Raw genomic sequence first — 54,376 nt, 5'->3', positions numbered from 1 at the left:
TTACAGGCAGGTTACCCACGTGTTACTCACCCGTCCGCCGCTCGTTCCACAAACATCCATCCGAAGATTTTAGTTTGCTTCCCGCGCTCGACTTGCATGTATTAGGCACGCCGCCAGCGTTCGTCCTGAGCCAAGATCAAACTCTCCATAGAAAAAGTTTGTGCAAGATTGACACCAATCAATCTTACGAAATTCTTAGCTTTCATTCGTACTTGACATACTGGTTGTTTTGTTCAGTTTTCAAGGATCAATTATACGTCGTTTTCCAACGACAGCTAATCAATAATATCATAGATAATTGATAAAGTCAATACCTTTTTGTTAATCTTGTTTAATGCTCGCCTTTTCCTTAAAAGCGACAATAAATACTATACCACACTATCAAACTAATAGTCAACATTTTTTGCTTTCACTTCTTGTTTTGTGCGGCAGATATATAATATAGCACGGATTAATTACTAGCGCAATAGAATAGTACAGCCAATTTTTTCTATTTAATTACTTACGTTTACTAGTTTAGCATGCCAGTATAATATAGAAACATACACTGATCTCCTAACCTTTTCGAACCTGAAGTAACCATAAAGAACATATCTATGAATAGTTAGCTTTGAAACATACAAAAGGGGCAGTCATTGTGGACTACCCCTTTTGCTTACTCTTCTTCAAATTCATCTGGATATATTAATTCGTCAAAGACTTCTTGTGTTTCATAGTCTTTTACATAGATCGTTACATTTGTATCATCAGGATCAGTGCCATCGAATATTTGATAATACATCCCTGAAAAACCAAGTCCAAATGCGGCAAAGCCATCCATACTATTTTCATAAGCCTCTCTGTCAACTTCCAATGTGAATTCGGAAAAGGAATTATTATACGTTATATCTTGAATCGAAATATAATCTTCATTATTCTTCATCTCTTCTACCGATTTGCCGAGATCCGCCTTAATTTCCTCCATCATGTCTTTATGCACTGATTTTGACATCTTGTAGGTAACAGACCCATCTTCATTTTGCGTAACATCACTAACTCCATTTTCTTTTGCTTCCTCTATACTACTTTCCATATCCTCTCCCTCAAATAATGAGGCGGGTAATGTTACTTCAACATTTAACAAATCTTTATCCACTTCCATATTACCGTCATCATTTGTTTCGCCATCTTTTTGTTGCTCTGTTGCTTCTTCTTCATTTTCAGTTTCCTTACTATCTTCCTCATCTGTTGCACCACATGCTGTAAGTACAACCAATGCTATAGCTAAAAAGGTAAACCAATTTTTCTTCATCTAAAAATCCCTCCCTTTATCCTAGTTGTTCTAACTTCTTCCTCACATTTATTTATCATACACAATTAGCTGTACAAAAAAATGTATATGATTATTTTTAAACTATAAAACCTAGCTCATTCGGTAGGGGTTTTCGACGTACAGGACGTACTAGTACTGGCGTTGTCACAGGACGTGACGGGTTTAGCCAGTGAGACGTACAGGACGTACTAGTACTGGCGTTGCCATTGACGTGACGGTTTTAGCTAATGAGACCACAGGACGTGCTAGTGCTGACGTTGTGATTGACGCGGCGTTCTTAGTCAGCCTGCCAGCTAATACGTGATAAGCATTTTTCTAGATTATAAGGGTGGCTTTTTCCGATTCTTCTATTATAATGGAATCAATCAATGGTAATAATGGAACAATAGGATTTTTGGTACGTGACAGGAGTGTTCGGTTTGTCTAAATTACGAAAACTAATCTTTTTATTACTAATAGCAGGTACGCTTTGGCATTTTTATGGGGAGACTTACCAGCAATCTGGAGTTCAAGGTGTTATATCAGATGTACAATCTGATTTCCACAATTTCACACAAAACCCTAAAGTATCGAGCATCATGGATACAGTAAAGCAGGAGATCCATTTATTATATAATCAGTTAACCGACAATGAGCAAGATAATAAACCTTCCGACGAACCTAATATCGAAAAACCTGAGTTAGATACACCTTCAGAACAAACCTTTTCCATCCATAATGTTGAAATTGGGGATAGTCGTTCACAGGTTGAGGAGCAAGTAGGCCCCCCACAACGCTCATCCTTAAATGAATATGGAGTCGATTGGGTTACCTACCATGAAAATTACCAAAACTTTTTTATGGCTTCTTATGATGATCATGATCAAGTTGTTGGACTATATACCAATCAAGATTTAATAACCTCAACACAAGGAATTACACTTGATAGTTCTAAGGAAACCGTCTTAACAACATTTGATGAGCCACTCAGAAGTATACGTAAAGGATTTGTAAACTATCAAGTTGAAAACACTGGTGATTATCACACCTTCCAAATTGATCAAAATTATGTAACCATTTTTTATGATAAGCATGATAACCATTTGGTCTCCGCCATACAGATCATTCATGAAGACCTAGAAAATCAAAAGGAAAAATTTTATGGGAAACCAAGTGATTTATTAAAAGAAGGATTTGAATATCAATTATTTGATCTTACCAATGCCGCCAGAGCAAAATACGGGATTCCAACCTTAACGTGGGATGAAGCAGTCAGAACAACAGCCCAAGATCATAGTAAGGATATGGCAGAGAACAATTATTTTAGCCATAACAACCTGGAAGGACAATCCCCTTTTGACCGAATGACAGAAGATAACATTGAGTATCGCATGGCAGGAGAAAATCTTGCAGCAGGTCAAACTAGTAGTATCTTTGCTCATGAAGGGCTCATGAACTCATACGGCCATCGGGAAAATAAATTAAAAGAAGAATTTACATCACTTGCGGTTGGGGTCGGTTTTGGTACAGATGATCAACCTTACTTTACAGAAAATTATATAACAAGATAAAAAGGTCTTTCATATTATTGAAAAAAGAGTAAAAGAGGGAAATAATGGGGAATTCAATGGCAAAGCGTAAAAATCAACAATCTTATCAAGCAAACCAGCAACCAATCTATCCCATCTTATTCATCATTGGGACGTGTCACCTATTAAACGATACATTGCAGGCGGTTGTTCCCGCTATGTTTCCAATTCTGGAAAACTCACTCGGACTAACCTTTACACAACTTGGTTTAATCGCATTTACATTAAATATGGTGTCCTCTGTGATGCAACCTGTAATTGGTTTATATGCAGATAAGCGTCCCATACCATTTGCGCTACCATTAGGGTTGACAGCTAGTATGGTTGGAATGTTTGCACTTGCGTTTGCACCAAATTTCTGGACGATTTTAATTAGTGTTTTATTCATTGGACTTGGCTCTGCTATTTTCCATCCTGAGGGTTCCAGAGTAGCATATCTTGCTGCAGGGAATCGCAGAGGATTAGCACAATCCATTTATCAAGTTGGCGGAAATTCTGGTACAGCACTTGCACCAGTTATAACAGCACTCGTCTTAGTGCCATTAGGTCAGTTTGGCGCAATTTGGTTTACGTTGATTGCTGGATTGGCAGTCATCTTTCTCATCTATATAGCAAAATGGTACACATCACAAGTACGGAATCCTGGGAAAACAAAAACAAAGGAAAATACGACAACGAAGAATAAAAAACTCTCCCATGCAATAAGAGGAGCACTCATTGTCCTGGTCTTCATTGTGTTTGCTAGATCATGGTATACGAGTGTCATTTCAAACTTCTATGCCTTTTACGCAATTGACGAATACGAACTAACGATTGCACAATCTCAAGGTTATACATTTACCTTTCTATTAGCGGGAGCAGTTGGTACGTTCTTGGGTGGACCTTTTGCAGACCGTTTTGGAAAAAGGAATATTATTTTGTTTTCCTTATTAGCTGCTGCACCATTAGCATTGCTTCTCCCATTTGCAGGACCATTTTTAGCAATTATTTTACTTGCTTTACTCGGTGTTATTGTATTATCTAGTTTTTCGGTTACGGTCGTTTATGCGCAAGATTTAATCCCAGGGAAAATCGGGACGATGGCAGGACTGATAGTTGGATTAGCATTTGGCATGGGTGCAATCGGTTCAGTTGCCCTAGGATCCTTGATTGACCTGATTGGATTAAGCCCAACCATGATGATTACTGCCTTTTTACCATTACTTGGACTGTTAACCTTTATGTTGCCATCTGATGAAAAAGTGGAGAAGTGGTATCGTTGATTTTTAGCATTTATTAGTGTAATAGAAACTACTACTATACTAATTCTTGAATTTAAAAAGGAGGGAAACGTAACGGTGAAAGAAATACGTTGGAAACAAAGATTTGAATAGTATTATTTTCTATCAAGCGTTTTTTGCATATAAGAACCATCTCATAAAATGACAGTTTGGCTATCGGTGGATTCTCTCTCATTATTTGATGCTATCTACCGTTACAGCCTCGCTATCGGTCGATTCCCTCCCATTTTTCGATGTTATCAACCGTGACACTGTAAGAAGACAACATATAAAAAAATAGCATACCAATCATTGCGATTGAATATGCTATGTCAACTCCTCATTTTATCTAGACCATCGTCTCCCCACACATCACGCATATCCCCAACTGTCATGTACCACAATACGTTCGATAAGGCTGAGCAGACGGTGGCGGTGGTGTTGTATATTTATCCTGTCCGGGGGTATGTGCATATGGCTTTGCAAGTGCATCTAACAGCTCATCCATCACACTGTAATCCCCCTGATCCACAGCCGCTTCAATCGCCTCTTCCACTCGATGGTTTCGCGGAATTAGTGCTGGATTATTGTTTCGCATCAATTCATGTGCACGAGCTTTCGATTCCTTTTGTCTATCTAGTCTTCGTTGCCAACGCTCCTGCCACTCTTTAAACTCAGGACTGGCAAACAAATCCGCATTTTCAAGGTTATCAAATGTTAAGGCTCGGAATGTATTCGTATAGTCTGCACGGTATTTTTCCATCAAACGAAGAAGGTCTTCAACAAGTGGTTCATCCTGCTCCTCTTCGTTAAAAATTCCAAGTTTTCCTCTCATTCCCGTAAGCCAGCTACTGTGATACAACTCCTTAAAATTTGAAAGTGAATCTTCAGCAAGCTTGATCGCCCTATCCTGATCTTCATGAAGCAGTGGCAATAAGGTTTCAGCAAATCGTGCTAAGTTCCACAAACCTATACCAGGTTGATTGCTATAGGCATAACGTCCTTGTCTATCAATCGAACTAAATACCGTGGCTGGGTCATATTCATCCATAAAGGCACACGGACCATAATCAATCGTTTCTCCACTTATCGTCATGTTGTCGGTATTCATTACACCATGAATAAAACCTACCAGTTGCCATTTGGCGATTAGCTTAGCCTGACGCTTTATAACCCCCTTAAGTAGGGAAAGATATGGGTTCTCATCTGTTTCCAATTCTGGAAAATGACGGTTTAAAGCATAATCAGCTAAAACTTGAAGCTCCTCATTTGTACCCCAATTTGCAACATATTGATAAGTTCCAACTCGTAAATGACTGGCAGCAACCCGCGTTAGAATAGCACCAGGCAGTTCGGTTTCCCGTTGTACCGACTCACCAGTTGTCACGACTGCTAAACTGCGGGTGGTAGGAATTCCAAGTGCATGCATCGCTTCTGAAATAATGTATTCTCGCAGCATTGGTCCAAGTGTTGCACGACCATCACCACCACGGGAATATGGCGTTCTACCCGAGCCTTTAAGCTGAATATCAAACCGTTTATCTGATGGAGTAATTTGTTCTCCAAGAAGGATCGCTCTGCCATCACCTAACATTGTAAAATGGCCAAATTGATGTCCTGCATATGCTTGTGCAAGAGGCGTAGCACCATTAGGAATTTCATTGCCTGCAAATACGTTGGTAATATCGTCGCTTTTTAGTAACTGAACATTTAAGCCTAAAGCTTTTCCCAGTTGTTCATTTACAATACGCAACTTTGGTGATTTTACTGGAGTCGGGTTTTGTCTTGTATAAAATAATTCCGGCAGACGAACATAACTGTTATTAAAGCTCCATCCGATTTCATTACTATTTTTCTGTGTCATGGTATCTCCTTTTTAGCTTTCGTTTTACTATTTATGTTTAACACGTGGTTATTTATTATGCAGCTTTGTTCTAAAAGGCTATTGGTACCATAAATGCCTTCACGTCCCATACTAACCACCCCATTAAAGAGTCGATGTTCCATGAAAGCCTCCTCACTTTAAACCGTTTTATTAACTTTTGAAATAGTTGACTGTTGTCCTTGACCTTTATAATTGACAGCAATGATTCCTAATGCAACAAGTGTTAACGCGCTGATTATATAGATATTTAGCTTTTCTCCTTGTACAAACATGGCAGATAAGACAGCCCCAGAAACTGGGGTAATAAATTTAAACATGCTAATTGCCCCTGCTTTATGGAATTTCAGAATAGAGTACCAAAGTGCAAAAGCGGATGCAGAAAGAACAGCAGAATAAACGAGCAGAACCCAACCAAATGGGGTGAAAACAATCGCATCCTCACTCATTCTCGGAACACCGATCAACAACAAAATCCCAGCACCAATTGAAAGCTGCCAGCCTGTTAATGCGAATGGGTGAATCCCAACTGCAAGTTCCTTTGCCATAATGGTACCAATTGCACCAGTCAGTGCAGCGAGTATCATGTAACCTTCACCTGTTAATTGGAAGCTAAGCTGGAGCTCTTGACCCCAATTTGCCACAATAACGCCAGCGAAACCGGCAACTAATCCTATTGTTTTTTTCCAATTCAAGCGATCATTCCAATAGAAAAAGTGTGCTAATATAACCGTGAAAAAGGTTCCACTTGATACAAGAATAGCTCCTTGCATGCCAGATACTTTTCCTAACCCATTATAGAAAAAATAATATTGTAAAGAGGTTTGAATGATCCCGAATAACACTAAAAACAAAAACTGACGTGACGTTACGACAAGATGTTTCCGATTAACGAAAAACACACCAATTAACAAAATAAGTCCAGCCATTAAAAAACGCCAACCCGCAAATACAACTTTGGCTATTGTATCATTTGGTGCCATTTGTAGTTCTTCATAACTTATTTTTAAAACTGGGAATGCACTCCCCCACAATATTGCACAAAAAACAGCGATTGAGACAACCACCCATTTTTTCTGTAATAGACGATCCATTTATGTCATCTCCTGCGATAATTCCCTAAACAAACACCTATTATAACTTACGATTATAGAATGGTCACAGATTTAGCCTTTGACATTCGACAAAATTCGGGGAGTGACAGGCACTACATAAAATCAAAGAAGTAGCGAATGATGTGGAAAAAAATGGGTGATGTATAGGTCAGACTATCAACCCTTGTTAAATAGCGACCTTCCATAGTTATTGGCTTTTCACTATTCCCAATCAATAAATCTCGCTTGAGAACCGAGATCGTTATACTCCCAAAGTACCCCGCGACACTAATAATCACACCAGATAAAATACCGAATGTAATTCCAAAGGGTGTAAGATAAGGATATAGAATGTAAGAAACACACGTTGTCACCACTAATGCTCCTATAAAGCCTTCCCAAGTAATGGTCGGGTTAGCAGATGGGATGACCTTTCTTTTTCCAATATAAATCGAGACAAGGTATTGAATGACATCATTTAACTGTGTCAAAATAATTAAAAATAATACTAAATTTGCACCAAATGCTGGAGATGCAAATTGATAATAGGCTAGGTGACTAAGTCCAAACACCATCAACATTAATCCCCATTGCGTAAAACTAACAGACCGAAGAAATCCTACTGTTCCTTTTCCAATTGTTCTTGGTAATGGTAAAAATAAAAAAACATAAATCGGAATAAAGACAATAAACATTCCATACCAACCAATGTAAATCCAGTAAAATTGAAATGGAATCATGAGATATGCCCAAAGAAATAAGCGTCTATCCGATTTTCTCGACTTCATCATGGAAAAATACTCTCTTAAAGCAAAGAAACACAGGACCATGATTGTAAGTAGTGATACGACTGGCGTAAATAATGTAGCAAAACAAAAAACAACAAACATCCCCCACCACGTTTTTACACGAAGCTGAATTCCGGAGAAATCCTTCGTTGGTTGTTTCTTTTTGGCAACATAGAATAGAATTGTTGCCACTAGAAGGGTTAAAAAGATACTAAATAATGTCCAGACTGTTTGAACCATCACGCACACCCAATCTTTTTTATAAAAGCTGCATTCATTTTACAAGATATCGTTTATAATGGAAAGATGGGAAACGATTTTAAAATGGGGGAATGCCTGATGAGTGGTGATCATTATGTATATATTATGCTTTCTGATACAGGTACCTTATTTACGAATTTAATTAAAAAATACACAAAGGCACCTTACAACCATGTCTCCCTTTCGTTTGATCCTGAACTGAAAGAACTATACAGTTTTGGACGAAAAAATCCAAAAAATCCCATACACGGCGGGTTTGTTAAAGAGGATGTTTTAACAGGTACCTATAGTCATTATAAAGACACGACATGCGTTATTTATAAACTAGAAGTGACAGAGCGTGAAATGGAGAAAATGAAACGAATTCTGAATGTATTTATTAAAAATGATAATAAGTATCTATATAATATCCTAGGAGTCATTGGAGTTTCCTTAAAAGAACCAATCGAATTTAGTAACTCCTTTTTTTGTTCCCAATTTGTTGCCGAAATCCTTCATCGTTCAGGTATAAAACTTTGGGATAAACTTCCAGTAATGGTTACACCAGATGATTTTTTTTTCGGAAGAACGAACGTCTTGAGTTAATCTATGAGGGGAAACTATTTGATTTTGATCCTATTAAAAGACAACTTTAATTTAATAGAATGATTATTTACAAGGTAATGTATTTAGTATAGATCTAGTATGGCTTTTCTCTTAGTGCGTGTTCAAAAAGGAGGATTAAAAGGACCGATTCGCCTAAGGTCTCAGGCATCCTGTTGCAACGCCTCACGCTAACGTCCTGTGACAACGCCAATACTAACACGTCCTGTGCGTCTCATTGGCTAAAATCGTCACGTCCTGTGACAACGCCAATACTAGCACGTCCTGTGCGTCGAAGTTCGAGGAAGCGTAGATTTGAGTAGCGGACTTCCACAGGATCTGGTGACTTCTACGTTGTTCACAGGACGTGGACGGTTTTAGTAGAAGCTCCTTAGTGCATTTAATACATGAGTAACGGAAAAGCAAGCTAACAGAAACACCGATGCGTCATTTTCACCAGACTTTTTGAACAACCCCTCTTAGGTTAGAAGGCATATAGCGAAGTATTTATCTAGGGATTTGTTCTTTGTAAAAGTGAAGTTAGGAAGAGTTACAATAGAAGTTGTCCATCCATTTCATACATTATGCTGTAGATTAATTCTCATGAAGTTTTTTAAGAATACCTATTTCTCGTTCATGTTTATTGCTTTTTTCCCAGAGCAATTCATTATCGATTTTAACTAAATCGATAGCCTCTAGGATTTCTTCATGCTGGGCTTTATTACTTGCATTTATGGAAACTATGTCTTCTTTCATTGCCGAGATATCTTTCTTCATTCCTATTTGTTCTTCTTTCATTGCCGCGATATCTTGCTTCATTCCTGTTTGTTCTTCTTTCATTGCCGCAATATCTTGCTTCATTCCTGTTTGTTCTTCTTTCATTGCCGCAATATCTTGCTTCATTCCTGTTTGTTCTTCTTTCATTGCCGCGATATCTTGCTTCATTCCTGTTTGTTCTTCCTGCATTGTTGAGATATTTTCCTTCATTATTGTCTGGTCTTCCATCATGGAACCTACCGTTGTAATTAACGTAGACAACATACCTTCCATTCGATCTAATTGTTTTTGACTCATGTTATTCACCTCCTTCTTATCTACTTATTTTATCCTAAATTTTAAAAATAAGATAGACAGGATTTGTTATATTTTGATAGGCATTTTTCTTAGACAATGTTTAGTCATTCATTTAAATCTGTACCCTTTTCCCCCGTCAGTGTGATATCATCATGCAAAGAAACTAACAAAAATAAACAAACGTTCTTCCAAAAGGATGATGCTATTAAGGGGGTATATTCATGCTTCAAAGTATATTGCTCATCGGCGCGATCATCGCCTCCATTTTATTTATGGTTTATGATCATAACATTAAGAAAGAAATGAAGGCACGTAAAAATACGATTGAATCTCAACACGCTTTGATCGAAGTGTTAGGAGAACGCTTAAAAGTAAAGGAATCCTTAAACGAAAAATGAATTGATATTTGCCAACATAAAAAGCCTAAATTCTTTTTACCACAAAGAATTCAGGCTTTTTTATTTATTAAGAGGCGTTGCAACAGGACGCTTGAGACCTTAGCCGACTCGGTCCTTTTTATCCTCTTGAACACGTACTTAAAGTTTAAACTTATGAACCATTCCATTTAACTCCTCAGCTAGTTTGGCTAATTGTTCTGAGCTTGATGCTACTTCTTCCATTGAACTGTTGGTTTGTTGTGATGATGCAGAAACCTCTTCTACACCCGCAGCGGTCTCTTCGGAAACGGCTGAAATTTCTTGGATCGCGCTATTCATTTGTTGACTATTTGCCGCAATGTCTGATAAATTTTCAGTTACTATTTTTACGTTATCTACCATATCATTTAGTGCGTCACGTATTCCATTAAACTTTTCACCCGTAGTTCTTATTTGATCTGTTCCTTCTCTTACTTCTTGATAACAACCTTGGAGAGATTCGGTTACTAAATTTGTTTCATCTTGGATACTTGTCACAATTTCTGTAATGTCAGTTACTGATTCGGATACTTGTTCAGCTAACTTTCTCACTTCATCTGCAACAACAGCAAAACCTTTCCCATGTTCACCTGCTCTTGCTGCTTCAATTGCTGCATTTAACGCTAAGAGATTCGTTTGGCCAGCAACATCCTTAATAACAGAAACTAATTTGGATATTTTTTGGGATTGTTCCTCTAAATTTTCTACCTTTTGTACTGCTCCATGGACAATTTGATCAATTACTGCCATTTGTTTTGTTGAGGTTTCCATTAATTGTTGACCTTCATTTGTCATTCTCAGTACTTCAGTTGATGACTGTTGAATATGTTCACCATTTTCATTGGCATCTTGAACGTTAGCAGTAAATGTATTCATTGTAGTAGACATTTCACCTGCATGATTCGCCTGCGTCTCTGTACCTGATGCGATTTCTTGCATGGTTGTTGCCACTTGTTCTGAACCAAGTTTTACCTCTTGTGCCGATTGGGTTAATTCTTCACTATGACTGCTTACTGTTTCGGACACTTTATTAATTTCCTTTAATAGTTCCACCATGCTATGACTCATTTCATTTGTCGCCACAACAAGTTGTCCTATTTCATTAGTTGATTTCACTTCTAGAGCTTCATGACTCAAATCACCTTTTGCGATATTTTTCATTCGCTCCATCACTATTTTAATTGGATTTGTTATTCTTCTTGTTATTATTAAAGAAATTATTATCGCGATAATGATCACAACCGCTAAGCTAATCGTAATGGGCAGAATGATCGCTTGGGCTTTGTTTTGAAATTCTGATTCACTTACTGTACCAGCCAGAATCCAACCTGTAGTCGGATTTTTGACAAAGCCAGTAATTTTCTTATCACCCTCAAATTCGTATTTAACGATGCCACTCTCACCAGTCTTTACAATATCTTTGTAGTATTCCTCTTCAGACACGTCTTCCCCAACATATTCTTCATCTGGGTGGGCCAAAAAGTTGCCTGAATTGTCAAACGCAGCAGCATAACCTGTTTCCCCAATTTCGATCCCTTTAATCATTTCAATAAGCGTATCAATTACAACATCAGCACCTACAACACCAGCTAATTTATCATTGTGATAATACGCTTTTGCTGCACTTACAACGGTTTTTCCCGTAACTTCATCCACATAAGGTGCAGTCCATATTATTTCTCCATCTGCTTCCATGGCATCTGCATACCATTCTCTATCTTTTACATTAAAATCCGCACCCACATCTACCTCAGGGTAAATAATAAAATCTCCCGTTTCCTCAAATCCTGTATAAATATTTTCGATAGAAGAATCACTTTCTCTTGTTTCCTGTAAGTCTTGAAATATTTCTACTTCATTTTCTGGTTGATAATTGGTTAATTTCATCTGATTATAACCAACAATTCCCATCATTTTAATATGTAATAGAATTATTTTACATAATTGTATAGTACCCCCAGCAACATCAAAACACACTTTATTCCTGATAAAAATAACCGCACGAGTGGGGTGCGGTTATCATAATACTATTGATATACGTAACAACTTTATGAAAAACGCCACTCGACAAAATACGACAATTTTCGGGTGGTGACAGGCACCTAAATATCAAATAGCAAGTTGAAGACTCCTAACGTATAGAGGAATACGATAACAATGGTAACTGGAACGACATAGCGCATTAGTGCCCACCAAATCGAGTACCATACTCCAGCTAGGCTGTTCCCCATAAAGAACTCTTTTTTCATTAACGGCCTGTCCATCTTAAACCCAATAAACAAGGCGATGAGGAGACAGCCAAGTGGGAACATAACATTACTTACAAAATAATCAGTAAGGTCAAAGATGTTTTTATCAAATAGTGTTATGCCATCTAGAACACCGGATGAAAGACCTGCTGGAATACCAGCTAAAAAGATAATTAGACCTGCAGTCCAAGTAACTTTTTTGCGTGAGCGTTTTTTGTTTGATGTAAACGCTGCTACTAAAATCTCTATCATCGAGAATGAAGAGGTAAGTGTTGCAAATAAAAACAGTAATAAAAATAGTGTTAAGAAAAGCTCACCAAAAGCCATTTGACTGAAGACAGCAGGCAAAACAACAAACAGTAAACTTGGGCCTTGTGCTGGCTCCATGCTAAACGCAAATACTACTGGAAAGATGAATAAACCTGCTAAGATCGACACCGCAACATTCATTAATGTAACGATACCCGCAGAAGTAGGTAAGCTTTCTCTTTTACCTAAATAGGAACTATAGGTTACCATCACGGAAACACCAACAGATAATGCGAAAAATGACTGTCCTAATGCGTAAAGTAATCCATCAGCTGTCAATTGTGTGAAATCTGGTTTTAAGAAGAACCATAACCCTTCCATGGCACCATCCAATGTTAAAGCTCGAATAATCAGGATGATGAAAAATATAAATAAGAGTGGCATCAAATATTTAGCTGCTCGTTCGATTCCATTCTTAATTCCTAGTGTTAAAACAATAACATTAATAAGGATAAATGCTGCTGTACCAACGAGTGATATCCATGGTGAGCCTATGATGTAGCCGAAAGTATCTCCATAATTGGCTCCATCTTGAATAACAAAACCAAAAATTGACATTGCCGTGTACGTAAGCACCCAGCCGCCAACTACGGTATAGAAAGACAGTAATAAGAAACTACTTACTAAACCAATTTTTCCAATTACGTTCCAAGTACTATTGGGTGCTAACTTTTTATAGGCAGAAACAGCCTCTTTCCCTGACCCGCGACCAATTAGAAATTCTGATATCAGTAATGGCAACCCAATTAATAGTGTGAAAATAATAAAGATAATGAGGAAGGCTCCACCACCATTCATTCCTGCTACATAAGGAAACTTCCAGATTGCTCCAAGTCCAATTGCTGAACCTGCTGCAGCAAAGATAAACCCGAGCTTCGAAGACCATTGATTCTCATTTTCCATTTTAACTCCCCCTTAATTGTAAAAAGCTAAGACTTTATAAATATAGCCCCTCTATCCCTAACCTTTATAGGTCTTAATATATAAAATGTTCTGAATATTTTATATAAAATATCCTGTAAATACTACAGTACACTCGATGCTTAAATTCTCTTAATTATGCAGTCTAATACCTGACTTAGATTATGAATTTGTATATCCTAAGCAGGCTCGTTAGACAGCAATAATGCTGTCTAACTTTCACCTGTTCAGTATACTTTCTAGCTAATCGTTTTATTGTCTAACATTCCATTTTGGTCGACGTGCGCGTGCGAAGAAATTATTTAGACTGCTTCCCTCTTCAATTCGCTTTTCACATTTACGGTTTGCGGCTTCTAATGTTGTAATAGAATCTAGATGGGATTGTTTATAGATATCTAATAATGCATTGTAAATTTCTTTTGTTTTGATTAATACACGTTCATGGTTTGCTCCATAAAGCTCATCTGCTACTTGGATAAGTCCACCAGCATTTACGATATAGTCTGGTGCGATTAGAATTCCTTTTTCTTGAAGTTCTTGTCCATGACGCTCCTCTTCAAGTAATTGATTATTTGCTGATCCACAAATTGCTTTTACTTTTAGCTGATCAATTGTCTCATCATTAATAATGGCACCCATTGCACATGGAACAAAGATGTCAGCATCCACTCCGTAAATAGCATCACTTTCCACAACTTCAACAGAGCCTTTTTCTGCTTCAGCTTTTTGTTTAATTAATTCAAGAGCTTCTTTATTAATATCTGTTACATAAAGCTTAGCACCAACTTCAAGCAAGTGTTCGGCAACTTTAAATCCTACTTTACCCAACCCTTGAATGGAATATGTTTTACCACTGAGATCATCCGTATCAAAAAGATATTTACTTGTAGCTTTTAGTCCATAGATGACACCTTGTGCTGTTGGGATGGATGAATCTCCACCACCACCATAAGCTTCAGGAATTCCACAAACATAATTCGTTTCATTCATTACACTAACAAAATCATCCATCGTTGTACCCATATCTGTTCCAGTGTAAAAACGACCATTTAATGAATCGACAAATTGACCGAATGCTCTAAATAGTGCAGGTGATTTGTCCTTGGCTGGGTCACCAATTATAACTGCCTTTCCTCCACCAAAGTCTAAACCAGCAGCAGCACACTTATGTGTCATTCCTTTAGATAATCTTAATGCATCTTCCAATGCTTCATCTACAGAGTTATATTGACGCATCCGTGTTCCACCAAGTGCTGGTCCTAATGTTGTATCATGAATCGCGATAATTGCCTGTAAGCCTGTTTTTGGATCATTACAAAATACTACTTGTTGATGTCCAGATATTTTTTCAAACATATCAGGCTCACCTCCATTATGAATACCGTTTTCCACCTTTACGTTTTCTTCAGTTACTTTCATCTAATCTACCTCCTTAGTTTTAGCTAACTCACTAAATTCATGAATTAATGCACCATTTCAAAGATATTTGCCTTTTCTTCGTTCGTAATAACCCTTTTTGCTCCCATCGCTAATGCTTCTAATTCATTTTCGCCAGGAACAATTACGACAGGGGCTAAGAATCCAACATGCGATTCAATCCACTCTGTAATTCGATTGGAATGTGCTAATCCACCTGTAATGATGACACCATCGATATCGCCTTTTAGAACTGCCGCCAATTCACCTATTGCTTTACTACTTTGGTAAGCTAATGCCTGTAAAATCAGTTCTGCCTTTTGATCACCATTATCGATTCTTTCTTCAATTTCGATCGCATCATTTGTATTAAGGTACGAAATGAGGCCACCTTTTTTCCGGTAAAGCGCATACATTTCTTCTTTAGATTTTTCATAGCATAGATTGATAACTTCTTTAATTGGTAGGCCGCCTGTTCTTTCAGTAGAAAGTGGACCTTCGTCATCAGAAATTAAATCAATCATACGTCCTTTTTGATGGGCACTTACAGTCGATCCACCACCTAAATGTGCAACGACAAAGTTTTTATTGTAATAGGAATCACCCATTTCTTTTGCAACTTTTATGGCAACTGAACGCATGTTTAACGCATGACCAATACTTTTTCGTTCAAGGCCATTTAACCCTGAAATTCTAGCAATATCTGTAAACTCATCAACGGTTACAGGATCATAGATGAACGCGCGGCAACCATCTTTTGCCATTTCTGTGATTCCTTTTGCTAAAGGAGCACCAAGGTTTGATGCGTGTTCAAGAACTGGGCTATATTTCAGACAATCTAGCATATCTTGATTGACCTCATATGCACCAGATTTTACAGGTGGTAATAGACCACCTCTTCCAACAACAGCATCCAATACTTTAGTGTCTACATTGTGTTTTTTAAGTGTTTCAAGGATCGAACCTAACCGTAATTCGTACTGGTCATTGATGTTTGCATAGTCTTTTAATTCTGCTAAAGAGTATGTTATGCTTTCTTTGAAAACAATCTCTTCATCTTTAAACAAACCAATTTTCGTTGAGGTCGCTCCTGGATTAATTGCTAATATATTGCTTCCCATATCTTCACCACACTTATTTCTTTTCTGATAATACGATCGATAAAATGATCGAGTTGAATTTTTCTTCCGTTGTTGAGCCTCTTGAAGTAAGAATGATTGGTACTTCAGCTCCAAGCACTGCACCAGCCATTTTTCCATTGGCCGTAACAGAGAACGCCTTTCCTAAAAGATTTCCTGCTGTAATGTTTGGCACTAATAAAATATCTGCATCGCCCTGAATTTTTCCTTGATAGCCTTTTGCTTGGGCAATTTCTTCACTCAAGCTTAAATCTAACGAAATTGGACCTTCGATAATACATCCTGGTATTTCACCATTTTGATTCATTTCCTTTAACTGTTTACCTTCAACAGAGTCCTGGAGCTTTTCGTTAACCTGCTCTGCCGCTGATAATGCCGCCACTTTCGGTTCTTTGTAGCCAAGTTGATGAAAAACAAATAAAGCGTTATGAATAATTTCCTTTTTTTGTTCTAAAGATGGCTCAAGCACCATACCACCATCTGTACTTAGTACCAATTTAGAGTAGTTAGGCAACTCATATAGAGCAACATGGGAAAGAACTTTACTTTTCCTGATTCCTTTTTCCTTATTAACAACCGCCTTTAGAAGGTCTTTCGTTTGTATTTTCCCTTTCATGATGATATCAGCTTGACCATTTTTGGCTAACTCTACGGCTTTTTCAGCTGACTCTACATCACTTTGTGTTTCAATTATTTGTACATCATCTATCGTTTGTCCAATTGAATCGATCATATCTTTTATTTTGGAAGCATTCCCGATTAAAATCGGCTCAACATATTGTTTTAATGAAAAAATACTCTCTAATGAATGTTGATCCATGGCATTTACAATCGCAATTTTCTTTGGAGTTGATTCTTTATCAAGTAACTTCGATAATTCATCAAAATTCTTTATGCTCATCCATTTAGGCTCCTTCCGTAATAGACATATTAATTTCTGCTGCTTGAAACCTATCATTAGTTGAAACTATCTCACTATAACGAATACCATCTAATTGAATAATTAAATATGAATTGGCATACCTAGTGCTAATTCAGCAGCATCCATCACTGTCTCTCCTAATGAAGGGTGGCTATGAATCGTGAGAGCAATATCCTCCACGCTAACAATTTGTTCGATAGCGAGTGTAAGTTCAGCAATAATATCACTTGCACCAACTCCAACGACTTGTGCTCCAATTAGGACTTTATCTTCTTTCGTTGTCACTAAGCGAACAAATCCATCTGTTGCATTCAGTGATAATGCACGCCCATTTCCATTTAATGGGAATTTAAATGCCTTGGCTTCGTATCCTTTTGCTTTGGCCTCTTCCAGTGTAAGTCCTACTGAGGCCATTTCTGGATCTATAAAGCATACAGAAGGGATAGCACCATAATCTACGCCTACATTTTTACCTGCTATTGCCTCAGCAGCCACCTTCGCTTCATAGCTCGCCTTATGTGCCAATGCAAGTCCAGGAACAATATCACCAATAGCAAAGATATTCTTCTTATTTGTACGACCTTGGTCATCAACAGGGATAAGACCACGTTCCCCTACCGTGATACCCGCCATTTCTAGGCCAAGCTCATCCGTATTTGGTCGACGTCCGACAGAAACCAACACATAGTCGGCATCTACAAATTTTTCTTCACCATTAACTTCATATGTCACAGTTACACCATTTTCAGTTTCAGTTGCCTCTTTCGCCATAGCATTCGTTTCAATCGAGACATTTTTCTTCTTAAAGCTATCAAGTGCATATTTGACCATGTCCTTATCAAAATTAGGCAAGATGGACGAGCTGCCTTCCAAAATAACAACTTCAGAACCAAAATTAGCATAAGCATTTGCTAATTCACATCCAATATAGCCGCCACCTATTACAACTAATTTCTTTGGTACTTCGGTAAGGTTTAAAGCACCTGAGGAGTCAATTACTCTTTTTCCAAATTTAAACCCATTTATTTCAATTGGACGACTTCCTGTTGCAATAATTGCATGGTTAAAAGAGTAGGTTTGCGCACTGTCCTCTTGAATTACTCTTAATTGATGATCATCAACAAAAAATGCTTCACCTCGTAAGATTTCTACTTTATTTTTCTTAAGAAGCATTTCGACACCTTTTGTTAGTGTCGCAACAACCTTTTTGTCTTTCCATGCTTGTGTTTCAGAAAAATCTAATGTTACCTCTTTTGACTTAATACCAAACGTTTCTGAGTGTAGAGCATCTTGATAGTGATGACCTGCGCTAATTAAAGCTTTTGATGGGATACAACCTACATTTAGACATACACCACCAATATGCTCTTTTTCAATAATCGCAACTTTTTGTCCCATTTGTGCTGCACGGATAGCTGCTACATAGCCACCTGGACCAGCACCAATCACTACTGTATCAAGATCAATAGCAAAATCTCCTACAACCATTTATTGATCATCCTTCCACTAAAAGTATTTCTGGATCAGCGATTAATTCTTTTAAGTCATTAATAGCTTCTTGTGCTGTTACACCATCAATGACGCGATGGTCAAATGAGAAGGAAAGCTTCATGATTGGAGCAGCAACTATTTCCTTATCTTTGTTTACCACAGCCTCATGTTCGATTCGACCAATTCCCAAGATGGATACTTCAGGTTGGTTAATAATCGGTGTTGACCAAACCCCGTTCGTTGCAGCAGCTCCAACATTTGTAATGGTTGTGGAACCATTGCGCATATCTTGAGCTCCTAATTCCCCTTTTTGAGCCTTATCAGCGTATTCCGTAATTTCTTGTGCGATTTGTAAAATGGTTTTCATGTTCGCATCTTTAATATTAGGGACGAATAGTCCATGATCTGTATTGGTTGCAATCCCAATATTGAAGTAATTTCTATAAACGATCTCATCTTCGTTAACATACGCATTTAATGCTGGGTACTTACGTAATATTGCTACTAAAGCCTTCACAATGTATGGCATAAACGTTAGTTTAATACCTTGCTCAATAGCTCTTTGTTTGAACTTCTTACGATGCTCCATCAGTTTAGACACATCAACAGCATCGAAAACAGTTACATGAGGTGCTGTTGTTTTGCTTTTCACCATGGCCTTGGCAATCGCTTTGCGTGTTGGTGACATTTTTTCGCTTCTTTCCATTCCTTGCATTGGTGAAACAGAAGCTGCTCTTTCAGTTTTTTCTGTTTGTTCCACCGTATTTTTATCCTGTTGGACGGAATCATTTGTTGTTGTTGATCCTCCAGCAATAAACATATCGATATCTTCTTTTGTTACACGGTTATTTTTCCCAGTTGGGGTAACCGAGCGGAGATCAACGCCTTTTGCGCGTGCATAACGACGTACAGAAGGAATCGCCATTAATCTAATATCAGGGTCTGTACTTTCTGGCTTTTTACTTGCTGCGGTATCTACTGTTTCCTGCTCTTCGGCCTTCACTTCTTCTTGTACAGAACTATCAGTAGCTTGTGCTTCACTAGTTTCTGATTGTTCATTACTTCCTGTTCCTTCTGTTTCAATTTCAACGATCACATCACCAACGTTAGCTACTCCTCCCTCTTCAACGAAGATTTTGCTAACAGTTCCCGTTACTGGTGATGGTAACTCCATTACTGTTTTATCATTTTGGATTTCCAGTAATGAATCATCTTCTTTAATCGTTTCTCCAACGGTAACAAACCATTTAACTATTTCACTTTCGGCTATCCCTTCGCCTATATCAGGTAATTTAAACTGAAAACTCATGGAAGTATGCTCCCCTTTCTATGATTAAATTAAAAGTCTATTACTTCTTTTACTTTTTCTTCAATATCTTCTGCATCTGGTAGCCAAACCTCTTCCGCCTGGCCAAATGGGAAAACAGTATCCGGTGCTGTAACACGACTGACAGGTGCTTCTAGATATAGGAAGATTCGTTCTGCTATTTCAGACATAACACTACCCATAACTCCTGCTTGACGTTGTGCCTCTTGTACTGCAACAACACGTCCAGTTTTCTTGACGGATTCAATAATCGTTTCCATATCAACTGGGGCAACGGTTCTTAGATCGATCACTTCCACTGATATATCTTGTTTTTCTAGACTTTCAGCTGCTTTTACGGATTCTTGAACCATTGCGCCATATGCGATAACAGTTACATCAGATCCTTCGCGTGTGATAGCAGCTTTATCAAGTGGCACGGTGTAGGCACCATCCGGAACTTCTTGGCGGAATGAACGATAAAGTTTTAAATGTTCTAAGAAAATAACTGGATCATTGCTACGAATAGAAGAGATTAATAACCCTTTAGCATCATATGGATTACTTGGTATTACTACACGCAAGCCAGGTGATTGTGCTACTATTCCTTCAAGGCTATCTGAATGAAGTTCTGGTGTATGGACTCCTCCACCATATGGAGAGCGAATCGTTACTGGGGCAAAACGTTCACCACCCATTCTGTAACGAATTCGTGATAATTGACCCATTATGGCATCCATCGCTTCAAATGCAAAACCAAAAAATTGAATTTCTGGAACTGGACGGAAGCCTGCTAACCCTAAACCTACAGATGCACCAACAATAACTGATTCCGCTAGAGGCGTATCGAAAACTCTTTCTTCTCCAAATTTTTCTTGAAGGCCTTCTGTTGCTCGAAATACGCCGCCATTCATACCGATATCTTCACCAAAAATTAAAACGTTTTCATCTCTCTCCATTTCAAGACTAAGCGCATCTGTAATTGCTTGTACCATTGTTTTTTGGGCCATTATAATCTCTCCTTTCCTTCATATATTTTGATTTGTTCTTGTACATTTTGAGGAGCCTCTTCATACATCTTCTTAAGAAACATCGATATTTTTTGAGGTTCTTCTTTGCCCATTTCCTCAATTGCTTGTTTTATCTGTGCCTTTGTATCTTCAATAATTTCGTTTTCTTTTTCTTCTGACCATAAACCTTTTGCTGTTAAGAAGTTCCGCATACGAATTAAGCAGTCACGTTTCTCCCATTCTTCTAGGATCTTATTTTCCCGATAACGCTTCGGATCATCTGACATTGTATGTGGTCCATATCTAAAAGTAATCGTTTCAATTAACACAGGGCCATTTCCAGCAAGTGCGTAATCACGTGCTTCTTTTACTGCACGATAGATTGCTAGAGGATCCATACCATCCACTTGAATTCCTGGAATTCCAGCCGAAACAGCTTTTTGTGCTAATGTTTTTGCTTTTGTTTGCTTTGCTCTTGGAGTAGAAATTCCATAACCGTTATTTTGAACAATGAAAATTGCTGGTGAGTTGTATGCGCCTGCAAAGTTAATTCCTTCATAGAAATCACCTTGTGAGGTACCACCGTCACCTATATATGTCATAACAACATTATTTCTGTTACGTTTTTTGAAACCTAATGCAACACCTGCTGCCTGTATATATTGTGCACCAATAATTACTTGTGCTGGCATTGCAGCAAATTCATGTGGGAATACGTTTCCTGACATGTAGCCCTTATACCATAGGAATGCTTGTTTTAAGGGCATACCGTGTTGTACCAGTGGTGGCAAATCACGATAAGTAGGAAGTAAGTAGTCCCCTTCTCCTAGTGCATATTGACTAGCTAATTGACTTGCTTCTTGCCCACCAGAAGGAGCGTAGTTTCCTAATTGTCCTTGGCGATTTAAAATCGTTACTCGTTGGTCATAGGTTCTTCCCCAAACAAGTCTTTCCATTAGTTCAACTAATTGATCGTCCGTTAAATCAGGCATTAAATCAGCGTTAACCACATTGCCATCCTCATCTAATACCTGATACATAGGAAAGTTATTTTCAATCGTATTGATTTGTGAATCAAAATCAAACGCTCCAACTTTCTTTTTAGTCATTTCATACACAACCTTTCTTCACCGTTATTAAACTAATCTTGAAAACGCTTTAAAAATTACGCTAAAAATGCTACTATGATGATAAATATATAGTTAAACCTTTAATCAAATTTTGAAAGCACTTAGCTACAAAATATCTATCAAACAAGCTATAATTTCTCAAACATTTTGGTAGCTCATTACTAACTATTCTTTGGATGAAGCGCTTTCACATTTGATTTTAAACCCTCCATATAAAGGAGTAAAATTGAATAAATTTATAGGGTCATAAAATAGTTTTATTTGCTAAATAAATACTTGATATAACGGCTTTTTGGGAGGAGCAATCCGTTCTTGTGGTCTCATGTAGGGATTCTATTTCCGTGACAAAAGTCACCCTATAAATCCTATCCCTCTATGTGATAGGCAGTCTTTGTATGGGTAGTCCATACGAACTACAGGACTTTTCTTTCAGAAGGTGTAAATTCGACCAAATGAACCTATACTGTTTTTTCAAGCATATCTTCACGTGTCTAAGTAATGTAATCATATAAAAAGGCTATATTCGCAAACTTTGTTATTTTGCTTACCATCGGAGTTTTTATAGATTGCTACGTAATTTTAGTGAATTATAGTTTATTTGGAACATAAATGATACGAATTGGAATGCACAAATCAGCGTAGGAAAAACACGAAGACTCCTGCGGTTCGTCGGCTAACATAGGTCACACCTGTGGCGGGCGCCGACACTAGAACGTCCTGTTCGTCGCAGTGGCCTAAGTGAGACCCCACAGTGCGATATCAATCTTTTTTTGCGAGGAGTGCGGCAGCATTGTACCACATTCAACACGACGAGCACGAGGAGGCTCACGGGACACCCGCGGAAAGCGTGGTGTTTTTCCGAAGCGGCGATAGCTCTATCATAATATCAATTTACGTCGAAATTCACATCAACTATTCATTAAGATTCATACTTGAAAAAGCAACAGTCTTTTAGAAACAGAAACAGCCTTTAAAAAGTTCAATTAGGAATGAATTACCAAATTAACTAAAGCCTAAATAAGATGTATGGGGGGATGTAATATGGATATTAGACAACTGCGTTATTTCATTGCTATTGCAAATGCTGGAAGCTATTCAATTGCAGCAAAAAATTTGTTTGTTACACAACCTACCTTAAGTTGGACAGTTCAAAAGTTAGAGAGCGATTTGAATACAAAATTGTTTTATCATGCGGATCATGGCATTGAACTTACAGAAAACGGAAAAATTCTTTTTGAGTATGGAAAAAACATTGTGAAAGATATTGATGATTTAACCAAACAAATTCGAGAAAATAATAATGTTGTAGGAGGCTCCCTAAAAGTCGGATTAACTGTTCTCTTATCAATGCGTTATATGCAATCCATTTCCGAATTTATGTCCTCCCATTCCCATTATGAAATTACGTTAATTCAAAAAGGTTCAAAGAGAATCCAAGAAATGGTTTCAACTGGAGAATTAGATTTAGGATTAGTATCATTTCCGGTATATTACGATAACCTCGAAGTGGAACCTTGTGCTTCACCATTCCCCTCATACGACGTGTCAGTATTTGTCAGCAAGGAAAATTTACTCTCTACAAACAAAAAGCTAAAGCTAAAAGATTTAGCTTCAGAAAAGTTCAGTATCCTAACTTGTGATTTTACTTTGGGGAATCTCATTTATGATCGGTGTAAGGAAGTTGGATTTGAACCACATGTAGTTTTTCAAAATGAAAACTGGGAGGTTCTCTTAGAAAATGTTGCACTTACAGATAACGTGACAATATTACCCACTGAACTTGTGAAAAATATTAAACCAAAAGATGTTAAATCGATAAAGCTTGACGATAAAATCGGGAAGATAAACATCGGATTTGTAAAACGGAAACATGAAAAATTATCCCAACCAAATTTACTTTTCTGTCAAGCGATTAAACAAGGCATTCAAGCACAACAAAAAATTTCAAAATAAGTTCTTGAACTGTCAATCGGTCGGCCCTATAAGAGACCATAATTAAAAGCCTAAATTCTTCTTATTAAAGAATTTAGGCTTTATAGTTAACAGCTCCATCAGATACTTATCTAAACAAATCTAGGAATCGCTCCCAGATTCCTTTTTCCTCTTCTTCTTGTTTTTCTTCCTCATCGTCTTCCTCTTGTTTAATGTTTTCTGTTTTGATTACAAATTGTACATTATCTACCTTTTCATTTTCAGCTGATACAAATGAAACAGCATCAAAATCTGATTTATCATATTCATTAATCATCTCATCAATTTCATCTTGCATTTGATCTGGTAAATCATTGGTCGAATCAGCTAACTCTTCTGTGCCATCATGAAGCTCACTTACCCCGTCTTCCATTTCAGTTGTTCCATTTTTTACTTCTGTGAAGCCGTCATGGATCTCACCATAGGAAGCCGATAATTCACCGACACCATCTGTGTATTCAACTAAGCCTGAGTGGAAGTCTTTATAATTAGATGATAATGCACTCAACCCTTCTTGTAATTGGGTGATCGAATCATCCATATCCATCTCATCTAAACTTTCTTCCAATCCACTTGCCATTGTTTCCAGATTGGTTCGCATGGTTTTCAATGATTCTATAACTCCAGCTAATGTCGGGTTCACCGCTTGAAAGGCTTCCTTCACTTCCGAATAGATCACTTTCGTTGTAGAAGCTGCTTGATACGTTTCTAGTAATTGACCAATAGCTTCGTTCTCACTGTTTTGAAATTCGGCTAAATCTTCTGGTGCAACATCTGTAGGGATATTCTCTATCGACTCATCCAATGCAGCATAGGCTTCCGAGTATTGTTCTTTAAAACCAGCTAAGCTATCTTCTGTTTCTTTCATGCCTTCTGCAATTTGATTAAGTCCTTCTACTAAATCCTCAAATTGCCCCAAACCCATTTCACTAGAATTTGTTTCTAAAGCCTTGCTCATCTCTTCAAGCGATTGATCAATGGCTTCGGACCCTTCTATTAAGTCTGTAGAACCTTTATCGATTTCTTTCGTTCCTTCTTGATACGATTCAGATCCTTCATGCAAATCAGCAATACCATCACTTAATTCGGATATCCCGTCATTAAGTTCCCCAACCCCGTCATTAATGTCTGTTGTGGCATCTGATAAAGATTTCATATCATCTGTCATCTCATCAGCATCTGGTGCGTCAATGGACATGGAAGATGGCAGTGCTGTTATTTCCATACTTTCCATTTCCAAATCGGTTACATCTGCTTTAATTACGAAGCTTTCTTCACTTTCAGGCATCACGGTATATGTTACTTGTTTATTTTTACCTGCATTTGCTACCATGCCATCCTTTGCTTCAATATGCTGAAAGATTTCAGAGTCTAAAGGAAGCGAAAGTTGTAGCATATAATTCTCGAAAAAGACCGAATCAACTTCTTCATTTGCAGTAATATCGATCTTCATTTCAAACTTACCATCTTGACCTACTAGTTCTTCGGGATTTACCGTTTCCCCATCTAATTTATACGAAACAGCGATATCCCATGGTAATGGTTGACCATCTATATCTCCTTGATAATAAAATTGATCTTCTGTTGCAGTAAACGTTACTTGGTCCTCATTTAATGTGATCTCCTGTAAGTTCGTCAAATTTTCAACACTGGCATATGGACCATAATCTACCATTTTTCCAGGTTCATCTATTGTAAAATTATTAACGACATACATATCCTTTTGTTCACCATTTGCACGTAATGTCGCATATACAATTTCATTTTTCTCAGAATAAGAGCCTTCCGTTTGCGTACTGTCCTCTGAGGATTCTTCATTCGTTGTATCTGCGACAGCGAATGTTGGTATAACGAGCAAAAATACCAAGAACACTGCGATGATGCGTTTCAACCTCATCCTCATTCCCCTTTCTCCTTATAAAAATTTGCTTTTAGTGTTGTTCTTTTAATCAGCCGATCAAATATAACTAACGTAGCCGGTAGGACGAACACAACCATTAGAAACGCGAGTAACGCACCTCTACCTAATAGTAATCCGATTGAAGACACAATTGGGTTTGATGATGTAAACGATAAAATAAACCCAACACTGGATAAAATGGCAGCAGAGATAAAAATCGCAAAAATCTTACCATCAATGGTTTTCTTAATGGCCTCTAAAGCCTTCATTTCTTGACGATGGTTTCGATAACTCTCCGTAAATAGGATACCGTAATCGACTGTTGCTGCAAGTTGTACCGTACTGACAATTAAATAACCGACATATACCAATGATGAATCCATAAAGTATGGGAATGATAAATTTATCCAAACGGCAGATTGAATCGTCAATAGTAAGACAACAGGGATTGATATCGATCGGAATGTAACGAGAAGCACGATCGCAATCGCAACAATCGTGAGTGTATTCACAACTGTGTTATCTTGTTCAACGGTGTTTTTCATATCATATAATGTTACACTTTCACCAACTAGATGAACCTCATCATAATAGGATTCAGCTGTATCACGAACCTCCTCAATTAGCGAAAAAGCTGCATCACCTTCTGCACCTGTTTCGGTGTTGAGTATGATTCTAGTGTAGTTCTCCGAATAAAATTGTTCTGTCATCGACTCTTCTAAATAATTAGGTGGAATTACAGAACTGACGGTGTTCACATAGGAAATCACACTTGACACATTAGGGAATTCCTCTAAATGTTGCACGATTTCTTCTTCCTTTGCGATATCCCCTTTTGGAACAAGTAATACCATTGTCGTATTTTCCCCAAACGCTTCCTGAATAGCGGCTGCATCTGCACCAGCTCGGGTTGTTTCTGGCTGGTCACCTGTACCATATAAAAAGGATGTTTCGCTTTGTGCTAAAAATGCTGGAATGATAAGGATTAATATTAAAATAAAACTTGGAATTCTAAACTTCATAACCCACTTGCCGATATTTTTAAAGTTCGGAACAAATGGTTTGTGTTGAGTACGATCAATCCACTTGTAAAACAAGAGTGTTAAAGCAGGTAAAAAGATCATAACACTGATAAAGCTTAGAGCAATTCCTTTTACAAGGTTAAGGCCTAAGTCAGCACCAATTCCAAAGTCCATAAATGTCAGTGCGATGAAACCGAAAAATGTTGTCGATGCACTAGCTGCAATAGCTGGAAATGATTGTTTCATGGCTAGTCGCATCGCTTCATTTGGATCAGCTACTTGTTTCCGATAATCTGAAAAACTATGCAGCAAGAAGATCGCATAATCCAGCGAGACCGCCAGCTGCAGGATCGGTGCTACAGATTGTGTAACAAACGAGATTTCTCCGACAAAAATATTCGTTCCTAAATTAATTAAAACCGAAATTCCAATCGCCGTTAAAAAGAATAATGGTTCCATCCAAGAATTCGTGGATAGAATTAAAATGATGATAATGATTGGAACTAATAACAAGGCTGCATTTAAAGACTCTTGACCAGCCATTTGTTGTGATGTCGCCGTGTCTACTGCTTCACCTGAAATGGCGTTTTCCTCACCAATTAGGTTATAAATTTTATCGGTAACTTCGACTTCATCACCTTCGCGAATATTTATCGAATATAGAGCATTTTCCTCCTTATAATACGATTCAACCGTATCTTGATTCGCCATTTCGAGTGGCGCTTTTACATCAATGGAATCATCTAACCAAGTCACGCCAGTAACACCATCAATGGACTCTAGTTCTTCTTTGTATGCTAACGCTTCTGTAATCGAGACATCACGTACCATGACTCTTGCATTCGCAATTGGATCATCAAACTCTTCTTCCATTAAATCCATTGCATTCGTGGATGGTGTATCTTCTGGTAAATAATCAACCATATTGTAATTAACAGAAACACCGAATTGCACAATCGTACTGATGATGGCAATGATGATAAATGTGATTACAATGGGTTTTTTATGTTTAATAATTCTTGCTGACGGATCGATAAGGCTTCATCCTTTCTTGCAATATAACCTTCACACACTATATCATTATAATAAACACTGTGTTGGATAATCAACAAACAGTTTTATAAATTACGTCAGCAAAGCAACATTTTAGGAATTTGTGTTGGATTTTCACAAAATAATTGCAATAGGGAGGATCATCAACTTGAGTGAAAAATTAGATCGCCGTAAGAAATATACCCGTCATGTATTAAAGAATAGCTTGATTCAGCTATTAGCGAAAAAGCCTATTACCTCGATTACAGTAAAAGAAATCTGTGAATTAGCTGATATTAACCGCTCCACTTTTTACACCCATTATGCCGATCATTACGACTTGCTGGACAAAATTGAAGAAGAAATAACCGAGGACATGAATGAATATTTAAGCAGCTATCGTTTTACGATCGAAGAAGAGTCACTGCAAATGACACAAAAATTATTAGAATACATTACCCAGAACAAATTCATGTTTCAAACGTTATTAAACAAAAATGGGGATCCTACCTTTGAACAACGACTCATGCATATCGCACAACGCTTTATGATGAATTCTTGGCGAAACGGGAATGATGTGGATGAACTATATTTACGTTATTTAAGTACCTTTGTAGTAAGTGGTGCCATCAATGTTATAAAGGATTGGATTGAAAATGACATGGATCAATCACCTAAAGAAATGGCCTTTTTAATCAATGACTTTACGAATTACGGAGTGTCTTATATGGAGTAAGCTTTTTTAGGACAAGGACTGTTTTGCTTGGGAATGGGGACGGTGCACTGGGATTTGCGATGATAACGGAATGACGATTCATCCAGGAAAACTAGGCGGTTCCGCTATTAATGCAAACATCTATCGAAATATCATATTACGCTAAAAAAGTGGAAGAATAACGTTTATCATCATGATAAATGGAGGTCAATCATGAAAAAGAAAAGTTTTTTTGAACAACAAATGGACAATGTAAGACAAGAGACAGACAATCCTGCAGTTGTGAATGATGTTGTCAATACAGAATTTGAACAGTATCCAGGACATAACGAAAGCCTAATGGAAGATTATCCATTAACTCCTTTGCAGGAAGCTGTACGTGATAACACAGATGGAAAAACATGGATCAATTTAGACGAATAATAACAAAAGCACGAAAAACAGGTACCTTTTCCACCCGCATTTATGAGGGAAAAGGTGCCTATCCTAAAGTTTAAAACGCTGCCTCGAACTTCGACGCACAGGACGTGCTAGTATTGGCGTTGTCACAGGACGTGACGGTTTTAGCCAATGAGACGCACAGGACGTTAGCGTGAGGCGTTGCAACAGGACGCCAGAGACCTTAGCCGACTCGGTCCTTTTAATCCTCCTTTTTGAACACGCACTTTAACTGTTAGATTTTAAATTTCCGTACTAACCCATTTAATTCTTCAGCTAATTTAGAAAGTTCCTCTGAGCTTGTTGCCACTTCTTCCATGGAGCTGCTTGTTTGTTGAGATGATGCAGAAACTTCCTCAACGCCAGCAGAGGACTCCTCAGAAACTGCTGCAATTTCTTGAATAGATCCATTCATCTCTTGACTGTTCGCTGCAATGTCGGATAAGTTATCTGTTACCGTTTTTATACTGCTCACAACTTCTGTAACACCTTTACTAATGAGGCTGAATTTTTCTTCCGTCGATTTTATTTGTGTAGTTCCTTGTTCGACTTCTTTATATCCACCTTGTAAGGAATCCGTAACATTACTAGATTCATTTTGAATATTGGTCACAATATCCGTTATATCTGTTACGGACACAGATACTTGTTCTGCTAGTTTTCGTACCTCATCCGCAACTACCGCAAAACCTTGTCCATGTTCCCCTGCTCTTGCAGCTTCAATTGCTGCATTCAATGCCAGAAGATTGGTTTGGTCAGCAATGTCTTTAATAACAGAAACTAATTTAGAAATTTCCTGTGACTGTGTATCTAGTCCTTGGACTTTTTGTACAGCATCCTGCACAATCAAATCTATTTTCTTCATTTGCTCGTTGGAAGCATGCATTAATTGGCTTCCTTCATCTGTCATTTCTAATACTTCACCTGACGACCGTTGAATGCTTTCCCCGTTTTCATTAGCTTCTTGAACCTTTGTAGCAAAATCTCCCATAATGGAAGATAATTCACTTGTACTGTTTGCTTGTCTTTCTGAACCAGAAGCGATTTCTTGCATGGTTGTTGCAATTTGGCTAGAACCTTCTTTCACTTCATTAGCTGATTGTGTTAACTCTTCACTTTGACTGGATAAGCTTTCTGATGCAGTGGAAACATTGTGAATAATTTTTTTCAGGCTTGATTGCATTTCTTTCATGCCTAAAGCTAGTTTGCCAATTTCATCAGTTGAATCGACATTAACGTTTTCAGTTAGATCTCCTTCACTAATCCTTTTCACACTAGCTGTTAGGGAATTAATTGGTTTTATAATGGAACGAATGACCACGAATATGATTCCAAGTCCCACTACTAACGCTCCTGCGATGACCATCATCGTTGTCGTCAATATCCCTGATGCTGCTTCTTCTAATTCACTTGTATACAGCGTTCCTAAAACTTTCCAGCCTGTTACCTCATTCGTTGTAAACTCTAGTTCTTTTTCCTCACCATCAATGATATAAGAAGTATGACCATTGTCTTGGTTTAAAACTATTTCTGACCATTCTTCATTTGCCTCAGTTCCTACTTCTTCCTCTGGATGAACCAAATAGTTATGGGAATTATCTACAATAATCGCATAGCCACTTTCCCCAATTTTAATGTTACCGGCCGATGCTGCAATTTCGGATAAGGTAACATCAATCCCTATTACACCACTTCCATCATTTGTTGTTTTTGCAACCGTAACCATCATTTCACCAGAAGCTGCATCTTCATATGGCTCAGTAATTACTGCCTCTCCATCACTAGACGTCGCATCTGCATACCAAGATCTATCTCGAGGATCGAAATCATCACCAAAGTCTAAAGCAGGTTCTGTAATCATCTGCCCATCACTCGTACCAACATAGATTGCGGCTATTTCTGGATGTAGTTCAACATATTGTGTAAATTGTTCATGAATTTCTTGATTATCTTCATACATCGAACTAGTTATTTGACCCGTCAAAAAGGTTAAGTCATTAAATTTAGGTTCAAACGTTTGTGTAATTTCCGTATCTAGTTTATTGACATTTTCTGCTGCAGTATCAAGTACGTAATTCGCTAAAACAGATTGTGCCTTTTGATAGGAACTAAAGCCAATGACAATGCTTGGAATTAATAGAATCAAAATAAAAGAGACAATTAGCTTTGTTTTTAGTTTCCAATTTTTAAAGGTAATGATATTTTTTAACGTTTTCATTTTTTCACCACTTTCTTATGTCCGATATTAAAATACTTTTTCCACTGCTTCCTTAATTCGCTCGAAGGTAAAAGGTTTTACAATGAAATCTTGGGCACCTGCCTGAATAGCTTCTAACACCATGTTTTGTTGTCCCATGGCTGAGCACATAATCATTTTGACATTACCATCCAACTTCTTTATTTCTTTCACAGCATCTACCCCGTTCATTTCAGGCATTGTAATGTCCATCGTAATAAGATCTGGTCTTAATTCCTTACATTTTTCGATGGCATCAGCACCATCTACTGCCTCTCCTACCACCTCAAGACCGAGCTTTGTCAGATTATCTTTAAGCTGCATTCTCATAAATGCAGCATCATCTGTTACTAACACTTTCACCATTTCTTTACTCCTTCTCTATTGGTCTAGTTCATTTTTTAATAGATTTTGTGGATAAATAGATAGAAACACATACCTATTTAATCCAGTAACAAACAAATCCCCATCTCTCCAACATTTTCTAGATTGACAGATACGTGAAGTGCTTTTTTATACCCTGACAATTTCGTATTACCTTGTACGATCGTTGGAGAAGTAATATCGATATTTATTCCGCTTTCAGCCACATTGGTCGATAAGCCACCAGCTATCATGTTTCCTAGTTCACCACTAAAGGATGTTAGCATTTCCCCTTCTAAAGGCATTCCAAACATGGTTTCACCTACTGACCCAAAGATAGAGGTTTGACCATCTAAAACTAATTTCCCTTTTATGTCACCAGTAATACCAATTAAAACCCCAAACTGTATATGTATGGATTGTTCGACTAATTTTGGTTTTGATAATTCATAATTAATAGGGACAACTGCTTTTAATGATGAATATGTGCCATTTAATATTTCCGTTATATACCTGTTTCTTTCTTTAACTGTTAGGGACACAGAATCTCTCTCCCTTCTGTTTTTTTCTATCTATAAGTCTTTTTATAGGTTATAGTAAAATATTGGTAATCGAAGTGATCTATGTCATAAAAACGACATCATATTACATATATCGACAAAAAATCTCTTAAAATAAAGACGAGAACACACATTAATGTCTCACCCTGTTCCAGTACAAATCATTTTGTGGTATAAAGCTATTAAAAATTCCCTTCTCTCAAATAAAAATTAGTATAGCTTTGGGGCTTACCCAATAAAAAGCCTTGTCCAATATGAACACCTAGTATTTTGGCTGTAGCTAAATCTCTTTCATCCTCAATCCCTTCTAGCACTAGCTTCATTTGTTTTTCTTCACATAGTTGGACCAACATTTTTATTTCGCTCTGCTTTTCCATACAACTAAAAAGATTTTTAGAAAATTGCTGATCTACCTTTATGATATCTGGTTCAAGGTTTACAATCGATTCTATGGATGCCTCTCCTTTTCCATAATCATCAATAGCAATACCATATCCCATACCTTTTATATCATCTATTACCTTCCGTGCAACATATGTATCTACAAATTTTTCCGCCTCATTCATTTCAAAAATAATTTGCTTATTCCTACTACATCTATGGTGACTCATTTTTTCTAAAAATGATAAAAACTGTGGATTCACCATAGTAGATGGAAATACATTTATAAATAACTTACGAATACTACTCCTTTTTGAGGCTGAGTCCAATGCATGATAGACAGATGCTATGTCCAACTCGTATAACATATTATTATGAATTGCAATATTAAACAGCTTATCAGGAGATTCAATTAAATCAGATCGTAATAATGCCTCAAAGCCACTTACCTCCCAAGTATCTAAGTTATATAAAGGTTGAAAAACATGATGGAAATTTCTCTTATACATCATTTCTTCTAGCAAGTCGATATTTTGTTTTTCCATAAAAAAACTCCCTAGTGTAACAATTTTTTAGTAAAACATTCAAATTATGTAGTACATCTTGCCTATATCATACCTTATTTGTAATCAAAAAGTAGCAAATGTGTCGAAATGCCACAAAATTTGTCGATACTTTGTCCTATGTCTATTTGACAAGATACAATGAATGCATATAATTATTAGCAATAATGCGGTGGCTAGCTACGTAAGAAAACGTTATGAAAAACGCTAATAGGTTCCGATAGAAGGTCGTATACTGCTTTTGGTAATCCACTTATTACAACTCGGAAAGTGAATTTCTATTCTATATGTTTCAATTAAGTAAGGATACTATACTAAATTCTTTATATAAAAAGGCTGTTAAATATATGATTGATAGTGTGGATTGGAGGGTACATATGAAGCGAGACTGGTTGATCCAATTCAGAAAAGAAAAAAGACTCACACAGGAGCAAGTTGCTAGTAAAGCATTTATTGATAGAGCTTATTACTCACAAATTGAAACTGGAAAACGTAATCCTGGTTTTAATGTTGCAGTAAATATTTCCAAGGTCTTGGGATTTAAACCCTTAATGTTTTTTCAAGAACACTTAAGTGAAAATGTATCGAACAGCACCATTCTTAAAAGTGAAATATCGAAGTCATTAAGAAGGATGGATCAGGGGAAAGTTATTTATCTCTACAATAACCTAGAAAGTTACATTCAAAAGGTTGTTACATTTGTCTTAACAGGGATGGAAAAAGAGAGTTTTTGCATTATTATTGACGATTATCGTCATCTTAAGCAAATTAAGAATAGTTTTCAAAGCCTAGCAAATCATGATTACATACAGAAGCATCTTTTTTTAATAGATAAAGATACAGTGCTTGGTTGTCACGAATCTGTAGAAAACTTCTTATTCATAAAGAGAAACAACCCAAAAAAAATAAGAATATGGATACATGAATCACACGAGAATCCGCTAGAGGGAGAACTAATAAATAAAGTCAGGCAATCGAAGACATTTAAAAAATTTACGAGGAATGATATCATCTATGTCCAATCCTATAATGCTTCCCTTCTTACAGCGAAGGCTTATATCCAAATGATGCAAATGTATCCTTATTTAATGACAGATACGGCAATAGTAGACTCACCTCTCTATGACTCTGAAAATAATGGTTTTATTTATCCTTCTATTTATATCCAAGAGAGTGATAAAGATAATTAAATTATTAAATTCCAAACAACGTTAATCTTTTATATTAGAAGGTGTTAGAATGACAACAAGAAAGATTCCGTTAACAGACACGATAGACGTAAGACATTCTTGCCATATCCTGTATTTATTTGGGGATATAGAGGAGTACAACTGCTCGTTATTTACAAGACGGAAGTAAACGTCGGAAGGTAGACATAGCATTTTCGGAAAGGTGAAAAAGGTATTAACCATTAAAGAAATACAAGAGTTTGAGAAAGAGGCCAATAAATAAGGGCTTTTAGATACACCTTAAAAGCAAGTCCTATAGATAAGAAATGAAATTTTCATGCATTAAGGCATACACATGCTACTTAATGATATTACCCACCTGCAATGATGTGGTTTCACACGCTGTTCCGAGTTAACTAATTAAAGTCACTAAAATATAAGGAATAAAAGCAAGCACCCTTTTGATAAGCTTATTTTAACTAGTAGAAAAACAACATTCATTGTTTAATTACTCATTTATAATATATTTCTTTAATTTCATTTACAAAAGCATGGTTTAAGAGGATGGTAACATTAATATCAGTGCCATAAGAAATGTCCAATCCTCGACTAATCTATCAATAGTGTGACTCAATATAAATCTCTGGAGTTTTTATAGTATTCTACTAAATTCTGTATATGCTTCTTTCAATCTTGTTCTATTAACTTGTATTGGGATTCCTTTATTATATTATTACTAGATGATTGATTTAGAATTGACCTGACATTAACTTAACTTTTGCATGTTTTTCGATATGTATATTCTTAGGTTTATTTACTGTGTGACCAATATGTGACCAAAGTGATATTTTACGATGACAGGTATATATGAGCAAAATAAAAGAACCCTTGTATATCAAGGGTTCCACAGTATACGGTATGATTCCGATTGGGCTCGAACCAACGACCTCCACCCTGTCAAGGTGGCGCTCTCCCAGCTGAGCTACGGAATCGTATAGGGAATATGGACAATTAATACTATATACAAATCCTCCATCCTTGTCAATATAAAAATAACGCACATCTCACTCCCATTCGACAAAATTCGGGTGGTGCCAGGCACTCGACTTTAATGGTCGTTTCACATTATAATAGAGTGAAAATTAGTTTATTTTTTACATTGGGGAATGGAGGTCTATCACTGTGAAGCATATTTTATCCTTTTTAAAACCTTATAAATTACCGATTATCATCGCCTATGCCTTAACCATGATTGAACTTGCTGTGGAATTGCTCCTTCCCTTTTTCCTCGGAAAAATGATTAATGACGGTGTGATGAATCAAGACTTACATACGATCGCGATGTGGGGATCTATTATGATTGGTCTAGCCTTTACTGCGTTTGTGGCAGGGATCTTTAATTCGTTTTATGCCTCCCATACCAGTTTGAATTTTGCCTATGATATCCGGGAGAAATTATTTGAACGGATCCAATCCTTTTCATTTGCCAATTTAAATCGTTATCCAACTTCAGCACTTGTTACACGATTTACAAATGATGTACGCCAATTACAACAGACCCTTTTCATGGCGTTACGAATCATGACGAAGGCTCCACTCATTGTGGTTGGTGGCGTGATCATGTCCTTTATTGTCAATGCTCGCATTGCTATCATTTTCCTAATAACTGTCCCGCTTCTCATTGTATTTTTAATATGGGTGTTTCGTCGTGCAAGTGGAATGTTTGAACAGGTGCAAAAACGGGTTGACCGAGTGAATCGTGTCATGCAGGAAAACCTAGCAGGTATGCGGATTATTAAAGCATTTCTTCGTCGTAACGTGGAGGAGTCTCGCTTCACCAAAGCAAATGAAGATCTCGCAACCAAGACACGTTCGACCTTTCGATTTGTGGAAGCTTCCATGCCGATCTTGCTCTTTGTCATGAATGTGAGCTTAGTGTTTATTTTATGGTTTGGAAACAGCCAAATCATAGCAAATCAAACATCTGTCGGGGATGTCGTTGCCATTGTCAATTACGCCTTACGTGTAGCCATGATGATTTCGATGTTTTCGTTCATTACAATGGGGATTTCCCGTGCACTAGCTTCTGCCCGACGTTTAAAGGAAGTTTTGACATTAGATATTGACTTAATCGATTATGAAGAGGCGAACCAAGATGCAGCAGTTACAAAAGGAAACATTGCTTTTCATCATGTCTCTTTTTCCTATCCAGAGACGAATGAACAAGTCTTACAAGATATCAATTTCACCGTACAAGCTGGGGAGCAAATTGCCATACTTGGTGCAACAGGTGCAGGGAAAACATCGTTATTTCAACTGATTCCGCGCTTATATGATGTCGATGATGGATCTATTTTATTGGATGATACACCAATTACTTCCTATACAATGGAACAATTACGTAAAAGTATTGGGTATGTCCCACAAAGTCCACTTCTATTTACTGGGTCCATTCGAGAAAATATTGCGATGGGAAAAGAAGATGCTACAGAACATGATATCATCCAAGCCGCCAAAGATGCGCAAATTCATGAAACAATAACAGAATTACCTGATCAATATGATACCAAGATTGGACAAAAAGGGGTTAACCTGTCTGGTGGTCAAAAACAGCGGGTGTCGATCGCACGCGCACTTATTCGAAAACCTACTATATTAATGTTAGATGACAGTACTAGTGCACTAGATTTAGCAACAGAGTCACGTTTATTAGATGCTATCAGTAAAGATGAATGTACAACGCTTATGATCACCCAGAAAATTGCATCCGCTTTACGTGCTGATCGCATTTTACTAATGGATAATGGGACTATTTTAGCGGTTGGCACTCATCACGAGTTATTACAAACTTCCCGATTATACCGCAACATTGTGGAATCACAATTTGGAAAGGAGTACCCATATGCCACTTAAACAATTAAAAGACCCTTTCCAATATGAGAAAATTCCATTGGACACAATTCAAATAGAAAACCGAGATAAAGCACAAAATGCTTGGGGAACCATTAAACGAATTTGGTCCTACTTGGCACGGGAAAAGGGAAAATTATTTTTAGTTATTTTCATGGTCATGATTAGTTCAGGATTAAGCTTGCTTGGTCCATTTATGGTCGGCATGGCAATTGATGATTTTATTGTCACAAGAGAAACAGCTGGCCTAGGGATACTGCTTGTGTTTTTAGTTTTTGTTTACTTGTTTCATTCGTTAGCCATCTTTTTGCAAAACTTTTGGATGGTTGGTATTGCACAAAATACTGTTTATGCTTTACGTGCTGATTTATTCTGGCAATTCCATCGTTTGTCTATTTCCTATTTTGATAAACGGCAGCACGGGGAATTAATGAGCCGGATTACAAATGATATTGACAATGTCAACAACACATTGAATCAGTCTGTAATCCAAATTTTCACGAGTATTTTAACCCTTATTGGAACCGTTGTTGTGATGCTTGTGCTTAGTCCCCTGTTAACGGTTATAACCATGAGCATTATTCCAGCCATGTTTTTGGCGATGCGCTGGATTACCAAACGAACTGGACCACTTTATAAATTACAGCAAAAGCATTTAGGGGATCTTAATGGCTATGTAGAGGAAACTGTATCTGGTCAGCATATTATTAAAGCTTTTTCCCAAGAAAAAAAGGTGATCAGTGAATTTGAGGAAAAGAATGCACGATTACGCCAGTCTGGATTTTGGGCGATGACCATTTCCGGATTTATTCCAAAGGTCATGAACATGCTCAACTTCTTAAGCTTTGGTTTGATCGCATTAGCGGGTGGTATTTTAGCGATTCAAGAAATTATTACAGTCGGGGTCATCGTTATTTTCACAGAATATGCTCGCCAATTTACGCGGCCACTTAATGAATTGTCCAACCAATTTAATCTATTATTGTCTGCTATTGCTGGTGCAGAACGTGTATTTACCGTTTTAGACGAGGAACAGGAAGAGATTGATGAGCCAACTGCCATCGAAATTGACACGACAAATGGCCACATAGAATTTGACCGTGTAACCTTTGCCTATGAAAAAACTCCGATTTTAAAAGGCATTACATTTGAAGCAAAACCAGGCCAAACCATCGCCTTTGTCGGTCATACAGGAGCTGGCAAAACAACGATTATTAATCTTATTTCTCGCTTTTATAACTATGGAAACGGTACAATTACGTTGGATGGAATCGATATTAAGGACATAAAGCGGTCTAGCTTACGAAGCCATATGGCATTTGTATTACAGGATGCCTTTTTATTTGAAGGAACGATTCGGGAAAATATTCGCTACTCTCGTCTTGATGCAACAGATGAAGAAGTGATTACTGCTGCTAAAAATGCGAATGCACATGATTTTATTGAACGGTTGCCAAATGGCTATGATACCCTACTTGATGAAGATGGCAGTGGAATTAGTCAAGGGCAGAAACAACTGATTACCATCGCACGTGCACTACTGGCAGATCCATCTATCCTGATTTTAGATGAAGCAACGAGTAATATTGATACCGTTACTGAATTAAAAATTCAAGAAGCATTAAAACGTCTCATGCAAGGACGGACTAGTTTTGTCATTGCACACAGACTAAATACGATCCAAGAAGCAGACCATATTATTATGCTAGAAAACGGGGAAATTATCGAACAGGGCTCACACGAAGAACTAATCAAGCGGTATGGCCATTACCATGATCTATATCAAGGGCAATTACGCCAACTAGCAACTTAAAAATGAGGTGTTATCATTGGGTAGAAAAGGAACCATGAGGGAAGAACAGATTAAGAGTAAATACTTAGAAGAAACGATGGTGTTAAAGATATATCAACCAGAAATGTTCTCCCCTCTTTATAAATATAACATTTGTATCATGCAGGATGGAGATGACTATTTCCAAATGGGGCGAATTGCAACCTATAGTGACCGCCTACATGATGAGGACGAGATTACCAATACGGTCTTCGTTGGGATTCATTATCATGATAAAAAAGATCGTCGTATGAAATATCATCCAACTGGAGAAAAACAACAGGTCTATATTAAATTTTTAGTCCAGGAAGTTGTACCATTTTTGGATGATTTACTGCCAACCTATCACATGGGACAATCCCGTGCTCTTATTGGAGATTCATTAGCTGGGACATTAGCACTCATGACCGCGATAAAATATCCAAACACATTTGGAAAAGTCATGATGCAGTCCCCTTATGTCGATGATACGGTATTAGAAGCCGCGAGAAATGCCACAGATATCCACAAAATTGATATCTATCATACGATAGGAACGAACGAAACAGAGGTCACTACAACAGATGGAAAAGTGATGGACTTTTTAACGCCTAATCGTGCCTTAAATGAAATTTTGGAGAAAAAAGGCATGAACTATGTGTATGATGAATTGGAAGATGGCGATCATACATGGAAATATTGGCAAAAAGACTTAAAACGTGCACTCCCCATCCTTTTTGATTAAGGTGGGGACTTCCTTAGAAACTGTAAAAATAATTAGAAAATGTATTTTCGAAATTACGTGATTTTTGGTATACTAGAAGTTAGCCATCCTTATCCTGCACGGAATGTAAGAATGGAACAAGTATACCATATGTATAAACCTAAAATAGGAGGTTGTAAAAATGAAATATGGAGTTGCCATTTTCCCATCCAAACCAATCCAGGACGAAGCCAACTCATATCGCAAACGCTATGACCCACATTACGAACTTATCCCACCACATATTACGTTAAAAGAAGCTTTCGAAGCTACCGACGAAGAAATCAGCGAATTAATTACCGAATTAAAACATATTGCAAATGAAACAGAGCCATTCAAAATCAAAATGAATAAAGTAAGTACATTTGCACCAGTAACCAATACCATTTATTTAAAAGTAGAGCCCATTCCAGAATTAGAGGATTTATTTACAAAGATGCACCAGGGCAAATTTCCGAAAAACATGGAGTACAATTTTGTCCCACATATCACCATCGCACAAAAATTAAATCATGACGAGTATTCGGATGTATTCGGTAGTATGAAAATGAAGCACTTCCAGCTAGAAGATACGATTGACCGTTTTCAACTATTATATCAATTAGAAAATGGATCTTGGACAGTATATGAATCATTTGTATTTGGGAAGGAGTACGTCTAGATTGAACATTAAAGTTGTCGAAACAAAAGCAGAAAAAGATCAAGCCTTTCATGTACGAAACATTGTCTTTGTAGATGAGCAAAATGTACCACCTGAAATTGAAGTGGATGAGCATGATGACACAGCCATCCACTTTATCGGTTATGAAGACGGGGAGCCAATTGCTGCTGGTCGTATGCGTTGGGTCGATGAATATGGAAAGCTTGAACGCATTTGTGTCTTAAAAGAACATCGTGGTAAAAACTATGGGAAAGAAATGATTTTATTTATTGAAGACATCATTCAAGACAAAGGAAACAAAAAAGCGAAACTTAATGCACAAAAGCATGCAGAAGGATTTTATAAAAGCCTCGGATATAAAACCGTTTCTGGGGAATTCATGGATGCAGGCATTCCGCATGTAACCATGGTAAAAGAATTGGATTAATTTAATATTTATGGATATGTATACACACATTATTTCAAATGAAATAATGTGTGTAATTTATTATTGATGATGGGCTTGATAAGATGGTGGCTCTGTTACCGTTTGGCTGGTTTTCTTGCTGAAACGGGTACTGACAAGCCTTCTCTGTTACCTTCTTGCTACTTTTTTGCTGAAAAAGCATTGATAATTTTGCTCTACTCCCCTTCTAACGATGTTTTTTCTTCTTTATACAGTTACTGAAAACGTACAACAAAGAAGGCTATAACAGCTCTCTAATATTTCCGTTCATGTTGATAAATCGCTATGTATTCAAATCCTCCATTTTGGACAAAGTATAGTTGATGACATTATAGGGGGATTGTTTCATGGATAACTACTTATCAATGTTTGCTGATACCATATTCGGATTTTTTGCCTTATTTATCCTTACAAAAGTATTAGGGAAAACACAAATCTCGCAATTAACCGCTTTTGATTTCATCTCCGCTGTTCTATTAGGTGAATTAGTTGGGAATGCATTATTTGAAAAAGAAAACGGAATACCGGAAATTGCATTTGTTGTTGTCCTATGGGGTATTTTATTATATTCCATCGAAAAAATTACCCAAAAGTTTAAACGGACCCGCCATTTTCTAGAAGGTAAACCATCTCTCATCATTCACAAAGGCGAACTCATACGAGATGTCATGACCAAGAATAAAATTGATATGGATGGTTTACAACAACTATTAAGAGAAAAAGATGTTTTTGCTCTGAAGGAAGTGGAATATGCAGTATTAGAAACTGACGGAACCATTTCTGTCTTAAAAAAAGATGCATACCAAACACCGACAAAGAAGGATCTCAATGTTGCACCGACTCAGCCTAAATTAGCAAGAACGCTAATTAGCGATGGTGAAATAATATGGGATAACTTACGTGAGGCGAATTTAACAGAAGAGTGGTTACGTAATGAAATCGAACGTCAAAATTACTCAACAGTAGAAGATGTTTTTTATGCAGAATACATTGAAGGCGAGCGTTTATATATTTATCCATTTAAAAACAAAACAAAAAGAAACACAGACTAGGCAGGCATATTTTTGTCTGCTTTTTTCTATGTTTCTTTCCATCCTATTATGCTTGTGCATCGATATTTCTTCCTTTCCCTGTGACAGTTGCATATACATCATCATGTTCTTCCAGTTGGTCTTGCTCAATGCCAACAACTTTCTTTCCTGTTGTTACCATTTTTTTCATTTCCAGCTTTTTTTGCAAATCGTAATACTTGGTATCAAAAACTACTTTGTTTGCCTTATTGATATAAAATGGTTTCGCTTTTTCTTTGGTGACACGTTTTTGATAATCCTGATAATGATGCGTTTGTACTGGTAATACATAACCCATATGCATCCACCCTTTCCAATTAAGACATCAATAAAACGTGTTCTACTAATCTATACCCTTTTTTCAAGAATATTATGCATCATTCTCCTATATATACAATTCGTTATCACGCACAATATTTCCTGCATAATTGAAAAAATTTCACAACTAAACTAAACAAGGCTGTTTTATAAAAGATTGTTATGTTTTCTAGTATGAATCTTAGTGAATAGTTGATATACTGCGACATTAAGAAAACAACAAAGGATGCGAAAATAGCCTTAAACAAAAAAGACAGCTAATGAGATAGCTGCCTCTTCTCGATATACATAATGTTAGATCCAAGAGAACGGTCTTCTTCTATTACCTCGGTCCTCCTCATCATCCTTCTCCTCTGAACTTTCTAGTGCTTCATGAGAACTGGATGATTCCACAACTTCTTCTTCATGTTCTACACGACGACGTGGTGGTCCAAAGATTGGGTCAAAGCGTGGCTGGCGTTGAGGTGGTTCTATATGGACATTATCTGCCTTTATGACTAAGTCTTTTACATGTATGACTTTTTTGTTGTCAGACATAGCACTAATCACTCCTTTTCGATACATGGTCGATATTAGTGTATGTTAGCCCTTTTTTATGGGTATAGACAGATGCCCTATTTCTTCCATTCTCTCAAACGGATTTTTTTCACCTCTTATGTTTGCCCACACCAATCTATACAACATACATACCCTATTAGGGAAAAGCAAGCAAAAAAGATACAGAAAGGAGTAATCATTCATGGGTTGTGGCAAAAAGTTTGAAACAGGTAATTGTGTATGTGATATTCTTCGCGAAATAGCTGATGCTCAAGAAGATATAGTTGAAAATTGCTGTGACACAAGTTGCGAACAGTCAATTAGTGATTTACTAGGAGAAACAGATCCTGGTAACGGATTAGACACAGTACCTGTACTATTATACTGCAAGGACGGTTGCGAACCATTTAGAGGATATGGTGCAGATCCAGATGATATCCGCAATATTGTCGGAAGCTTCTACTTCCGTGTTAAAGATGTAGATGATGATTGCTGCGCAGTACTTGAACTATTAAGAGACCCAAGTGATGGCGACCCTAAACCAGATAACCCAGTTGAACAACACACAGGCGAATTACGTGCAACAGGTATTTGCATGACAGTTGATCTAAATTGCTTCTGCCATGTAACATGCTTACCAGCAATCTCCGCATTCTAATAATTATCAAAATAAAACCATTGAACAGTGGGCCTACTTCCCCTGTTCAATGGTTTTTTACATATAATCACTTTAAAATCCTACTAGTCGGATGTCAGTAATAGTATCAAAAGGGATTTCCGCATTTCTCCTGCCTACTCTCATATGGACATGGTCATCTTTATAGTCGGTGATGATCCCCCGATATTTTCGTTCCATTGTTTTTACTTCACATTTTAAATTTGGAACATAGGAAGGGCGCTGAGCCAAATAATCAACTTTCTCGGTTAAGGTCATTTCTTTAAACTTCTTCCGATTGGTGCCTTGATCTTCATCCCTAGACTCTTCTATTTCATCTGATTCTTTTTCCTCATCAACATGTATGTCTACATCCTCTTCTTCATAAAGCTCACCATCTGTAAATGGTTGGTGATGACTGGAATTATCTTTGAATCCTTGGCGTTTAATTGGTTTCCCTTGTCTTTTTTGCTTATTTCTAGATTCTTCCTGTTTCTTTTTTGGAGTTGTATAGTGGTCTTGCATATTGGCTTCTGGGGTTTTAATTTCTGGTTGACGGATATATAGTAATGGATCTTTTGCGTATTTCTTTTTACCCATGGAATAACCTCTCCTTTTATCATTCTAGTCAGATTATTATATGAACCCAGATTAGGAATTGTTATCAATGAAATGAAGCTCTTTAGCCGATAATTTATCCATAAGGCTATTTTTAAATGATTGTTGCTTTCTAGTTCGAAACGTCATGCATATAAGATGTATGATGCGCAATAACTTAACCCCGTTGATTTCCACTTCGGACAGTCGCACTTATGCCCATGGTGAAAGCGAAGTGTATTTCCGTATCGGTTTTTTATAGATAAAACTACTGCACATTATATAGATTATTTGCAGTAAAAAACAACAAAGTATTCGAAAAGAGCCATCCATAAAAAAACGAGCATGACTCACCAACAAGTCACACTCGAGTTTTAAAAAACCTATGAAACTAGAAGATCCATAAACACAGTTGCCAATCCGAAATAGATTAAAACGGATATAATATCATTAATCGTGGTAATAAAAGGACCTGACGCAACAGCAGGATCTACTTGAAAACGATCAATTATAATGGGGACTAATGATCCTGTCAGGGTAGCAACAATTAACGATGCCATAATCGATATTCCGACAAGTAAGCCTAAGAAAACCTCACCTTGCCATAGGTAAACCACAACCGTAATGACAATACCACAGACAGAACCTGTAATCAGGCCAGTTAATGCCTCACGTAAAATTAATTTTGTCTTTCCTTGTTTTCCATAATCACCTGTTGCTAATCCGCGAACAGCGACAGCTAATGCTTGGGTTCCTGTGTTTCCAGCCATTCCTGCAATCAACGGAATAAAAATGGCTAATTTCGCAACTTGTTCTAATGTTGCTTCAAACCGTCCAATTAAGCTTGCTGTTAACATTCCTAAAAATAATAAAGCCACCAACCATGGAAGACGTTTTTTTGCAGATAAAATCGCATTGTCATCTGGACGATCCATATCAGACACACCAGCAAGTTTGGAATAGTCTTCACTTGCCTCTTCTTCCATAACATCCATAATATCATCGACCGTTATGATTCCTAATAAGTGTGCTTGAAAATCAATAACAGGTAGTGCTAAGAAGTCATAATCACGCATCATTTGAGCAATTTCTTCTTGGTCTTTGGCTACAGAAACAGAAACAATTTTTTCACTCATAATCTCCTCAATCAATGTATTCTCATCTGCAATAATTAAATCCCGCAGTGATACAACACCGACTAATCGCTTATCCTCATCTAACACATACAAGTAGTAGATTGTTTCCGCATCTGGGCCTTCTACCTTTAGCCGTTTCATCACCTTATCAACTGTTTCGGTTTGATAGATGGCTAGAAATTCCGTTGTCATAATACTACCAGCTGTTTTTTCTTCATAATGCAACAGCTGCTTAATTTCATCTGATGCCTTGTCATCCATTATGGTTAAAAAGCTAACAACCTGCTCTTTTTCGAGTTCATTTAATATATCTACTGCATCATCTGTTGCTAGTTCTGTAAATACCATCGATGCAAATCGTGGATCCATTTCAGAGAAAAATGGTTTAATATCTTCTAAATCAATATGTTCCATAATCCCAGCGATTTCCTTGGGGGATAAATACGTATAAATTTGTTTCCGTATCTTTTCCGACTGTTCCATGAAAAACACAGCCTGATCATAAGGGTGCATATCTAAAAACTCATCACGAAAAGATTTAATGGCTTCATTTTGCAACATCGTTTGTAACTGATCCCAGTGTTTTTCTTGTTCTGCGTTTGTTTCCATATGCCACACACCTTTCCTCTTAACACACCAGCATAAGCAATTCCATACCTATTGTATACTACTATTTTTCTTGCTTCCATAAGCAACTAATCTTAAAGGTTGTTTTCATCATAAAAACCTAGGCGGTTCCTCATTCCGCTATTGATAAGAAAAGCGCTTCTTTTGAGGTCGAGGTGAATCCTCGTTCCGCTAATCACATTAAATCATTGGATGATGATGGAAAAAATTGTATATAACGGAACGAGGATTACAGAACACACTCCAAACACGCATTTTTCAGCAAATAACGGAATGACGATTCATCAAGAAAAACCAGGAAGTCTCTCATTTTTGCCCGTGTATGATAAAAAAGTGCCAAGTTCATTCCTAAGCGCATCGCTGTATAAATCAATTGCGGCAGAATAAAACACCCGAAAGTGACTAAAAAACATAATCACGCTTAAAAAATAGTCCATTTTCGTGTAAACTTACTAAGAGGAGCATCCTCGTGTATGCTTACAAGAATTTATAAAGAGAGAGTATGAATATATCATGAACGATAAACAACCAAACTCAAGTATTGATTATACATTAGTGTTTATTTTGTTACTACTGGGGATTGTAAGTGTCTTTACCCTTTATACATTGGAGCCTGTATTACCAGCAAAATATGATAATAGCAATTTTGCCTTTCAGCAGATAATATGGTATATAGTCGGTGGAATTGTCATTGTGGTGACAATGCTTATTGACTATGATCGTTTCCACCAAATTACGTGGTTCCTTTATGGTGTTGGCATTTTATTACTTCTTCTATTATTTCTTGGCATTCCTGCTCAATATGTTGTAGAAGCAAATGGTGCAGTTAGTTGGTTTTCGATTCCAGTCTTAGGAACGATTCAACCAGCCGAGTTTATGAAAGTATTTTTAATCATTACGATAGCGCATTTAATTGTCCGACACCATGCGAAGTTTGTTCAACGAGAGATTAAGCATGACTTATGGCTATTTACAAAAATTATGCTTGTTGCCATACCACCAATGGGACTTATTGCCGTGCAACCAGATTTAGGTGGACTGCTCGTCTTAATTGCCATTACTGGAAGTATGATTCTTGTGTCTGGAATAAGATGGCGTATCCTATTTGGATTAACCTTACTTAGTGTTCTATTTGTAGGCGCACTGATTGCTACTTATTACCTGTTTCCAGGACCAATTGCAACCTTTTTAGAGGAATCTATATTCAAGCATGTGTCTAGTCGTTTTATTGGATGGCTAAATCCAGAACAAAATGCCGATTCTGGTTACCAGCTGATTTTGGCAATGATGGCAATTGGATCAGGACAATTATTTGGTAAAGGAATCACCGATATGGAAGTGTACGTACCAGAACGCCATACCGATATGATTTTTACTGCAATTTCAGAGCAGTTTGGCTTCATTGGTGCAAGTGTGGTCGTAACCTTGTTTTTCCTACTAATTTATCGTTTAATCCATATCGCTTTATTAAGTAATGACCAATATGGTAGTTATCTAGTGACTGGTATCATCGGGATGTTTGCTTATCAGATTTTCCAAAATATCGGTATGTCGATACAGCTGCTCCCAATTACTGGCTTACCATTACCGTTTTTAAGTTATGGAGGAAGTTCTACCTTAACCTATATGCTTGCTATCGGTATCGTTCTCAATGTCCATTCCAGAACAAGACAATATATGTTTGAATAATGACAAGAACCTAGACAGGAATAGATATAACAAATATAGGCAAGAACTAAAGAAATCGGCACAGTACATGTGGCGATTTCTTTTCCATCTAAATTTTCGCAAAGGGGAATAGCTCATGAAAATTGATGTAATTGGTGATGTACATGGTTGTTATGAGGAATTAGAAGATTTATTTAAGAAATTAGGTTATCAAAAGGAAGAAAATAGCTATGTTCATCCAGCAGGAAGGATTCCAGTTTTTCTTGGAGATATTACGGATCGAGGACCGCAGTCAATTGATGCCATTCGGCTTGTCCATGAAATGGTGATGGAGAAAGGAATTGCGAAATACGTACCTGGCAATCATTGTAATAAATTATATCGTTATTTTCTCGGTAATAATGTGAAAATTCAACATGGTCTAGAAACAACGGTTGCGGAATATGAGGCATTATCTGCAAAAGAACAACGAATTATCCAAGCACAATTCATGCGCCTATATGAACATGCAGCCCTTTATTTGCAGCTACCAGAAGTTGGTGCAATTGTTGCCCATGCTGGTATCAAGGAATCTTTAATCGGGCGAAACGATAAAAAAGTAAAAACGTTTGTTCTTTATGGGGATATTACAGGTGAAACGCATGAAGATGGAAGGCCTGTACGTAGAGATTGGGCACAACATTACGAGGGTAACGATTGGGTTGTCTATGGCCATACCCCAGTAAAGGAACCCCGTATCGTTAACAAAACCATTAACATTGATACAGGGTGTGTGTTTGGAAATGCCTTAACCGCTTTCCAGTTGCCAGAAGAACAAACCATCTCAGTACCATCGAAACAACCATTGGTAGAAGAGAAATTTTCGACCTTTTCCTAATGGCTCGTTAAACCTGCTGCACACCTCCATCCTATACGCAGGATGTTTTACACCAGAAAGCAGTATGATGTGAGCACCCTTCTTAATCAATCAAACACTGCATGTCTTCTGGCATCAGTACTTCAAATTCTAGTAGTTCTTTTGTTTTCGGATGGATAAATGCTAATCTATCACAGTGTAGGGCATGTCGATCAATTCTCTCTATCGATCCACCATACAAATCATCCCCTGCTAATGGATGATTTAAATGGGCAAAATGGACACGTATTTGATGTGTCCTTCCTGTTTCCAATTTCACACGAACAAGCGAAAGTTCACCGATTTCTTTTAGCACTTCATAGTGGGTAATCGCATGTTTTCCAGCAGGATCTACCCTACGCTCTATAATGGAGTCTTCTTTTCTCCCAATTGGAAGGTCAATGGTTCCCTTTGGTTTTGCAAGATGACCTTCTACAATCGCCTGATAATGTCGTTTTACTTCTCCTTTTTTCTGAGAAGCTGCTAATAACGAATGACTATAGCGGTGTTTAGCAACCAACAATAGTCCAGAGGTATTTCGATCAAGCCTTGTTACGACATGAACGGTATATGGAATAGCCTTTTGCTTATAGTAATGTAATAAACCATTTGCAATGGAGATCCTGGGGTGATGTAATGGTGGAACAGTTGCGATATGTGCTGGTTTATTTAATACAATTACATTGTCATCCTCATATACAATGGATAATTCCATTTCGATTGGTTCCATTGTTGCCCCTTTAAGCTCATTTGGGAATTCAATCGTTAAACAATCTCCAGTCTGTAATATATAACGTACAGTTTGGGGAGACCCATTTACAAGGATGTTTCCCCCATCAAACTTTATGGCCTTAATCATTCGGCGGGAAAACCCATGGATTTGCTGTAAATAATCACGAATCATAAACCCTTCATGTTCTTTCTTGATTGTCCATTCCACTTTTGTCACCTTCACTATGTTTCATTATGTTCTTTTTAGTTGTTTGCATGTTTTGAGTGATGAAATTTAATCTAACATCGTCACGTCCTGTGACAACGCCAGTACTAGGATGTCCTGTCCGTCGAAACGAACCTAAGAGACCCCACAGTGTGGTTTTCGCAACGGTGGCTCGTGGGGAGACCGCTAAAAAGCGTAGTGTATTTCTGGAGCGGATTACAAATCGATCTCAAATTACAACCAACTTAAACAGTAAGCAAACAACAATAAAATCTCCTTGGGTTAATCTTCTTCTGTCACAAACGAATCCCTAACTCGATTCCAAAATGGGAATGGTCGGAATCGGGCAAACCGTACTCTTTCCTTTGCCACTCGACATTGAATCGATTTTACATTGGTATAGCTTTTCGTAAAATGATCAATCGCTATTAAAAAGCTTCGATCCACAAGTGGTTTTAATAAACACGTGTGATGCTTTGGTAAAATAAGTGGGGAGCCAATTGTCCGGAACACCCGATTGTTAATGGAGGCCATTTCTGTTAACTGAATTGCTTCTAATGAGGGGTGAATAATCCCACCACCTAGGGCTTTGTTATAAGCAGTACTACCTGATGGGGTCGAAACACATACACCATCCCCTCGGAACGTTTCAAAATGCTCCCCCTTTATTTCCACATCAAACACCACTGATCCATCTGCCGTTTTAATCGTTGCTTCATTTAAGGCTAGAAAACGGTCCTCTGTGCCTCCTGATTTTGATCGAATAATTACTTCCAATAAAGGATATTCAACTATTTGATAGGGTGTTTTCGCAATTTCAATGATCAGCTTTTCCACCTCATCAGGTGTCCAATCTGCGTAAAAACCTAAATGACCTGTATGTACGCCAATAAAAGCAGTGTTTTCCAAGCAATGTCTATAACGGTGAAATGCTTCTAAAAATGTGCCATCACCACCAACAGAAATGACAAGATCAGGATGTTTTTCTTCATAGGTTAAATCAAAGTCTGTAAGGTATTGTTTGATGGTTGCTTTAATCTTATTGGAACGATCATCACCTTTAGATACAATGGCAAACTTCAACTTTTTTCTCTCCTTTTGTGGGATTTAAGGTTTCACCAACATAAGATACTTTCTAATCAGGCTTTTGAGTCTTTGCGATGAAATATTCGTTGTGCTTCTTGTACTTCGTTTTTTATTTTAGACATTTCTTCATCTAATTTGAAGGCAGCCTCGGCAGCTCGTTGTAGTCGTGTCTTAATTTCTGTTGGAATTCGGCCTTCGTATTTATAGTTAAGGGAATGTTCATTGGTTGCCCAGAAGTTCATGGCCAAGGTGCGAATTTGAATTTCTGCTAGTATTTTTTTCTCTCCATGAATTGTTTCCACTGGATAGGCTATAATCATATGATAAGAACGATAGCCACTTTCTTTTTTTCTTGCTATGTAATCCTTCTCTGCAATAATCGTCATATCTTTTCTAGAATGTAGCATTTCTACAATTTTATATATATCATCCACAAATTGACATACTACCCGTAAACCAGCGATATCTTGAATTTCATCAATACGGTCCATCGGGATTTGTTTAGTATTTGCTTTTTCTAAAATACTTGGAATTGGTTTCACTCTACCTGTGATAAATTCAATAGGAGAATGCCTGGATTCATATTCAAATTGTGCACGCATTCCTTTCAGTTTTACTTTCAATTCTTCTACTACCTGTGCATATGGAGCAAGGAATGACTCCCAATTCATGTTCTACACCACCTAAAAATGTTTACTACCAATCTAATCATAACATAAGATAAGAAATAATCTTTGCATCTTTCATAGGAATTCGCCATAATCAATACAAGAATTAGTCATGCTAGTGGAGGTATCCGTAATGACGCAGGAAATAGAAATTGAATATAAAAACTTATTATCCAAAGGGGAATTTCAGTTAATTAAAACACACTTCTCTTTTCCACAACAAGGGACATCACAAACCAATTATTATTTTGAGACAAAAGATTTTGCTTTAAAAAAACATGGATGTGCTCTTCGTATACGGAAAAAAGGGGATTTGTATACATTAACGTTAAAAGAACCACATGCAGAAGGATTATTGGAAACGCATGATATCATCAGTGAGGATATTGCTACAAAGTGGTTACATGGAATGATCATCCCACAACCAAATACAAGTAAACAATTAGCATCAAAAGATATTACAGGGGATGACCTCGTCTATTTTGGTAATCTAACGACAACACGAAGGGAATTATCCTATCAGGATGCATTGTTAGTGCTTGATTATAATACGTATCATGATAAGACAGATTACGAATTAGAAGTTGAAGCACCATCTAGTAAGATTGGTGAGCGGGTATTTCAATCGATCTTAGACCAATTTTCCATTCCAAAACGCTCCACACCTAATAAAATTGAACGTTTTTTTGCTGCACGACCGAACTAAGTTGAAATCCTAGTGCAATCAGATCAGTTGCCCTCTTTATATGACGTTGCTACAATTGATACAAATATAGTAGGAGAGTTAGACATGACGCGATACGGAACAATTTATGAAGCGATTGGTGGATTTGACACAATTGATCAATTAGTAACCGCTTTTTATAGACGTGTCGGACAACATGAAAAATTGATCCCGATCTTTCCAGATGACCTAACGGAAACGGCGAGAAAACAGCGCCTTTTTTTAACACAATTTTTCGGAGGTCCAAAGCTATATACTGAAGATCGTGGTCATCCCATGTTACGACGTAGGCATATGCCATTTACAATCACACCAGAACGTAGGGATGCTTGGCTAGATTGCATGGATAAAGCATTAGATGAAGTTGGTATAGAAGAACCTTATCGTACGGCTATGTTTGAAAAGTTAACAATGACAGCCCATCACATGATGAATACACCAGAGTGATAAGAAAGGAGAATCGATGTGAGTTGGAAGTATAATGAGCTTAAGCGCTCAAATCATACAAACACATCGGAAATGTATGGGTTTTCTGAATTTATTCAGAAGCCACTGGAAATTTATGTATTTGTTGATCCTCTTTGTCCTGAATGCTGGTCACTAGAACCTTACCTAAAGAAACTAACAGTTGAATATGGTCATTATTTTACGTTACGCCCAATTCTTAGCGGACATCTCGCATCCCTTAATAATGATGCCTTTGATAAGCCAAAAAAACTAAAAGATATTTGGGAAAGAACCGCATCCCGAACTGGTATGTGCTGTGATGGTGACTTATGGATTGAGAAAACGATAGATGCTCCTTGGATTGCCTCGCTAGCGATTAAAGCGGCGGAATTACAAGGAAAACGAGCTGGGAAGTTGTACTTACGAAAAATACAAGAAAATGCGTTTCTAAAAAAAGAAAATATTTCAGATGAAACTGTACTAATGCGTTGTGCACAAGAAGTAAATCTGGATATGGATGAATTTTCCGATGATCTTTATTCGTCTTCTGCTAAAAAGGCATTTCAATGCGATTTGAAATTAACCAAAGAAATGGACGTTGACTACATTCCTACTATTGTCTTTTTCAATCAAAAGGCAGAAGAACAAGGATTAAAAATATCTGGACTTTATCCTTACGATATATATGAACATGTATTACACCAAATGCTCCAATATGAACCGACAGCTGCTGAAAAACCGCGTTTAGAAGACTTTCTTGCTACGTATGGGGTAGTTGCAAATAAGGAAATTGCTGTCGTCTATGATTGGACACAAAGTAAAGCTGAGCGGGAGATGAAAAAGCTGCAACTAAAACGTATTGTAAAAAAGATTACGGTGAAACATGGCGTTTTTTGGGAATATCAACGCTAAAGACACATTCAACGGAGTTAACGCTAGTGCCAAAGGACAAGGAAAGCGATGACAGCGACACATCAAACAAGGCAAAAGCGTTTTTCTTTTGATTTAGCCAGCCTGTCAGTTAACATATGATAAATAAATGAAGACAAAAAATGAGGATATACGGGGCAGCGTATATCCTTTTTATATTCTTTGTATCATAACAAAGGGGGGATGGGAGAAAGTTTCATGTTCAAACAAAGGGGTTTTTGTTTGTGAATTATCTCACGTTTATAATATACCAAGGATTAATTTTTTGTGCAATATCTTGTTCACTTTTTCACAGAAATGTCACAGTTATAATTCATAATTTGTTTACATATAGTGTTACTAGGACATCTTCATGATTGGGGGTTATATTGTTGCAAGATCTTCTTCCTGTTTTATTTTTTCTATTAACAGTTTTCGCCTTTATTTTAAACCTGTTTGGCTTAATGCAAATTATTCCACTATATATCACGTTACCGCTTTTATTCCTATCCATTTATCTTACATTGTACTCATTCACACATAGAGGGCGTTATAGAGGAAGGATGCGCTAAAAACAAAAACAACCATTCATGTTTATGTATAGAAAACTTGGCATTCACCGAGCTTATTGGTGGATGCCTTATTTGTACTTACGAAGCGCAGAATAATGAAAGATAGGAATTGAATTAACAAATTCCTAATAGGTGTTAGTAAGATTGCTAAAAAGTTTTGTCCTTCATACAGTGTCACGGTCGATTGCTTCATTTATTGATAGAGAATCTACCGATAGACTGGTTGTCATGGGTAGGTGATCACCGTCAAACCATCACATCCTGTGCGGTGTAAGGCACTTGCCATTAAAGGCTTGGCAAATGCCGGCATTCTAATTTCTATATACAAAAAACGCTTGGATAGGATGTCCTTCTAGGTGGTTACCCCTAAAGTTAGAGTTTTATTATGCAGATGATTGGCTGGGTTGAGTTCTGTATTCTACTGGACTTAATCCAGCCAATTTTTCTTTTGATCGTTCATGG

The 54,376-nt window shown here is 37.3% G+C and carries 47 protein-coding genes, 1 tRNA gene, 1 rRNA gene and 1 pseudogene; 21 read left to right on the top strand and 29 right to left on the bottom strand.

Annotated features, from left to right (window positions below; genetic code table 11):
- Both GHC26_RS15095 and GHC26_RS15090 read right to left on the bottom strand, forming a co-directional pair.
- Positions 1-152: ribosomal RNA gene (locus GHC26_RS15095) — 16S ribosomal RNA — on the bottom strand; the annotation flags it as partial.
- Positions 153-655: 503 nt separating this feature from the next.
- Entirely contained in the window at positions 656-1,291 is a 636-nt protein-coding gene (locus GHC26_RS15090) for a hypothetical protein (RefSeq protein ID WP_163972084.1), read from the bottom strand.
- A 190-nt stretch (positions 1,292-1,481) separates the two neighbouring features.
- Here GHC26_RS15090 and GHC26_RS16085 point away from each other — a divergent pair, with 190 nt between their 5' ends.
- From GHC26_RS16085 to GHC26_RS15080, 3 genes are all read left to right on the top strand, one after another.
- Complete coding sequence (locus GHC26_RS16085; protein ID WP_264175963.1) at positions 1,482-1,616, top strand: hypothetical protein; 135 nt, start codon at positions 1,482-1,484, stop codon at positions 1,614-1,616.
- Between the two features lie 115 nt (positions 1,617-1,731).
- On the top strand, positions 1,732-2,862 hold the full coding sequence (locus GHC26_RS15085; RefSeq protein ID WP_163972083.1) for a CAP domain-containing protein: 1,131 nt from the start codon (positions 1,732-1,734) through the stop codon (positions 2,860-2,862).
- 56 nt (positions 2,863-2,918) lie between these two features.
- Positions 2,919-4,142, top strand: coding sequence for an MFS transporter (locus tag GHC26_RS15080; protein ID WP_226376960.1), 1,224 nt, complete (start codon positions 2,919-2,921; stop codon positions 4,140-4,142).
- 388 nt (positions 4,143-4,530) lie between these two features.
- On the opposite strand, the gene GHC26_RS15075 is transcribed toward GHC26_RS15080, so the two are convergent.
- The 3 genes from GHC26_RS15075 to GHC26_RS15065 form a co-directional block, all read right to left on the bottom strand.
- Entirely contained in the window at positions 4,531-6,003 is a 1,473-nt protein-coding gene (locus GHC26_RS15075) for a protein adenylyltransferase SelO (protein WP_163972081.1), read from the bottom strand.
- Positions 6,004-6,161: 158 nt separating this feature from the next.
- The gene (locus GHC26_RS15070; RefSeq protein WP_163972080.1) at positions 6,162-7,115 is read right to left on the bottom strand and encodes a DMT family transporter; all 954 of its coding nucleotides are present in this window, start codon (positions 7,113-7,115) and stop codon (positions 6,162-6,164) included.
- A gap of 113 nt (positions 7,116-7,228) precedes the next feature.
- Positions 7,229-8,143 (bottom strand): phosphatidate cytidylyltransferase, encoded by a 915-nt coding sequence (locus tag GHC26_RS15065; protein WP_163972079.1) that lies wholly within the window; start codon positions 8,141-8,143, stop codon positions 7,229-7,231.
- A 99-nt stretch (positions 8,144-8,242) separates the two neighbouring features.
- Between GHC26_RS15065 and GHC26_RS15060 the strand changes: the two are divergent.
- Positions 8,243-8,799 (top strand): annotated as a pseudogene (locus tag GHC26_RS15060) (hypothetical protein).
- Positions 8,800-9,340: 541 nt separating this feature from the next.
- On the opposite strand, the gene GHC26_RS15055 reads toward GHC26_RS15060, so the two are convergent.
- A complete protein-coding gene (locus GHC26_RS15055) occupies positions 9,341-9,820 on the bottom strand; it encodes a hypothetical protein (RefSeq protein ID WP_163972078.1) in 480 nt (159 codons plus the stop codon).
- 221 nt (positions 9,821-10,041) lie between these two features.
- Between GHC26_RS15055 and GHC26_RS15050 the strand changes: the two genes are divergently transcribed.
- Positions 10,042-10,218 carry a hypothetical protein gene (locus GHC26_RS15050; protein ID WP_163972077.1) on the top strand — a complete coding sequence of 59 codons (177 nt, stop codon included), beginning with the start codon at positions 10,042-10,044 and terminating at the stop codon, positions 10,216-10,218.
- Between the two features lie 138 nt (positions 10,219-10,356).
- Here GHC26_RS15050 and GHC26_RS15045 read toward each other — a convergent pair whose 3' ends face one another.
- From GHC26_RS15045 to pdhA, 9 genes are all read right to left on the bottom strand, one after another.
- Positions 10,357-12,123 (bottom strand): methyl-accepting chemotaxis protein, encoded by a 1,767-nt coding sequence (locus GHC26_RS15045; RefSeq protein WP_163972076.1) that lies wholly within the window; start codon positions 12,121-12,123, stop codon positions 10,357-10,359.
- A 215-nt stretch (positions 12,124-12,338) separates the two neighbouring features.
- Entirely contained in the window at positions 12,339-13,697 is a 1,359-nt protein-coding gene (locus tag GHC26_RS15040; protein WP_163972075.1) for a sodium-dependent transporter, read from the bottom strand.
- A gap of 270 nt (positions 13,698-13,967) precedes the next feature.
- On the bottom strand, positions 13,968-15,134 hold the full coding sequence (locus GHC26_RS15035; RefSeq protein ID WP_163972074.1) for a Leu/Phe/Val dehydrogenase: 1,167 nt from the start codon (positions 15,132-15,134) through the stop codon (positions 13,968-13,970).
- A 44-nt stretch (positions 15,135-15,178) separates the two neighbouring features.
- Positions 15,179-16,252, bottom strand: a complete 1,074-nt coding sequence (buk, locus tag GHC26_RS15030) for a butyrate kinase (RefSeq protein WP_163972073.1) — start codon at positions 16,250-16,252, stop codon at positions 15,179-15,181.
- Positions 16,253-16,265: 13 nt separating this feature from the next.
- Positions 16,266-17,171 (bottom strand): phosphate acyltransferase, encoded by a 906-nt coding sequence (locus GHC26_RS15025; RefSeq protein ID WP_163972072.1) that lies wholly within the window; start codon positions 17,169-17,171, stop codon positions 16,266-16,268.
- A gap of 102 nt (positions 17,172-17,273) precedes the next feature.
- A complete protein-coding gene (gene lpdA / locus GHC26_RS15020; protein ID WP_163972071.1) occupies positions 17,274-18,680 on the bottom strand; it encodes a dihydrolipoyl dehydrogenase in 1,407 nt (468 codons plus the stop codon).
- 7 nt (positions 18,681-18,687) lie between these two features.
- Complete coding sequence (locus tag GHC26_RS15015; protein WP_163972070.1) at positions 18,688-19,992, bottom strand: dihydrolipoamide acetyltransferase family protein; 1,305 nt, start codon at positions 19,990-19,992, stop codon at positions 18,688-18,690.
- Between the two features lie 29 nt (positions 19,993-20,021).
- On the bottom strand, positions 20,022-20,999 hold the full coding sequence (locus GHC26_RS15010; protein WP_163972069.1) for an alpha-ketoacid dehydrogenase subunit beta: 978 nt from the start codon (positions 20,997-20,999) through the stop codon (positions 20,022-20,024).
- Positions 20,999-22,108, bottom strand: coding sequence for a pyruvate dehydrogenase (acetyl-transferring) E1 component subunit alpha (gene pdhA, locus GHC26_RS15005; protein ID WP_163972068.1), 1,110 nt, complete (start codon positions 22,106-22,108; stop codon positions 20,999-21,001). Before pdhA ends, GHC26_RS15010 begins: the two co-directional genes overlap by 1 nt.
- 1,062 nt (positions 22,109-23,170) lie before the next feature.
- On the opposite strand from pdhA, the gene GHC26_RS15000 reads away from it, so the two are divergent.
- Entirely contained in the window at positions 23,171-24,082 is a 912-nt protein-coding gene (locus GHC26_RS15000) for a LysR family transcriptional regulator (protein WP_163972067.1), read from the top strand.
- 106 nt (positions 24,083-24,188) lie between these two features.
- Here the strand turns inward: GHC26_RS15000 and GHC26_RS14995 are convergent, their stop codons facing one another.
- On the bottom strand, positions 24,189-25,997 hold the full coding sequence (locus GHC26_RS14995; RefSeq protein ID WP_163972066.1) for a coiled-coil domain-containing protein: 1,809 nt from the start codon (positions 25,995-25,997) through the stop codon (positions 24,189-24,191).
- A gap of 2 nt (positions 25,998-25,999) precedes the next feature.
- On the bottom strand, positions 26,000-27,946 hold the full coding sequence (locus GHC26_RS14990) for an efflux RND transporter permease subunit (protein WP_226376961.1): 1,947 nt from the start codon (positions 27,944-27,946) through the stop codon (positions 26,000-26,002).
- Between the two features lie 277 nt (positions 27,947-28,223).
- Between GHC26_RS14990 and GHC26_RS14985 the strand changes: the two genes are divergently transcribed.
- The gene (locus GHC26_RS14985) at positions 28,224-28,790 is read left to right on the top strand and encodes a TetR/AcrR family transcriptional regulator (RefSeq protein WP_163972065.1); all 567 of its coding nucleotides are present in this window, start codon (positions 28,224-28,226) and stop codon (positions 28,788-28,790) included.
- 192 nt (positions 28,791-28,982) lie between these two features.
- Positions 28,983-29,192 carry a hypothetical protein gene (locus tag GHC26_RS14980; protein ID WP_163972064.1) on the top strand — a complete coding sequence of 70 codons (210 nt, stop codon included), beginning with the start codon at positions 28,983-28,985 and terminating at the stop codon, positions 29,190-29,192.
- A 250-nt stretch (positions 29,193-29,442) separates the two neighbouring features.
- Here the strand turns inward: GHC26_RS14980 and GHC26_RS14975 are convergent, their stop codons facing one another.
- The 4 genes from GHC26_RS14975 to GHC26_RS14960 form a co-directional block, all read right to left on the bottom strand.
- Positions 29,443-31,425, bottom strand: coding sequence for a methyl-accepting chemotaxis protein (locus GHC26_RS14975; RefSeq protein WP_163972063.1), 1,983 nt, complete (start codon positions 31,423-31,425; stop codon positions 29,443-29,445).
- A gap of 27 nt (positions 31,426-31,452) precedes the next feature.
- Complete coding sequence (locus GHC26_RS14970) at positions 31,453-31,809, bottom strand: response regulator (protein WP_163972062.1); 357 nt, start codon at positions 31,807-31,809, stop codon at positions 31,453-31,455.
- Positions 31,810-31,886: 77 nt separating this feature from the next.
- The gene (locus GHC26_RS14965; RefSeq protein WP_163972061.1) at positions 31,887-32,348 is read right to left on the bottom strand and encodes a chemotaxis protein CheX; all 462 of its coding nucleotides are present in this window, start codon (positions 32,346-32,348) and stop codon (positions 31,887-31,889) included.
- A 200-nt stretch (positions 32,349-32,548) separates the two neighbouring features.
- A complete protein-coding gene (locus tag GHC26_RS14960) occupies positions 32,549-33,292 on the bottom strand; it encodes an EAL domain-containing protein (protein ID WP_163972060.1) in 744 nt (247 codons plus the stop codon).
- A gap of 395 nt (positions 33,293-33,687) precedes the next feature.
- Between GHC26_RS14960 and GHC26_RS14955 the strand changes: the two genes are divergently transcribed.
- On the top strand, positions 33,688-34,500 hold the full coding sequence (locus GHC26_RS14955) for a helix-turn-helix domain-containing protein (protein ID WP_163972059.1): 813 nt from the start codon (positions 33,688-33,690) through the stop codon (positions 34,498-34,500).
- A gap of 898 nt (positions 34,501-35,398) precedes the next feature.
- Here the strand turns inward: GHC26_RS14955 and GHC26_RS14950 are convergent.
- A tRNA-Val gene (locus GHC26_RS14950) sits at positions 35,399-35,471 on the bottom strand.
- A 190-nt stretch (positions 35,472-35,661) separates the two neighbouring features.
- On the opposite strand from GHC26_RS14950, the gene GHC26_RS14945 reads away from it, so the two are divergent.
- The 6 genes from GHC26_RS14945 (at position 35,662) to GHC26_RS14920 (ending at position 42,120) form a co-directional block, all read left to right on the top strand.
- Positions 35,662-37,392, top strand: a complete 1,731-nt coding sequence (locus GHC26_RS14945) for an ABC transporter ATP-binding protein (protein WP_163972058.1) — start codon at positions 35,662-35,664, stop codon at positions 37,390-37,392.
- Positions 37,382-39,202 carry an ABC transporter ATP-binding protein gene (locus GHC26_RS14940; RefSeq protein WP_163972057.1) on the top strand — a complete coding sequence of 607 codons (1,821 nt, stop codon included), beginning with the start codon at positions 37,382-37,384 and terminating at the stop codon, positions 39,200-39,202. Before GHC26_RS14945 ends, GHC26_RS14940 begins: the two co-directional genes overlap by 11 nt.
- Positions 39,203-39,218: 16 nt before the next feature.
- On the top strand, positions 39,219-39,944 hold the full coding sequence (locus tag GHC26_RS14935; RefSeq protein WP_163972056.1) for an alpha/beta hydrolase: 726 nt from the start codon (positions 39,219-39,221) through the stop codon (positions 39,942-39,944).
- A gap of 160 nt (positions 39,945-40,104) precedes the next feature.
- Positions 40,105-40,623 carry a YjcG family protein gene (locus tag GHC26_RS14930; RefSeq protein ID WP_163972055.1) on the top strand — a complete coding sequence of 173 codons (519 nt, stop codon included), beginning with the start codon at positions 40,105-40,107 and terminating at the stop codon, positions 40,621-40,623.
- Position 40,624: 1 nt separating this feature from the next.
- Positions 40,625-41,050, top strand: a complete 426-nt coding sequence (locus GHC26_RS14925) for a GNAT family N-acetyltransferase (RefSeq protein ID WP_163972054.1) — start codon at positions 40,625-40,627, stop codon at positions 41,048-41,050.
- A gap of 365 nt (positions 41,051-41,415) precedes the next feature.
- Positions 41,416-42,120 carry a DUF421 domain-containing protein gene (locus GHC26_RS14920; RefSeq protein WP_163972053.1) on the top strand — a complete coding sequence of 235 codons (705 nt, stop codon included), beginning with the start codon at positions 41,416-41,418 and terminating at the stop codon, positions 42,118-42,120.
- Between the two features lie 46 nt (positions 42,121-42,166).
- Here the strand turns inward: GHC26_RS14920 and GHC26_RS14915 are convergent, their stop codons facing one another.
- Entirely contained in the window at positions 42,167-42,436 is a 270-nt protein-coding gene (locus GHC26_RS14915) for a hypothetical protein (RefSeq protein ID WP_163972052.1), read from the bottom strand.
- Positions 42,437-42,750: 314 nt separating this feature from the next.
- Positions 42,751-42,993, bottom strand: a complete 243-nt coding sequence (locus GHC26_RS14910; protein WP_163972042.1) for a hypothetical protein — start codon at positions 42,991-42,993, stop codon at positions 42,751-42,753.
- 202 nt (positions 42,994-43,195) lie between these two features.
- Here GHC26_RS14910 and GHC26_RS14905 point away from each other — a divergent pair, with 202 nt between their 5' ends.
- Positions 43,196-43,651 (top strand): CotY/CotZ family spore coat protein, encoded by a 456-nt coding sequence (locus GHC26_RS14905; protein ID WP_163972051.1) that lies wholly within the window; start codon positions 43,196-43,198, stop codon positions 43,649-43,651.
- 72 nt (positions 43,652-43,723) lie between these two features.
- On the opposite strand, the gene GHC26_RS14900 is transcribed toward GHC26_RS14905, so the two are convergent.
- Positions 43,724-44,248 carry a CotO family spore coat protein gene (locus GHC26_RS14900; protein ID WP_163972050.1) on the bottom strand — a complete coding sequence of 175 codons (525 nt, stop codon included), beginning with the start codon at positions 44,246-44,248 and terminating at the stop codon, positions 43,724-43,726.
- A gap of 380 nt (positions 44,249-44,628) precedes the next feature.
- Positions 44,629-45,990 carry a magnesium transporter gene (gene mgtE, locus GHC26_RS14895; protein WP_205599234.1) on the bottom strand — a complete coding sequence of 454 codons (1,362 nt, stop codon included), beginning with the start codon at positions 45,988-45,990 and terminating at the stop codon, positions 44,629-44,631.
- A 531-nt stretch (positions 45,991-46,521) separates the two neighbouring features.
- Here mgtE and GHC26_RS14890 point away from each other — a divergent pair.
- Together GHC26_RS14890 and prpE are read left to right on the top strand one after the other, a co-directional pair.
- A complete protein-coding gene (locus tag GHC26_RS14890; RefSeq protein WP_163972048.1) occupies positions 46,522-47,697 on the top strand; it encodes an FtsW/RodA/SpoVE family cell cycle protein in 1,176 nt (391 codons plus the stop codon).
- 115 nt (positions 47,698-47,812) lie between these two features.
- Positions 47,813-48,553: a bis(5'-nucleosyl)-tetraphosphatase PrpE gene (gene prpE, locus GHC26_RS14885; RefSeq protein WP_163972047.1), complete on the top strand. Its 741-nt coding sequence runs from the start codon at positions 47,813-47,815 to the stop codon at positions 48,551-48,553.
- An 82-nt stretch (positions 48,554-48,635) separates the two neighbouring features.
- Here the strand turns inward: prpE and GHC26_RS14880 are convergent, their stop codons facing one another.
- The 3 genes from GHC26_RS14880 to GHC26_RS14870 form a co-directional block, all read right to left on the bottom strand.
- Positions 48,636-49,520, bottom strand: a complete 885-nt coding sequence (locus tag GHC26_RS14880) for an RluA family pseudouridine synthase (protein ID WP_404821800.1) — start codon at positions 49,518-49,520, stop codon at positions 48,636-48,638.
- Positions 49,521-49,790: 270 nt separating this feature from the next.
- The gene (locus GHC26_RS14875) at positions 49,791-50,591 is read right to left on the bottom strand and encodes an NAD kinase (RefSeq protein ID WP_163972046.1); all 801 of its coding nucleotides are present in this window, start codon (positions 50,589-50,591) and stop codon (positions 49,791-49,793) included.
- Between the two features lie 56 nt (positions 50,592-50,647).
- Positions 50,648-51,265: a GTP pyrophosphokinase gene (locus GHC26_RS14870; protein WP_163972045.1), complete on the bottom strand. Its 618-nt coding sequence runs from the start codon at positions 51,263-51,265 to the stop codon at positions 50,648-50,650.
- Between the two features lie 130 nt (positions 51,266-51,395).
- Here GHC26_RS14870 and GHC26_RS14865 point away from each other — a divergent pair, with 130 nt between their 5' ends.
- The 3 genes from GHC26_RS14865 to GHC26_RS14855 all read left to right on the top strand — a co-directional run bounded on the left by GHC26_RS14865 (position 51,396) and on the right by GHC26_RS14855 (position 53,345).
- A complete protein-coding gene (locus tag GHC26_RS14865) occupies positions 51,396-51,968 on the top strand; it encodes a CYTH domain-containing protein (RefSeq protein WP_163972044.1) in 573 nt (190 codons plus the stop codon).
- An 84-nt stretch (positions 51,969-52,052) separates the two neighbouring features.
- Entirely contained in the window at positions 52,053-52,433 is a 381-nt protein-coding gene (locus GHC26_RS14860; protein WP_163972043.1) for a globin domain-containing protein, read from the top strand.
- 18 nt (positions 52,434-52,451) lie between these two features.
- Positions 52,452-53,345, top strand: coding sequence for a ClpXP adapter SpxH family protein (locus tag GHC26_RS14855; RefSeq protein ID WP_318937099.1), 894 nt, complete (start codon positions 52,452-52,454; stop codon positions 53,343-53,345).
- Positions 53,346-54,376 lie beyond the last annotated feature (1,031 nt).

The sequence above is a fragment of the Oceanobacillus halotolerans genome, assembly GCF_010993955.1.
GTDB classification, from domain to species: Bacteria; Bacillota; Bacilli; order Bacillales; family Amphibacillaceae; genus Oceanibacillus_A; species Oceanibacillus_A halotolerans.
The sequence above is the reverse complement of the archived record's forward strand: the minus strand, read 5'-3'. Positions and strand labels throughout refer to the sequence as shown.

Bases quoted from the DNA above. Each gene is read 5' to 3' on its own strand.
- GHC26_RS15090 (WP_163972084.1), bottom strand. From the start codon at position 1,291: ATGAAGAAAAATTGGTTTACCTTTTTAGCTATAGCATTGGTTGTACTT.
- GHC26_RS15080 (WP_226376960.1), top strand. From the start codon at position 2,919: ATGGCAAAGCGTAAAAATCAACAATCTTATCAAGCAAACCAGCAACCA.
- GHC26_RS15075 (WP_163972081.1), bottom strand. From the start codon at position 6,003: ATGACACAGAAAAATAGTAATGAAATCGGATGGAGCTTTAATAACAGT.
- GHC26_RS15070 (WP_163972080.1), bottom strand. From the start codon at position 7,115: ATGGATCGTCTATTACAGAAAAAATGGGTGGTTGTCTCAATCGCTGTT.
- GHC26_RS15065 (WP_163972079.1), bottom strand. From the start codon at position 8,143: ATGGTTCAAACAGTCTGGACATTATTTAGTATCTTTTTAACCCTTCTA.
- GHC26_RS15055 (WP_163972078.1), bottom strand. From the start codon at position 9,820: ATGAGTCAAAAACAATTAGATCGAATGGAAGGTATGTTGTCTACGTTA.
- GHC26_RS15050 (WP_163972077.1), top strand. From the start codon at position 10,042: ATGCTTCAAAGTATATTGCTCATCGGCGCGATCATCGCCTCCATTTTA.
- GHC26_RS15045 (WP_163972076.1), bottom strand. From the start codon at position 12,123: ATGAAATTAACCAATTATCAACCAGAAAATGAAGTAGAAATATTTCAA.
- GHC26_RS15040 (WP_163972075.1), bottom strand. From the start codon at position 13,697: ATGGAAAATGAGAATCAATGGTCTTCGAAGCTCGGGTTTATCTTTGCT.
- GHC26_RS15035 (WP_163972074.1), bottom strand. From the start codon at position 15,134: ATGAAAGTAACTGAAGAAAACGTAAAGGTGGAAAACGGTATTCATAAT.
- buk (WP_163972073.1), bottom strand. From the start codon at position 16,252: ATGGGAAGCAATATATTAGCAATTAATCCAGGAGCGACCTCAACGAAA.
- GHC26_RS15025 (WP_163972072.1), bottom strand. From the start codon at position 17,171: ATGAGCATAAAGAATTTTGATGAATTATCGAAGTTACTTGATAAAGAA.
- lpdA (WP_163972071.1), bottom strand. From the start codon at position 18,680: ATGGTTGTAGGAGATTTTGCTATTGATCTTGATACAGTAGTGATTGGT.
- GHC26_RS15015 (WP_163972070.1), bottom strand. From the start codon at position 19,992: ATGAGTTTTCAGTTTAAATTACCTGATATAGGCGAAGGGATAGCCGAA.
- GHC26_RS15010 (WP_163972069.1), bottom strand. From the start codon at position 20,999: ATGGCCCAAAAAACAATGGTACAAGCAATTACAGATGCGCTTAGTCTT.
- pdhA (WP_163972068.1), bottom strand. From the start codon at position 22,108: ATGACTAAAAAGAAAGTTGGAGCGTTTGATTTTGATTCACAAATCAAT.
- GHC26_RS15000 (WP_163972067.1), top strand. From the start codon at position 23,171: ATGGATATTAGACAACTGCGTTATTTCATTGCTATTGCAAATGCTGGA.
- GHC26_RS14995 (WP_163972066.1), bottom strand. From the start codon at position 25,997: ATGAGGTTGAAACGCATCATCGCAGTGTTCTTGGTATTTTTGCTCGTT.
- GHC26_RS14990 (WP_226376961.1), bottom strand. From the start codon at position 27,946: ATGGTTGATTATTTACCAGAAGATACACCATCCACGAATGCAATGGAT.
- GHC26_RS14980 (WP_163972064.1), top strand. From the start codon at position 28,983: ATGAAAAAGAAAAGTTTTTTTGAACAACAAATGGACAATGTAAGACAA.
- GHC26_RS14975 (WP_163972063.1), bottom strand. From the start codon at position 31,425: ATGAAAACGTTAAAAAATATCATTACCTTTAAAAATTGGAAACTAAAA.
- GHC26_RS14970 (WP_163972062.1), bottom strand. From the start codon at position 31,809: ATGGTGAAAGTGTTAGTAACAGATGATGCTGCATTTATGAGAATGCAG.
- GHC26_RS14960 (WP_163972060.1), bottom strand. From the start codon at position 33,292: ATGGAAAAACAAAATATCGACTTGCTAGAAGAAATGATGTATAAGAGA.
- GHC26_RS14955 (WP_163972059.1), top strand. From the start codon at position 33,688: ATGAAGCGAGACTGGTTGATCCAATTCAGAAAAGAAAAAAGACTCACA.
- GHC26_RS14940 (WP_163972057.1), top strand. From the start codon at position 37,382: ATGCCACTTAAACAATTAAAAGACCCTTTCCAATATGAGAAAATTCCA.
- GHC26_RS14930 (WP_163972055.1), top strand. From the start codon at position 40,105: ATGAAATATGGAGTTGCCATTTTCCCATCCAAACCAATCCAGGACGAA.
- GHC26_RS14920 (WP_163972053.1), top strand. From the start codon at position 41,416: ATGGATAACTACTTATCAATGTTTGCTGATACCATATTCGGATTTTTT.
- GHC26_RS14915 (WP_163972052.1), bottom strand. From the start codon at position 42,436: ATGGGTTATGTATTACCAGTACAAACGCATCATTATCAGGATTATCAA.
- GHC26_RS14910 (WP_163972042.1), bottom strand. From the start codon at position 42,993: ATGTCTGACAACAAAAAAGTCATACATGTAAAAGACTTAGTCATAAAG.
- GHC26_RS14905 (WP_163972051.1), top strand. From the start codon at position 43,196: ATGGGTTGTGGCAAAAAGTTTGAAACAGGTAATTGTGTATGTGATATT.
- GHC26_RS14900 (WP_163972050.1), bottom strand. From the start codon at position 44,248: ATGGGTAAAAAGAAATACGCAAAAGATCCATTACTATATATCCGTCAA.
- mgtE (WP_205599234.1), bottom strand. From the start codon at position 45,990: ATGGAAACAAACGCAGAACAAGAAAAACACTGGGATCAGTTACAAACG.
- GHC26_RS14890 (WP_163972048.1), top strand. From the start codon at position 46,522: ATGAACGATAAACAACCAAACTCAAGTATTGATTATACATTAGTGTTT.
- prpE (WP_163972047.1), top strand. From the start codon at position 47,813: ATGAAAATTGATGTAATTGGTGATGTACATGGTTGTTATGAGGAATTA.
- GHC26_RS14870 (WP_163972045.1), bottom strand. From the start codon at position 51,265: ATGAATTGGGAGTCATTCCTTGCTCCATATGCACAGGTAGTAGAAGAA.
- GHC26_RS14865 (WP_163972044.1), top strand. From the start codon at position 51,396: ATGACGCAGGAAATAGAAATTGAATATAAAAACTTATTATCCAAAGGG.
- GHC26_RS14860 (WP_163972043.1), top strand. From the start codon at position 52,053: ATGACGCGATACGGAACAATTTATGAAGCGATTGGTGGATTTGACACA.